The 53,376-nt window shown below is 28.9% G+C and carries 49 protein-coding genes, 4 tRNA genes, 2 riboswitches and 1 other annotated feature (1 of these 56 cut by a window edge); of the genes, 6 read left to right on the top strand and 47 right to left on the bottom strand.

Annotated features, from left to right (window positions below):
• The 22 genes from HF850_RS04370 to purR form a co-directional block, all read right to left on the bottom strand.
• Positions 1-89, bottom strand: a tRNA-Leu gene (locus HF850_RS04370).
• Between the two features lie 6 nt (positions 90-95).
• Positions 96-172: transfer RNA gene (locus HF850_RS04365), tRNA-Met, on the bottom strand.
• Between the two features lie 8 nt (positions 173-180).
• Positions 181-256 (bottom strand) — tRNA-Met (locus HF850_RS04360).
• Positions 257-280: 24 nt separating this feature from the next.
• Positions 281-369, bottom strand: a tRNA-Leu gene (locus HF850_RS04355).
• A 222-nt stretch (positions 370-591) separates the two neighbouring features.
• On the bottom strand, positions 592-996 hold the full coding sequence (locus HF850_RS04350; RefSeq protein WP_169104256.1) for a S1 domain-containing RNA-binding protein: 405 nt from the start codon (positions 994-996) through the stop codon (positions 592-594).
• Positions 997-1,139: 143 nt separating this feature from the next.
• Positions 1,140-1,433, bottom strand: coding sequence for a septum formation initiator family protein (locus HF850_RS04345; RefSeq protein ID WP_169104255.1), 294 nt, complete (start codon positions 1,431-1,433; stop codon positions 1,140-1,142).
• A gap of 77 nt (positions 1,434-1,510) precedes the next feature.
• The gene (gene yabQ / locus HF850_RS04340; protein WP_169104254.1) at positions 1,511-1,903 is read right to left on the bottom strand and encodes a spore cortex biosynthesis protein YabQ; all 393 of its coding nucleotides are present in this window, start codon (positions 1,901-1,903) and stop codon (positions 1,511-1,513) included.
• Between the two features lie 9 nt (positions 1,904-1,912).
• Positions 1,913-2,206: a sporulation protein YabP gene (gene yabP, locus HF850_RS04335; protein ID WP_169104253.1), complete on the bottom strand. Its 294-nt coding sequence runs from the start codon at positions 2,204-2,206 to the stop codon at positions 1,913-1,915.
• Positions 2,207-2,329: 123 nt separating this feature from the next.
• Entirely contained in the window at positions 2,330-2,590 is a 261-nt protein-coding gene (locus HF850_RS04330; RefSeq protein ID WP_169104252.1) for an RNA-binding S4 domain-containing protein, read from the bottom strand.
• A 118-nt stretch (positions 2,591-2,708) separates the two neighbouring features.
• Positions 2,709-2,984 carry an HU family DNA-binding protein gene (locus tag HF850_RS04325; protein WP_169104251.1) on the bottom strand — a complete coding sequence of 92 codons (276 nt, stop codon included), beginning with the start codon at positions 2,982-2,984 and terminating at the stop codon, positions 2,709-2,711.
• 215 nt (positions 2,985-3,199) lie between these two features.
• The gene (gene mazG, locus HF850_RS04320) at positions 3,200-4,645 is read right to left on the bottom strand and encodes a nucleoside triphosphate pyrophosphohydrolase (RefSeq protein WP_169104250.1); all 1,446 of its coding nucleotides are present in this window, start codon (positions 4,643-4,645) and stop codon (positions 3,200-3,202) included.
• A gap of 15 nt (positions 4,646-4,660) precedes the next feature.
• Positions 4,661-6,199 carry a polysaccharide biosynthesis protein gene (locus HF850_RS04315; RefSeq protein WP_169104249.1) on the bottom strand — a complete coding sequence of 513 codons (1,539 nt, stop codon included), beginning with the start codon at positions 6,197-6,199 and terminating at the stop codon, positions 4,661-4,663.
• A gap of 128 nt (positions 6,200-6,327) precedes the next feature.
• Complete coding sequence (gene spoVT, locus HF850_RS04310) at positions 6,328-6,876, bottom strand: stage V sporulation protein T (RefSeq protein WP_169104248.1); 549 nt, start codon at positions 6,874-6,876, stop codon at positions 6,328-6,330.
• A 160-nt stretch (positions 6,877-7,036) separates the two neighbouring features.
• Positions 7,037-8,077, bottom strand: a complete 1,041-nt coding sequence (locus HF850_RS04305) for a peptidylprolyl isomerase (RefSeq protein ID WP_169104247.1) — start codon at positions 8,075-8,077, stop codon at positions 7,037-7,039.
• A 121-nt stretch (positions 8,078-8,198) separates the two neighbouring features.
• Positions 8,199-11,699 carry a transcription-repair coupling factor gene (gene mfd, locus HF850_RS04300; protein WP_169104246.1) on the bottom strand — a complete coding sequence of 1,167 codons (3,501 nt, stop codon included), beginning with the start codon at positions 11,697-11,699 and terminating at the stop codon, positions 8,199-8,201.
• A gap of 14 nt (positions 11,700-11,713) precedes the next feature.
• Positions 11,714-12,289 (bottom strand): aminoacyl-tRNA hydrolase, encoded by a 576-nt coding sequence (pth, locus tag HF850_RS04295; protein WP_169104245.1) that lies wholly within the window; start codon positions 12,287-12,289, stop codon positions 11,714-11,716.
• 32 nt (positions 12,290-12,321) lie between these two features.
• On the bottom strand, positions 12,322-13,761 hold the full coding sequence (locus tag HF850_RS04290) for a HAMP domain-containing sensor histidine kinase (RefSeq protein ID WP_169104244.1): 1,440 nt from the start codon (positions 13,759-13,761) through the stop codon (positions 12,322-12,324).
• Positions 13,758-14,444 carry a response regulator transcription factor gene (locus HF850_RS04285; RefSeq protein ID WP_169104243.1) on the bottom strand — a complete coding sequence of 229 codons (687 nt, stop codon included), beginning with the start codon at positions 14,442-14,444 and terminating at the stop codon, positions 13,758-13,760. Before HF850_RS04285 ends, HF850_RS04290 begins: the two co-directional genes overlap by 4 nt.
• 98 nt (positions 14,445-14,542) lie before the next feature.
• The gene (locus HF850_RS04280) at positions 14,543-15,508 is read right to left on the bottom strand and encodes a ribose-phosphate diphosphokinase (protein WP_169104242.1); all 966 of its coding nucleotides are present in this window, start codon (positions 15,506-15,508) and stop codon (positions 14,543-14,545) included.
• Between the two features lie 40 nt (positions 15,509-15,548).
• Positions 15,549-16,919, bottom strand: coding sequence for a bifunctional UDP-N-acetylglucosamine diphosphorylase/glucosamine-1-phosphate N-acetyltransferase GlmU (gene glmU, locus HF850_RS04275; RefSeq protein ID WP_169104241.1), 1,371 nt, complete (start codon positions 16,917-16,919; stop codon positions 15,549-15,551).
• Positions 16,920-17,134: 215 nt separating this feature from the next.
• Positions 17,135-17,413, bottom strand: a complete 279-nt coding sequence (gene spoVG / locus HF850_RS04270; protein WP_169104260.1) for a septation regulator SpoVG — start codon at positions 17,411-17,413, stop codon at positions 17,135-17,137.
• A gap of 161 nt (positions 17,414-17,574) precedes the next feature.
• Complete coding sequence (gene purR / locus HF850_RS04265) at positions 17,575-18,390, bottom strand: pur operon repressor (RefSeq protein WP_169104240.1); 816 nt, start codon at positions 18,388-18,390, stop codon at positions 17,575-17,577.
• A 430-nt stretch (positions 18,391-18,820) separates the two neighbouring features.
• Between purR and murC the strand changes: the two genes are divergently transcribed.
• Positions 18,821-20,200, top strand: coding sequence for a UDP-N-acetylmuramate--L-alanine ligase (murC, locus tag HF850_RS04260; protein ID WP_169104239.1), 1,380 nt, complete (start codon positions 18,821-18,823; stop codon positions 20,198-20,200).
• A 132-nt stretch (positions 20,201-20,332) separates the two neighbouring features.
• Here murC and HF850_RS04255 read toward each other — a convergent pair whose 3' ends face one another.
• Positions 20,333-21,409 (bottom strand): Xaa-Pro peptidase family protein, encoded by a 1,077-nt coding sequence (locus HF850_RS04255; protein WP_169104238.1) that lies wholly within the window; start codon positions 21,407-21,409, stop codon positions 20,333-20,335.
• A gap of 147 nt (positions 21,410-21,556) precedes the next feature.
• On the opposite strand from HF850_RS04255, the gene HF850_RS04250 reads away from it, so the two are divergent.
• Both HF850_RS04250 and asnS read left to right on the top strand, forming a co-directional pair.
• Positions 21,557-22,255, top strand: a complete 699-nt coding sequence (locus HF850_RS04250; protein WP_169104237.1) for a metallophosphoesterase family protein — start codon at positions 21,557-21,559, stop codon at positions 22,253-22,255.
• A gap of 281 nt (positions 22,256-22,536) precedes the next feature.
• On the top strand, positions 22,537-23,931 hold the full coding sequence (asnS, locus tag HF850_RS04245) for an asparagine--tRNA ligase (RefSeq protein ID WP_169104236.1): 1,395 nt from the start codon (positions 22,537-22,539) through the stop codon (positions 23,929-23,931).
• Positions 23,932-24,032: 101 nt separating this feature from the next.
• Here the strand turns inward: asnS and HF850_RS04240 are convergent, their stop codons facing one another.
• From HF850_RS04240 to HF850_RS04215, 6 genes are all read right to left on the bottom strand, one after another.
• Positions 24,033-24,647, bottom strand: coding sequence for a DNA-3-methyladenine glycosylase (locus tag HF850_RS04240; RefSeq protein ID WP_169104259.1), 615 nt, complete (start codon positions 24,645-24,647; stop codon positions 24,033-24,035).
• Positions 24,648-24,771: 124 nt separating this feature from the next.
• On the bottom strand, positions 24,772-25,647 hold the full coding sequence (locus HF850_RS04235; protein WP_169104235.1) for an aldose 1-epimerase family protein: 876 nt from the start codon (positions 25,645-25,647) through the stop codon (positions 24,772-24,774).
• A 108-nt stretch (positions 25,648-25,755) separates the two neighbouring features.
• Positions 25,756-26,265 carry an anaerobic ribonucleoside-triphosphate reductase activating protein gene (gene nrdG, locus HF850_RS04230; RefSeq protein ID WP_169104234.1) on the bottom strand — a complete coding sequence of 170 codons (510 nt, stop codon included), beginning with the start codon at positions 26,263-26,265 and terminating at the stop codon, positions 25,756-25,758.
• Positions 26,266-26,448: 183 nt separating this feature from the next.
• Positions 26,449-28,374, bottom strand: coding sequence for an aconitate hydratase (locus HF850_RS04225; RefSeq protein WP_169104233.1), 1,926 nt, complete (start codon positions 28,372-28,374; stop codon positions 26,449-26,451).
• Positions 28,375-28,470: 96 nt separating this feature from the next.
• Positions 28,471-29,637, bottom strand: a complete 1,167-nt coding sequence (gene nifV, locus HF850_RS04220; RefSeq protein WP_169104232.1) for a homocitrate synthase — start codon at positions 29,635-29,637, stop codon at positions 28,471-28,473.
• A gap of 337 nt (positions 29,638-29,974) precedes the next feature.
• A complete protein-coding gene (locus HF850_RS04215) occupies positions 29,975-32,083 on the bottom strand; it encodes an anaerobic ribonucleoside triphosphate reductase (protein WP_169104231.1) in 2,109 nt (702 codons plus the stop codon).
• A 342-nt stretch (positions 32,084-32,425) separates the two neighbouring features.
• Between HF850_RS04215 and HF850_RS04210 the strand changes: the two genes are divergently transcribed.
• Together HF850_RS04210 and thiT are read left to right on the top strand one after the other, a co-directional pair.
• Complete coding sequence (locus HF850_RS04210) at positions 32,426-32,632, top strand: hypothetical protein (protein WP_169104230.1); 207 nt, start codon at positions 32,426-32,428, stop codon at positions 32,630-32,632.
• A 20-nt stretch (positions 32,633-32,652) separates the two neighbouring features.
• Positions 32,653-32,755, top strand: a riboswitch (TPP riboswitch).
• Between the two features lie 109 nt (positions 32,756-32,864).
• Entirely contained in the window at positions 32,865-33,554 is a 690-nt protein-coding gene (gene thiT / locus HF850_RS04205) for an energy-coupled thiamine transporter ThiT (protein ID WP_169104229.1), read from the top strand.
• A 57-nt stretch (positions 33,555-33,611) separates the two neighbouring features.
• Here the strand turns inward: thiT and HF850_RS04200 are convergent, their stop codons facing one another.
• The 16 genes from HF850_RS04200 to HF850_RS04125 form a co-directional block, all read right to left on the bottom strand.
• A complete protein-coding gene (locus tag HF850_RS04200; protein ID WP_169104228.1) occupies positions 33,612-33,803 on the bottom strand; it encodes a ferredoxin in 192 nt (63 codons plus the stop codon).
• 150 nt (positions 33,804-33,953) lie between these two features.
• Entirely contained in the window at positions 33,954-34,802 is an 849-nt protein-coding gene (locus tag HF850_RS04195) for an Mrp/NBP35 family ATP-binding protein (RefSeq protein ID WP_169104227.1), read from the bottom strand.
• A gap of 20 nt (positions 34,803-34,822) precedes the next feature.
• A complete protein-coding gene (locus HF850_RS04190; RefSeq protein ID WP_169104226.1) occupies positions 34,823-35,653 on the bottom strand; it encodes a hypothetical protein in 831 nt (276 codons plus the stop codon).
• Positions 35,643-36,413 (bottom strand): prolipoprotein diacylglyceryl transferase, encoded by a 771-nt coding sequence (locus HF850_RS04185; RefSeq protein WP_169104225.1) that lies wholly within the window; start codon positions 36,411-36,413, stop codon positions 35,643-35,645. The genes HF850_RS04190 and HF850_RS04185 overlap by 11 nt, the downstream gene beginning before the upstream one ends.
• Before the next feature lie 96 nt (positions 36,414-36,509).
• Positions 36,510-37,079, bottom strand: a complete 570-nt coding sequence (locus HF850_RS04180) for a hypothetical protein (protein WP_169104224.1) — start codon at positions 37,077-37,079, stop codon at positions 36,510-36,512.
• A gap of 14 nt (positions 37,080-37,093) precedes the next feature.
• On the bottom strand, positions 37,094-38,539 hold the full coding sequence (locus HF850_RS04175; RefSeq protein ID WP_169104223.1) for a hypothetical protein: 1,446 nt from the start codon (positions 38,537-38,539) through the stop codon (positions 37,094-37,096).
• A 116-nt stretch (positions 38,540-38,655) separates the two neighbouring features.
• Positions 38,656-39,504, bottom strand: a complete 849-nt coding sequence (rsmA, locus tag HF850_RS04170; protein ID WP_169104222.1) for a 16S rRNA (adenine(1518)-N(6)/adenine(1519)-N(6))-dimethyltransferase RsmA — start codon at positions 39,502-39,504, stop codon at positions 38,656-38,658.
• A gap of 3 nt (positions 39,505-39,507) precedes the next feature.
• Entirely contained in the window at positions 39,508-40,062 is a 555-nt protein-coding gene (gene rnmV / locus HF850_RS04165; RefSeq protein WP_169104221.1) for a ribonuclease M5, read from the bottom strand.
• Between the two features lie 170 nt (positions 40,063-40,232).
• Positions 40,233-41,285, bottom strand: a complete 1,053-nt coding sequence (locus HF850_RS04160; RefSeq protein WP_169104220.1) for a 3D domain-containing protein — start codon at positions 41,283-41,285, stop codon at positions 40,233-40,235.
• 312 nt (positions 41,286-41,597) lie between these two features.
• Positions 41,598-42,383: a TatD family hydrolase gene (locus HF850_RS04155; protein ID WP_169104219.1), complete on the bottom strand. Its 786-nt coding sequence runs from the start codon at positions 42,381-42,383 to the stop codon at positions 41,598-41,600.
• A gap of 165 nt (positions 42,384-42,548) precedes the next feature.
• The gene (gene metG, locus HF850_RS04150) at positions 42,549-44,177 is read right to left on the bottom strand and encodes a methionine--tRNA ligase (protein ID WP_169104218.1); all 1,629 of its coding nucleotides are present in this window, start codon (positions 44,175-44,177) and stop codon (positions 42,549-42,551) included.
• 186 nt (positions 44,178-44,363) lie between these two features.
• Positions 44,364-46,307, bottom strand: coding sequence for a methionine--tRNA ligase (metG, locus tag HF850_RS04145; RefSeq protein ID WP_169104217.1), 1,944 nt, complete (start codon positions 46,305-46,307; stop codon positions 44,364-44,366).
• An 85-nt stretch (positions 46,308-46,392) separates the two neighbouring features.
• Positions 46,393-46,641 (bottom strand) — a binding site (T-box leader).
• A gap of 201 nt (positions 46,642-46,842) precedes the next feature.
• Positions 46,843-48,600 carry a Na+/H+ antiporter NhaC family protein gene (locus HF850_RS04140; RefSeq protein ID WP_169104216.1) on the bottom strand — a complete coding sequence of 586 codons (1,758 nt, stop codon included), beginning with the start codon at positions 48,598-48,600 and terminating at the stop codon, positions 46,843-46,845.
• Positions 48,601-48,721: 121 nt separating this feature from the next.
• Positions 48,722-48,900: riboswitch (Lysine riboswitch) on the bottom strand.
• Positions 48,901-49,010: 110 nt separating this feature from the next.
• The gene (locus HF850_RS04135) at positions 49,011-50,264 is read right to left on the bottom strand and encodes an aminopeptidase P family protein (protein ID WP_169104215.1); all 1,254 of its coding nucleotides are present in this window, start codon (positions 50,262-50,264) and stop codon (positions 49,011-49,013) included.
• An 85-nt stretch (positions 50,265-50,349) separates the two neighbouring features.
• Positions 50,350-50,874 carry a nucleoside recognition domain-containing protein gene (locus tag HF850_RS04130; protein WP_169104214.1) on the bottom strand — a complete coding sequence of 175 codons (525 nt, stop codon included), beginning with the start codon at positions 50,872-50,874 and terminating at the stop codon, positions 50,350-50,352.
• A 62-nt stretch (positions 50,875-50,936) separates the two neighbouring features.
• Complete coding sequence (locus HF850_RS04125; RefSeq protein ID WP_169104213.1) at positions 50,937-51,512, bottom strand: nucleoside recognition domain-containing protein; 576 nt, start codon at positions 51,510-51,512, stop codon at positions 50,937-50,939.
• A 147-nt stretch (positions 51,513-51,659) separates the two neighbouring features.
• On the opposite strand from HF850_RS04125, the gene HF850_RS04120 reads away from it, so the two are divergent.
• Positions 51,660-51,845: a hypothetical protein gene (locus tag HF850_RS04120; protein ID WP_169104212.1), complete on the top strand. Its 186-nt coding sequence runs from the start codon at positions 51,660-51,662 to the stop codon at positions 51,843-51,845.
• Positions 51,846-51,914: 69 nt separating this feature from the next.
• Here HF850_RS04120 and HF850_RS04115 read toward each other — a convergent pair whose 3' ends face one another.
• Both HF850_RS04115 and HF850_RS16000 read right to left on the bottom strand, forming a co-directional pair.
• Positions 51,915-53,282 carry an MATE family efflux transporter gene (locus tag HF850_RS04115; protein ID WP_169104211.1) on the bottom strand — a complete coding sequence of 456 codons (1,368 nt, stop codon included), beginning with the start codon at positions 53,280-53,282 and terminating at the stop codon, positions 51,915-51,917.
• 69 nt (positions 53,283-53,351) lie between these two features.
• On the bottom strand, positions 53,352-53,376 hold the end of the coding sequence (locus HF850_RS16000) for a hypothetical protein (protein ID WP_279285829.1). 98 nt of this gene lie beyond the right edge of the window; only the last 25 of its 123 coding nucleotides appear in the window; the start codon falls outside the window, past its right edge — the gene reads right to left on this strand; the stop codon is at positions 53,352-53,354.

Below are 53,376 nucleotides of genomic sequence, written 5' to 3'. Positions count from 1 at the left end.
TGGTGCCGAAGACCGGAATCGAACCGGTACGGTGTTTAACCACCGCAGGATTTTAAGTCCTGTGCGTCTGCCAGTTCCGCCACTTCGGCACATATTGGTAGCGGAAATAGGACTTGAACCTACGACACCTCGGGTATGAACCGAGTGCTCTAGCCAGCTGAGCTATTCCGCCATATTAATTGGTTGCGGGGGCAGGACTTGAACCTACGACCTTCGGGTTATGAGCCCGACGAGCTACCGACTGCTCCACCCCGCGATAAACCATTACCATATATAATTTTGGTGCCGAAGACCGGAATCGAACCGGTACGGTGTTTAACCACCGCAGGATTTTAAGTCCTGTGCGTCTGCCAGTTCCGCCACTTCGGCTTATCACCTTAACGAATATCTCGTCAACAACAAAACTAATTATAAAGTATAATTTATACTATGTCAACAAATTTTTTATATTTTTTTATAAATTATATTAAATTCTGCTTTATATCTATATTTATTAATGTAATTGATGTAGAATAAAGCCCTATTTTACTGCATTTTATCCTACATCTTATACTAAATAATAATATCTATAATTATGTGGTATAAAGGATATTAATAACCCTTCTTTCCACCTTTACTCTTGAATTCTTGATGCTTCTTAACATCTTGCATTCTTTCTTCACTATCCTTTAGGAATTTAGACATTATATCTTCAAAATTTCCTGCTGGTTTCTTTTTTTCAGATGCTTTCCAATCAATTTCTGCTGGTTTAGCTGATTTTTTTTGAACATTTGCTTGCTTAATTGAAAGACTAATTTTACCATTATCATCAATTGATATAACTTTTACTTTAACTTTATCTTGTTCACTAAGGTGTTCTCTAATATCTTTTACGTAAGAATCTGCAACTTCTGAAATGTGAACTAATCCAGTCTTGCCTTCTACCTCGATAAAAGCTCCAAAATTTGTGATATTTACCACTGTGCCTTCTACTATGTTTCCTGCCATTAAGGTCATGTTTAAAAGATTCCTCCTTAAATTTAAAAATATATTATTAAAAGAATAAAATTTAAATTATTCTTTTTTAAATACACATTTAATTATTCTTTAATTCTTATTATATTATTCAAAAGTTTTTAGGTTCATCCATAAAATAAAAGTTAATTAGAGCCTGTTCCTTTATCATCACTATTAACAACCTTCTCACCTGGTTTAATCATACCAAGTCTTTCTCTTGCTAATTTTTCAAGGTAATCGTCTGAGCCAGAATTGATCTTATCGACCTCATCTTGAAGTCGTTCATTCTTTTGCTTAATTTCTTCTAATTGTGTTTGCTTACTAGAAATCTCTTCTTTAATTCTGTTCATTGTCATAAATTGTCTTACATAACTACAAACAAAAAATATAGCAAATCCTATGATTACCAATTTTTTTATTAGTATTTTCTTTTTCATCTATAGAACCTCTATTTTACAAATTCTCTTAAGTATATTGTAAACACTATATTGCTAATATTCAAGTAGTTTTTTTATCATTTCTTCCTATCTGTAACTTTATATAAAATGAACTTTAGTGGGTATAATAAGTTTTTTATAGTAACCCTTATAATCCTACATATACCGTTTACTATAATTTTTTCTGCATTATAAAAATATTGGCTTATAAATTTAAAATAGAATAAAAGTGAAATAATAATAAAGATGTATACATACGGAGTTAAAAAAGCATAGTTAGTATATAGCAAGAAGGTGAATATAATCATCCCAGCAAGAATCCAAAATAATATATCTTCTATCATAGCTACTACTCTTTTTGAATTTAAATCACGTATTATTCTGTAAATATCAAATAATATTCCTGTTATAATTCCTGCTATTATACTATAAATAACTATATTAAATTGCATATTAATCTCTAAAAGCATATTAATAACCTACTTGAATAATTTACTTAATAAGCTTTCATTGTTCTTTTTTATGTTCTTGCCATTATAAACCATAGAGGCAATACTTCCTGCTATTATTACATCTCCATTTTGTACATCTAACTTATTCATTTTTAAATCTGAACCCTTAATAGTTAAGTTGCCAAGCTTTGTTGATAATTCTATTTTTTCTTCATCAAAGCTCATAACTTCAACAACACCACTTAATGTCAATTTTTTTCTATTTTCTAATAATAAATTTGATTTTGAATCTTCCATCTTAATTTCTTCACGCTTTTCCATGAGATATTCCCTCCAAATTATTTTTCATATTTAAATATATATGTTTATATTTTTGTTTTAGAATGAGTAACTATATGGATAGCTATGATGATAAAAAAATAAAGAGTAGTTTCTTTTTCTCAACTACTCTTTATCTTCTTCACCTTCAAGGATTATGTACATTTCTTTGGCATCTTCTTTTCTCACATGCTCTGCAATGTTAACTATTTTGGCTTTTAATATTCTATTTGCAAAAGTAATTTGAATAATATCACCTTCTTTTATTTTAGTTGAAGGTTTAGCTACTTTATCATTAATTAATATTCTGCCACTTTCACATACTTCTTTTGCTACAGTTCTTCTTTTTATTATTCTAGATACTTTTAAATACTTATCTAATCTCATACTAACTCCTTTTATTAGAAGAACCCGAGTAATCCTCGGGTTCTTAACGAGCAAACACTATAGGTAATTATCTTAATACTGCTCGTTTCATTATCTATAATTTCGCTGTTAACTAATATTATTTGTTAACTTTATCTTTGAATTCTTTACCTGCTTTGAATACTGGAACAGTTGTTGCAGGAATTTGGATAACTTCTTTAGTTCTTGGGTTTCTTCCTTCTCTTGCAGCTCTTTCTCTAGTTTCGAAAGTTCCGAATCCAACTAATTGAACTTTTTCACCGTTTTCTAATGCTTCTTCAACACTTTCAATGAAAGATTTTAATGCTAATTCTGCATCTTTCTTTGTTAACTTACTTTTTTCTGACATACTAGTTATTAATTCTGCTTTATTCACAATAACATCCTCCTTAAAATCCAGTTACATATTCTTCTAACTGTTTTCATATATGTACTAAATTGCACTCCTTTATTATATAACCTCTTTAGCTAGCCGTCTATAGCAATCTCTTTCTTTTACTATAGATAACCAAATCATGCAATAAAGTTTTACAACATAGTTCTTTATAAAATATTATTCTTCATAAACTAAAAAAATCCTTTATTATTGATTTAGTTTTTTGATTCTTCCCAAAGTTTATTCATTTCTTCTAGCGAAATTTCTTCTAAGCTCATACCTTTTTCTTGTGCCTTTAATTCGATATAGGCAAATCTCTTTATAAACTTGTCTATTGTAGAATTTAATGCTGATTCCTCATCAATTTTCAATATTCTAGCAACATTTACACATGAAAATAATAAATCGCCAACCTCATCTTTTATTTTATCCATATTTTCTGTATTATATACATCCATTATTTCTTTAAGTTCTTCATTTACCTTATCTATAGCAGAATTTATGCTTTCAAAATCAAACCCTACTTTTCCAGCTTTACTTTGAACTTTATGTGCTCTTAATAAAGCAGGAAAAGATTTCGCAATTGCCTCCATTTCTTCTGTAAGATTATTAAATCCTTTTTCGTCTTTTTTAAATTCATCCCACTTTTCAAGTACATCTTCTGAAGAATTTACTCCATTTAAATTTCCAAATACATGTGGATGTCTATTTATCATTTTATTACATATTCCACTTATTATATCTCCAATATCAAAATATCCATCTTCTTTTCCTATTGATGCATGGAATACAACTTGTAAAAGCACATCACCAAGCTCTTCAATAATGGCATCATCATCATCTTTTTCAATTGCATCTACAACTTCATAGCTTTCTTCTATTAATGCTTTTTCTAAAGATTTGTGAGTTTGTTCTCTGTCCCAAGGGCAGCCGTTTTCCCCTCTAAGAACTTCAATAATTTGTAATAAATCATTAAAATCCTTTTTATTATTTAAATCCTTTGGAATATATACAGAAGTTAAATAATCTATATCTTCCTGCATATCTAATTCAAATAAAGGTATTTTTCTTATACTTTCTTGACCCTTTATTCCAGCTGCTCTTACATAATATATTTCTGTCTCATCATTGTATTGTTCTAAAAGCTTTAATTTTACTTCTGATGCAATAAGAGGATTATATACCTGTGTTATTACAGTTCCTATTCTCTTATCTAATATCTGATTATTTATATCAAAAGCATCTATAACTTTTAATCCTTCTATAGGGTCAATCATAAGAGCTTCCATCATAGCATCTATAAAACTTACAGCAGGAATTACTTTATATTTAATATTATTCTTTTTGCATGCTTCCACTAAATTAAAAACTGATTTTTCAGCTACTAATGGATGACCTGGAACTGCATATACTACATCCCCTAATTCCTCATGCTTTTTCACTAAGTCATCAGCTATATTTAAATATACCTCATCAAAGCTTTCCATTGTATCATAAATATTATCATATGTTTCAAACTTAATATCTTGTTCTTTAAGATAATCTACTGTAGGATGTTTTTCAGTTCTTAAAAAAACATTTTTACAATTTTTAAGTTCTTTAATTGTTCCTATAGTTAGTGCTTCTTCTGCTCCAGGTCCTAATCCAAGTATTTTAATCATTGGGTTATCTCTCCTTTATCTCTTTCTATTAAATCTATTTTTTATTTCATTAACTTCAAATACTTTAAAAGCAAGTATCAATATTATATACATTATCATACCTAAAAATATAGATATTAAGCAAGATAATCCATTACTCCCTATATTCTTGTATATACTATTATAGCTTAACAGCACAACTATCATCATAATAATTGCAGCAAAACAAGGTTTTATCAATATTTCATAAAAGTTCATTGTTACCTTTATGCATATTCTAAGAGTTATTATATTTAATATACTAGCTGTTACATAGGCTCCTATACTAGCTATAACAGCTCCATAAATATTAAATTCAGTAATAGAAACCAGCATAGATGTAAGAATAATTTTAACTATACATCCAATAAATAAATTAATTACTGGTTTTATATAATGCCCTGTTCCCTGAAGTATAGAAGTTGTTGTTTGAGTAACAATAATAAACGGAATCGAAATTGATAAATATTTTAATATTTCAGAACCTTCCGATCTTCCTGGAAAAATTAAATTTAATATCGGTCCTGATAAAAAGAATAATCCAAACATGCAAGGCAAAGCTATTACTGCTGCCATCTTCATTGCTGCATCTATTTTATTTTTAAGTTCTGCTTTCTTATTCAATATAAAATTTTCAGCAATTATAGGAATTAATGATGTACATATAGCCATAGATAAAGTTAAAGGTATATTTGTTATGACTGCAGCTTTTCCTGTTAACTGTGCATACAAAATAGTAGCCTGTGTATTATTTAATCCAGCCTGTAAAAGTTTTTGAGGTACTAAAATTGAATCTATTAAATTCATTATACTGCCAACTGTTGTTCCAAGAGATATTGGAACTGCTATTTTTAGTATAGAACTTAATACTTCAGTATTAGTCTTTATTTTTTTTATTTTAAAATTTTTCTTCGTTTTTTTATATTGCGAAAATAAATAAGATCCTCCTAGTACTGCACCTGCTGTTGCTCCAAATGCTGCGCCTCCTGCAGAATATTCTATACCTTTAGGAAGTAATATTATGGCTAGTCCTACTCCAAATATTACTCTTCCTATTTGTTCAAGAATCTGAGATATAGCTGAAGGAGTCATATTTTGAAAACCTTGAAAGAAACCTCTAAATATTGTTGTAAATGATATTATAAATGGTGCAAAAGATATTCCTATTAATGAATAATAAGCTTTAGAATCCCATTTCAGAAATGAAATAATAGGCTTTGCAAAAAAGAATAATGCAAAAGTTGTGCCTATTCCTATAGTTATCATTAAATACGCTGACTCTTTTACTACTTGAAAACTGCCATCTATATCATTTAATGCGTTCCTTTCAGAAATCATTTTTGACATAGCAACTGGCAGTCCTGATGCTATTTCAATAAAAAACATATACAAAGGATATGACATTTGATAATATCCTACTCCTTCATCTCCTATAAGCATTATCAAAGGCCACCTAAAAAATAATCCTAAAAATCTAGCTAATATTCCTGCTATACCCAATATAAGGCTTCCCTTAATTAAAGATTGCTTTTTCATAAAACGCCTCCAAACTCACATATGTTACTACTTAATTTTTATGTGAATTTAAAGGCATTAATGACTCTTATTAATTTCATATAAATCATTTTATTTTTCTTTACAACGCTTACATAAAATCACTTATCTTATTGCTCCATCTGTTTTCCTAAAAAAGCTGCAGCTGTTTCAACTAATTTTGTTTCAACTTCTCCTAGTTCTACATCTTCTTTAGACAAAATAATTACTGCACCTATTTCATCACCTTCTGCTATTATTGGTGCAATAACCTGACTATTATATGATGTTTCTTCATCATCGTTATGTAGAGGTATTACTGAATTATCAGATTTATTCAACAATACGGTTTTTCTTCCATCCATTATCTTTTCTAATTCACTGCTTACTTTTCTTTCTAGATATTCTTTTTTAGTTGCTCCGCTTACTGATACAAAAGCATCCTTATCACATATTAAGACAATATGTCCGATTACCTGTTGCAAACTTTCACAATATTCCTTAGAAAAATCAGTTAATTCTTCTATTGGAGAATATTTTTTTAAAATTACCCCACCATCTCTATCTGTAAATATTTCTAACGGATCTCCTTCTCTTATTCTTAAAGTTCTTCTTATTTCCTTAGGTATAACTACTCTTCCTAGATCATCAATTCTTCTAACTATTCCTGTTGCCTTCATATAGGTTTTTAACCCTCCTTTAAAACTCTATTAATTAGTTGCATTATTATTATTTGAATTTCTAGAAATTTTATACACTTATAACTAAATTTTATACGCTATACTTAAGTATTTTCACAAAAAAAGAACCCCTTAAAATAAGGAATTCTTTTTAATAAAACTATAATCTATCTTCGTAAGTTTTAACCTTTATAGTTTCTTTCCATTCATTTAATTTATTTTGAATAGCCTGACTCTGCTTTTGTTGTAATAATTGAACTTTTATTTGATCCTTAACTTGATCAAATGGTATAACTGTTGCATCTTTAAGACCAGTAGCTTTTATTATATGATATCCAAATTGGCTCTTAACTGGATCAGAAATTTGACCTTCACCTAAATTTTTAAATCCTTCTAAGAAATCTTTATCATAATTTGCTTGATCATATGTAACAAATCCTAAATCTCCACCGTTATCCTTAGTTCCATCTGTTCCATATTCAGAAGCTAATTTAGCAAAGTCTTCACCTGCATCTAATTTAGCCTTAACTTCTTCAGCCTTTGCTAATGATGCATCAAAATCTATATTTCCATCAGCATCTTTTTCAGCTATTAAAATATGAGCAGCATTTGCTCCTGCTGATTGTGTGTATTGCGAATCTTTATTTTCATCATAATATGCTTTTACATCATCATCAGTTACTTCAATATCCTTAGTTATATCATCATATACTTCTTGAACTTTAAGTTCTTTAGCTTGAGCTGCTTTAAATGAATCTTCTGTAAATCCATTTTGTTCTAATACTTGATCAAAATTATCTCCATACTGTTCTTTTAATTTACTTATATTATCTTCAACTTGTTTATTTATTTCGTCGTCAGAAATTTGAAATTCTGTTTGTTCTAATGCAAGTTGTTCATTTATCTCATTTTCTAAACATTGCTTCTTAATTTGTTTGATTCTATCCTTTATTTTAGCATTATTTTCATAGTCATCACCATATTGTTGTTTTAGTTGATCTACACTTATTCCAATATTATTCATTAAATAACTATTAAAATCCTCGTCAAAATCAGCTTTTGTTATTTTAGTATTCCCAACAGTAGCATATACTGTTTTTTGTATTGCTTCTGGTGTTTTTTCTATCATTTTACATCCCATAACTGAAACTGATAACGAAAGTACAGCTATAGAAGCAATAAATTTTCTTAATTTTTTCAAAGTTTTCCCCTCACTTATTTCTAAAAATTACTATAGAGTTATATTCTTAGTATAACAATATTAAATTTATAATTCAATTTTTTATGCTATTTCCAACTTATTCTGTTATATCATATTTTTGTTACAATATTATGTCATTAAAAACTTCTTTTAGAAACTCTAATTTTTCCTCTTTCTTCATATCCTTTAATTTAAAAGCAAAATATGGTTTTGTTCCAAATTTCAATACCACACTATCTTTATATTTATTAATTAGAATCTTAAATATTTTTTTGTAATCATTATCTCCATCTGCAAATTTAAATACTATATCCTTAGGATTTTCTTTTATTTCTTCAATAAATAAGGATTTAGCCTGACTCTTTATATATGCAATATCCATAAGATTACGTACTGGATCTGGTATTGATGAATATCTGTCTTCTAGTTCTTCTTTTATATCGTTATATTCTTCTGCATTATCTATTGCAGCTATTTTCTTATATACTTCAATTTTTTGAATTTCATCATGTATATAATTAGCAGAAATATATGCATCTACCTTAAGATCAACTGTTGTTTCTATTGGTTCCTTGGTAATTTCACCTTTTATAAGTTTTACTGTATCTTCAAGCATTCTACAATACAAATCATACCCTATAGCAGCCATATGTCCATGCTGGGATGATCCCATCATATTTCCAGCACCTCTTATTTCAAGGTCCCTCATTGCTATTTTGAAACCTGATCCTAACTCAGTAAAATCTTTTAAGGCCTTAAGTCTCTTCTCAGCTACCTCTGTTAATACTTTATCTTTAGTATATAAAAGATAAGCATATGCAATTCTATTGGATCTTCCAACTCTTCCTCTTAATTGATAAAGTTGTGATAATCCCATTTTATCAGCATCAGAAACTATAATTGTATTTACATTTTGTATATCCATACCTGTTTCTATAATAGTTGTACATACTAACACATTGTATTTCTGTTCCATGAAATCAAACATTTCCTGTTCAAGCTGCTTTTCATTCATCTGTCCATGAATGATTCCAACCTTACATTCAGGAACTAAATTTTGAACATATTCAGCAATAGCTTCTATATTTTCAACTCTATTATATACAAAATAAACTTGGCCACCTCTGCCTATTTCCCTAAGTATAGCATCTCTTACAAGCTGATCATTTTGTTCTACAACATAAGTCTGAATAGGATATCTTTCTTCTGGTGGAGTTTCTATTACAGATATATCTCTTACACCACTAAGCGACATATGTAGTGTTCTTGGTATTGGAGTAGCACTAAGAGTTAATACGTCAACGTTTTTCTTTATATTTTTTATCTTTTCTTTTTGTTTTACTCCAAATCTCTGTTCTTCATCCACTATTAGAAGCCCTAAATCTTTAAATTGAACGTCTTTAGATACAAGTCTATGAGTTCCAATTAAAATATCAATATTTCCTTCTTTGGCTTTTTGAAGAGTTTCCTTTTGTTCTTTAGTAGTTCTAAATCTACTCACCATATCTATTTTTATAGGAAAATCCGAGAATCTTTTCACCATATTTTTATAATGCTGCTCTGCTAAAATAGTAGTTGGCACAAGAAATGCTACTTGCTTACCATCCATAACCGCTTTAAATGCTGCTCTTATAGCAACTTCTGTTTTTCCATAACCAACATCACCACATAAAAGTCTATCCATAGGCTTATTAGATTGCATATCAGCTTTTATTTCCTCTAATGATGTTAATTGGTCTGGAGTTTCTTCAAATGGGAATTCTTCCTCAAACTGCTTCTGCCATTCAGTATCTTTTGAGAACTTATAGCCTTTAACAGTTGATCTCATAGCATAAAGTTTAACTAAATCTTCTGCAATTTCATTAATTGATTTTCTTACCTTAGCTTTAGCCTTCTGCCAATCTGCACTTCCTAATTTATTAATCTTAGGTGATTTTCCTTCACTTCCAATATACTTCTGAATTAAATCAAGCTGATCTACAGGAACATAAAGTTTATCTCCTTTATCATACACAATATCTAGATAATCTCTTTTATGCCCTCCGACTTCAATTTGCTTAATACCTTTATATACACCTATACCATGATTTGCATGAACTACATAATCTCCAGGTTTTAGTTCAGCAAAACTCTTAATTTTTGCTACACCTTTTCTCTTTGATTTTTTCTTTTTTAATTTTCTTTTAGCTTCACCAAAAACTTCTTTATCTGATATTACACATACTTTAAAATCTGGATACTCAAATCCCTTTAGCTGGTTACCAAATGTTATAATAGCTTCTCCATATTGAATACTATCTATAGTATCCTTATATGAACTTTCTATCCCCATATCTCTTAGGGTACCTACTAAACGTTCTCCTCTAGCTCTAGTTCCTGATAAAATAACTGTCTTATAGCCTTGATTCTTCTTATTTTTAATATCTTCTATCAATAAATCAAGCTGACCTTGATAATTATTTAAAGTTATTTCAGATAAATTAATTTTAGAAAATGGCTTAAGCCATTCTATATTCTTTTCAAGAGTTTCTAGAACAGCAATATCTCTAGCTGAAAATAATTCAAAAACTTCTTCTTTTCCTATTAATAGCTGTCCTTGTTTTGGGAAAATATCACCTCTCTCAGAAAATGCAGTGAAATTCTGTTCAAACTCTAAATAAGTAGAATCTAATTTACCTTTACATCTTTGAGAATTATCTACAATAAAAAAGTAATTCTTAAAATAATCAAAAAGAGTTTCTGTTTTTTCACAGAAATAAGGAAGATAACTATCTATAGTTTCAAAAGAAGATGTTTCTTCAAGCATTTCAAGATTTTTATTTAATATTGCTCTTAACTTTTCAATTCTTTCTTTATCTGTATTACTATTTTCTATTGCTAAAAAATCTTCTTTTAATGCATTACATCCATTTTCAAGGCTTTCTTGTGTAATAATTATTTCTTTTGCTGGAAATATCTCAATTTTTTTTACTTTATCAATACTTCTCTGAGACTCAACATTAAAAGTTCTTATTGATTCTATTTCATCTCCAAAAAGCTCAATTCTATATGGATAAGAAGAACATGTTGGAAATACATCAAGAATTCCTCCCCTTAATGAAAATTGACCTTTTCCCTCTACTATTTCAACCCTTTCATATCCAGATTGGACTAGTTTTTTAGTTATTTCATTAAAATTAACTTCATCATTTTCTTTTAATTTCATAGTATAATCTTGAAATAATTTACGTGGACTATACCTTGCTGAAAATGCATCAATAGAAGTAACTACTATTTTTTTCTTTTTATTTAGTATCGAATTTATTACTTTTAACCTTTCCCATCTCAAATCACCTGAAATAGCATCTATATTATAGAAAACCATTTCCTTAGCTGGAAAATAGTACACTTCATTTGTATATAACAACAAATCTTCATAGAAGTTTTTAGCTTCTACATCACTTTGAGTAACAATTACAATAGATTTATCTATATTCTCAAAAATTCCATCTACTATATACCCTCTCCCTGATTCAGAAGCCCCATATATTCCAATGGGAAACCTCTTTTGTTCTATACTTTCTAAAATACTATTAAATTCCCTACTATCCTCCAAGGGCTCCAATAACCCTTTTAATCTCATTTTATGCACCATCCTTAAATACTTTTAGTTGATTTAAATCCATTAAATTTATTCATTGCTGTTTTCACATCGTCTTTTATCATTTCCCCTACAGCCTTTGTTGAAGCATCTATACTTTCAGATAACACTTCCATTTCCTTATCTGAAAATTTACCTAATACATAGTTAACTAAGTCAACATCAGGTTGTCCTACCCCTACTTTAATTCTTGGGAATACATCTGTGCCAAGATGTGCAATTATACTCTTAATCCCATTATGCCCACCAGCACTACCTTTTTCTCTTATTCTTAATCTTCCTACATCTAGACTTATATCGTCATAAATTACTATAACATCTTCATTAGTTAATTTATAAAAATCAACAACTTCTCTTATACTTTCACCACTAAGATTCATATAAGTAGAAGGTTTTAATAAAATTACTTTTTCGCCATTTATAAATCCTTCACCATATACACCTTTAAATTTTTGCCTATTTATTTCAATATTATACTCTTTTGCAATATTATCTATAACTTTAAATCCTATATTATGTCTTGTATTTTCATACTGAGCTCCTGGATTTCCTAATCCTACTATTAAATGCATCTCTTTTTCCTCCTATATTTAAATAAAAATATTTATTTCCTATTGGATAGCATTACTAATTTATTATGTAGTGAATACTTTGTAAGTGTAAAAATAAATGAGACTCCCTTAACATCATCATTTTTTGCATATATTTCTTCTCCTTGCTGCATAAGAATCATTCTTACTATTGGCAAACCAAGTCCTGTACTTACTTTATTTGTTCTAGCTTTATCAGATTTATAAAATCTATCCCATATATGAATAAGTTCCTCATCTGTTAGTTGAGGACCATCATTAAAAATTTCTACAAGAATCTTATGTCCTCTTGAGTATGTATCTATTTTTATGTTTCCATTATTTTTACAATACTTGATTGCATTATCTAAAAGATTAGTTATGACCTGCATAGTTTTATCTCGGTCTGTATTCACATAACATTTATCATTCATAAGATTAACATTTAGTATTATTCCCTTTTTTTTAATCTTTCCTTCATTATTTATAATGCATATTCTAATTAATTCGTTAATATCTATTTTCTCTATATTAAATTTTAATTTTCCTGATTCTATTGCAGATAAATCAAGTAAGTCATTAATAAGTCTAGTTAATCTCTGTATCTCACTATAAACTCTTTTTAAATAATAACCTTCCTGCTCTTTAGGAATTACTCCATCTATTATCGCTGCTATAAACCCTTTTATAGAAGTTATTGGAGATCTTAGCTCATGTGAAACATTAGAAATAAAATCTCTTCTATTCTTTTCTACTTTTTCTAATGACTCCGCCATACTATTAAAAGAAGATGCAAGCTGTCCTATTTCATCTTTTGATTTTATACTAACTCTTTTATCTACCTCTCCATTTGCAATTTTTTTTGCTGCGCTGTTTATATCTTCTAAAGGATTTATGAGCATAGTTTTTGTAAACAATGCTATAACAAAAATAGAAAATATAATTGTACAGATAGATGATATCCATATTATCATATATATCTTATGAAGCTGACCATTTATTATAGAAAGTGGTGATATCATTACTATATATCCTAAAAAATCTTCTCCATCCATAATTGCATCTATATGCGTATATGAATCATTTATATATTCAATACATTCACCATTTTCAAGTATATTCATACTTTCATCTGATATATTTGAAAATAATTTTTTAAGATCTTTTCCTATAATATTAGATGACAAATACAATACTTCATTGTCTGAATTAATAATAGCAATCTGTGAATCTACCGATATGCTAGCTATATTAATCTCTGACTGTAATTCTTCTCTTGAAAAATTATTTTTATATTTATTTAAAATAAATGCTTTCGATATATACTGTGATGTATTTTGAAGTTGAACTCTTTTTTTATCGAAGAAGTTCCCCTTAAACCAAACCGACAAAGTCAATGCCAAAAAAATAAAAACAAATCCTAATATAATAGCATTTACTATTATTAATTTATAAAGAAGACTTTTCCTCATCATTTAACCTCAAATTTATAACCTACGCCCCATACAGTTTCTATCTGCCATTCTTCTCCACTACTTAATTTTTCTCTTAATCTTTTTATGTGTACATCTACAGTTCTAGAATCACCTGGATAATCATATCCCCAAACTTCGCATAATAACTGCTCTCTAGTAAAAACTTTATTCTTATTACTTGCTAAATAATAAAGAAGTTCAAATTCCTTAGGAGGCATTTTTATATCTTCATTCCTATAAACTACTTTATAAGATGTAGAATCTATAATTAAATTACTTAGTTTAATAACTTCACTCTTAGTACTTTCTATAGAGTATCTTCTAAGAACTGCCTTTACCCTTGCTAAAAGTTCCTTAGGTTCAAAAGGTTTAACTATATAATCATCTGCACCTAATTCTAATGCTAACACTTTATCAAAAGTATCGCCCTTAGCAGTAAGCATTATTACAGATTTTTCCCCCTGCTTTCTTATCCACTTTAATAAATCAATTCCATCTATTACAGGAATCATAACATCTAATAAAATCAAATCTGGATCATATTCCATATATACTGTTTGTGCCTCTTTTCCATTAGTTGCAATTTTCGCATTATATCCTGAGCTTTTTAAATACATATTTATAACTTCACTAATATTTTCATCATCATCAACAATTAATACTTTTGCTGTAAATCCTTCCATAATGTAAATACTCCCTCCACATATTATTAATTATAATCTTAAAACTCCCTCTACGGCTATACCATAACCACAAAGGGAGTTCTATTCTATATAATAAATTACTTTTGATATTCAAATAATTTACTTATTGGCTGGTCATCATATATTCTCTTTATTGCTTCTGCAAATAAAGGTGCAACAGAAATTGAAGTAATCTTAGTTGTGTCCATATCTTCTCTTAATGGTATTGTATTAAGCATTACTAATTCTTCAATTGCTGAACTATTAATTCTATCTATTGCAGGGCCAGATAATACACCATGTGTACAGCATGCATAAACATTTTTAGCTCCTAAATCCTTTAATGCATTTGCCGCATTAGTTATAGTACCTGCTGTATCAATCATATCATCTATTAAGATACATCTTTTTCCTTCAACATCACCAATTATATTCATTATTTCTGAAACATTTGCTTTAGGTCTTCTTTTATCTATGATTGCTATTGGTGCATGTAGATTATCGGCAAATTTTCTCGATCTTGTAACACTTCCTAAATCAGGAGATACAACTACAACATCATCCTTATCTTCAAGTCCCATCTTTATGAAATGTTCAGCAAGTATAGGTCCTCCTAATAAATGATCAACTGGAATATTAAAATATCCTTGTATTTGAGCTGCATGTAAATCCATTGTTAATACTCTGTTTGCACCAGCAGCAGTTAAAATATCTGCAACAAGCTTTGCTGTTATAGGATCTCTAGATTTAGCTTTTCTATCCTGTCTAGCATATCCATAGTATGGTATAACAGCTGTAATTCTTCCTGCTGATGCTCTCTTAAATGCATCTATCATTATTAATAATTCCATTAAATTATTATTTACTGGAGCACAAGTAGATTGAACTATAAATACATCATTTCCTCTTACAGTTTCATTTATATCCACTGATATTTCTCCATCACTAAAAGTGGAAACCTTAGATTTACCTAATGGTACTCCTAATATATCTGCAATATTTTGAGCTAATTCACAGTGTGAATTTCCAGTAAAAACTTTTATATTTCTTCTATGAGTTATCATTGTTTAGAAGACCTCCTTATAATTTAGAAAATTTAAAACTTTATTTCTTTAAGCCTTTTTTTTCTACCCATCCACTAATATTTTTTTGTTTAGCTCTTGCTATAGCAAGTTCCCCTTCTTTTACTTCTGAAGTTATTGTAGAACCAGCTGCTATATAAGTATTATCTTCTACTTTTACAGGAGAAACTAGATTTGTATTACAGCCTATGAAACTATGATTTCCAATTATTGTTTTATGCTTTTCTTTTCCATCATAATTAACAACTACTGTACCGCATCCAAAATTACATTCTGAACCAACTTCTGCGTCTCCTATATATGTTAAGTGAGATACTTTAGTTCCATCACCAATTGTTGATTTTTTAATTTCTACGAAATCTCCTATTCTAGCATGTTTTCCTATTGTTGTTTCAGGTCTTATATATGCAAAAGGCCCAACAGTCGTATTATCACCAATATTACTATTTAATATAACAGAAGATTGGATGTCAACTTCATTTCCTACAACACTATCAGCTATTCTAGAATTTTGATATAAGACACAATTGCTTCCTATCTTTGTATTTCCCTCAAGTATATTGTTTGGATATATAATAGTATCTTTTCCTATTTCAACATCTATTCCTATATATGTTGTCTTAGGGTCAATTAGTGTAACTCCATTTTCCATGTGCATAAGGTTAATTCTATTTTTTAATATTTCTTCAGCTTCTGCTAATTGAACTCTTGAATTAACTCCTATTGTTTCTTCAAATTCAGTAACAACTGCTCCTATCTTCTTTTCTTCAGACTTTAATATTTCTATAACATCTGTAAGGTAGTATTCACCTTGATTATTGTTATTATTAATCTTACCTAATGAGCTCACTAATAATTCTATGTCAAAGCAATATATTGCAGTATTCATTTCTTGAATTTTTAATTCTTCTTCATTACAATCTTTATGTTCTACTATTTTTAAAACTTCATTGTTAGAATCCCTAACTATTCTTCCATATCCAGTTGGATCTTCAACCATTGAAGTTAAGATAGTTGCTGCATTTTTATTTTCTATATGTTCATTAAATAATCTTTCGATTGTTGATTGCTTTATTAATGGTGTATCTCCTGCAAATACTGCTACAACACCTTTCTTTCCTTTTAAGAAATCTTCTGCACATTTTACTGCATGACCAGTTCCTAATTGTTCTTCTTGTAAAGAATATGATACATTTCTATCACTTGTTCTTTCCTTTACAAGTTCAGCACCTTTACCAACAATTACATCCACATCATTGATTCCAGATTTTCTAATTGAATCTATAACATGGTTTACCATTTCTTTTCCACATACTTTATGTAATACTTTAGGTAAATCTGATTTTATTCTTTTTCCTTGTCCTGCTGCTAAAACTAATGCGCATTTATACATTTACAACACCTCATTTATAATACATTAAAACGATTATTCCCTATAAAATTTATGTCTATTATTCATCCTAATTAATTATATTTGAAAGAACTTTTTATTTCAAGCTATATGAAATTAATGCCCATATATATTTCATATGCATAAACATTATTAATGTATGAATAATACTATACACAAAAATAAGAGGAAGCTTTGACTCCCTCTTATTTATAATTCTAATTATTTTCGTCTTCTGTTTCTTCTACTGCTTTTTTGTAAGCATCTAAAATAGCTGTTTGAATTTTTTCTCTTGCTTCAGTATTAATTGGGTGTGCTATATCTTTAAATTCACCATCTGGTGTTTTTCTACTAGGCATAGCAATAAATAACCCCATTTGACCTTCTATAACCTTGATATCATGAACAACAAATTCATTATCAAATGTAACAGAAACTATTCCTTTCATTTTTCCTTCTGATGCGATTTTTCTAATTCTTACATCTGTAATTTGCATCATATCCACCCCTTCCCAGTTGCTTATAAAATATTTAATATTATATAAATTCTCCATATATTTGTAAATTCCTTTGAATTTAAATAAAAATATTAAATAATTAATTTATATAAATTTATATAATCCCACTAGAAACAGGTTTAATCATATAAATAATTTATTTATTCAAATAATTTTGAAGGTTTTATTCCTATTATAGAAGATTTATCTACTTCTTCTAATTCAACAATAGATACATACTCATCTACTAATTTCTTTTCACTCTTCTTATTGTCAACTAGTACTCCAATTCCAACTAATTCACTATCAAATTCCTTTAATAAATCCTTTATTCCTACAGCAGTTCCTCCGCCTTTCATAAAGTCATCAATGAAAATACATTTGCTATTATTCTTCATTGACTTTTTAGATAAAGACATTTGTTGAAGTCTTCCGTTACTTCCTGAAACATAATTAATAGTAACAGTAGGTCCCTCTGTCACTTGACTATCACGTCTAGCAATAACGAGCTGTACTCCTAAGTTTCTAGCTACTTCATAAGCTAATGGGATACCTTTAGTTTCAACAGTTATTACATAATCTAAATCTGTTCCTTGAAAACATGAAGAAAGCATAACTCCAGCCTTACTTATTATAGTAGGATTATATATCAAATCTGTCATGTATATTATGTTGCCTGGTATGACTCTTCCATCATCCTCTAATAACCTACATAATTCTAACGCAAAAGCTCTATTACTTTCATCACCATTGCCTGAAATATATTTTATCCCACCTGCTACTCCAGCAATAGTTTCAATTTTCCCCATCTCTAATCTTTCTAAAACTTCTCTTACTACAACTATATCTTCACTAATTGTTGATTTTGCTGCATTTAACAACTCAGAGAATCTATTTAATCCGAATATTTTATTTGGATTTTCTAATAAAATTTTAGTTATAGCCACCACTCTTTTATTTCTCGTAAACTTTTCCACTCAAATCACCTACACGAATTTTATTTTATTAAATCCCTTTAATATTCATATTTTATTCTAATTTTAAACCAATATCAATGCTTTTAGTCATAAAATTATATTATATATAATTGTCCAAATCAATTGTATAGAGTATATTTTCTATTTTAATTGCATATTTATTTTTTTATATGGTTGATTCTAAAAAAAATGTATATAATTATAGTTAAAGTGTAAAATTAAAAATTTGTTTTTCTAAATAATTTAGGTATTTCTGATTTAATAATGTGAACATAATTCATATATTTATTAATATTATTATAGTATGTTGTCTTTTCATAAAAGTTTATTCATTATAGATAATCAGGAATTTTCCTTATCTATTTAATAAACTCTTTTTTAATCCTAATATACAAATAATATTCCAAAATCAATAAAAGGAGTTGATTTCATGTCTTTTGATTTTATAAAAGATAAAGATAAAAAAATTCATTTCATCGGCATCGGTGGTATTAGCATGAGCGGATTAGCTGCCGTACTTTTAAACAGTGGTTTTAAAGTATCAGGATCAGATTCTAAAAACTCACCAATTGTTGAAAAACTAAGAACTGAAGGTGCTGAAATTTACATAGGCCATAGCAGAGATAACATTAAAGATGTAGACTTAGTAGTTTATACAGCTGCAATCCCTTCTGATAACCCTGAAATAATGGAGGCAAAAGAAAAAAATATTCAACTAATGGATAGAGCTGAATTTTTAGGTCATATAATGAAAGGACATAAATATAATGTGGCTATTTCTGGTACTCATGGAAAAACTACATGTACATCTATGCTATCACATGTAACTCTTGCTGCAGACTTAGATCCAACAATATTAGTTGGTGGAGAATTAGATATAATAGACGGAAACTTTAGAATAGGTAAGAGCGAATATTTCTTAACTGAAGCATGTGAATATAAACGTTCATTTTTAAAGTTCTTCCCATATGTAGGAGTAATATTAAATATAGATGCAGATCATTTAGATTGTTACAAAGATATAGATGATATTGCAGACACTTTTGAAAAATTCTCAAAAATTATTCCTAACAATGGATACCTAGTTGGATGTGGTGATGATGAAAGAGTAAAGAAAATACTTGATAAAGCTGAATGTAACACTATAAGCTATGGATTTAACGATGGAGTAGATGTTACAGCTAAAAATATTAAATTCAACAAAATGGGATGTGCTTCTTTTGATGTAGTAAAAGATGGCAAGACATTATTTAGTCTTTCATTAAAAGTTCCTGGAAAGCATAATGTTTTAAATGCCCTTGCTTCTGTATGTGTTTCTTTAATATTTAACATTGATTCTCAAGCTATAATTGCTGGATTAGAAAAATGTAAAGGTGCGCACAAAAGATTCGAATATAAAGGTGAAAAGAATGGAGTTACTGTAATAGATGACTATGCTCATCATCCAACAGAAATACAAGCTACATTAAATACAGCTCAAAAAATAGAACACAATAAAGTATATTGCGTATTCCAACCTCATACCTACACTAGAACAAAATCATTATTTGATGAATTTGCAAATTGCTTTGGCAATTGTGATGAACTTATTCTAATGGATATTTATGCCGCTCGTGAAAAAGACACTGGTTTAGTTTCTTCTGATGAATTAGGTGATGCAATAAGAAAAACTGGTGTTAAATGTACAAATGTACACTCTCATGATGAAGCAGTTGAATATGTTAAATCAAAACTTACAGATGGAGATTTATTATTAACTGTTGGTGCTGGTGATGTCGTTATTGTTGGAGAAAAATATCTTAACGACTAATAATAAATAATTATTATATTTTAAATATGGATAGATGACTATCTAAAGCTAGTCATCTATCCATATTATTTACTATCTAAATTTATTTATTAGTAAAATTTATATTTTTATTAATTTAAATATCTACAAAAATTAAATAACAGTTAGTTCTTTCGAAACAGAATTTAATATTTCACATCCATCTTTAGTTACTAAAACTAAATCTTCAATTCTAACTCCTATTTTTCCACTTAAATATATTCCTGGTTCAATTGAGAATATCATTCCTTCTTGAACAGTATCGTTATTTACGGAACTTACATCACCTTTGTCATGTACTTCTATTCCTATACTATGTCCTGTTCTATGAGTAAAGTATTCTCCATATCCTTTTTCAGTAATATAATCTCTTGCTGCTGCATCAATTTCTGAGAATTTAACTCCTGCTTTAACTTTAGCTATTCCTCTTAAATTAGCTTCTTTTACAATTTCATAAATTTCTTTCTTGAAATCATCTGGTTCTTCTTTAAAGAATACAGTTCTAGTCATGTCTGAACAATAATGATTGTATAATCCACCAATATCTATAACTATACAATCACCTTTTTTAAGCTTGGTATTGTCACATTCATGATGTGGATCTGCGCCATTATCTCCAAAAGCAACTATAGGATCAAACGAAAATCCTTGCGCTCCTTCGTCTTCATATATTTCAGCTAAAAGTCTAGCACATTCTTTTTCAGTGTATCCTTCTTTAATTTCAGACCAAAATCTCTTCATTACTCTATCATTAATTTGAGATGATTTTCTCATTAAATCTTTTTCTTCATGATCTTTTATCATTCTCAAATCATCTATTATATCTGAAGAATTAACAAATCCAGATACTATATTCATATTCATAAGTCTTATTAAGAAGTGTGCAGGCCAGAATTTATCTATCCCTAAAGTTTTACCTTTTTCTAACACACTACTTAAAACTCCTACAGCATCATCACTATCTGTAAACCATACTATATCTACACCTAAGTCCTCTTCTATTGGAAATAATCTATTTACTACAAATTTATGATTTCTATTTGTATTAATATAAAGTGCTATCATTCTTTCTCCTGCTGATATCCACTTTCCTGTTAAATAATATATTGAAGCTGGAGATGTAACAATTAACTGAGATAGATCATTTTCTTTCATTTTCTCAATTACTTTAAGTACTCTTTCATCTTTCATTTCAATTCCTCCTTCTATTTCTTTCATTAGTTTTTTATATCATTTCATTATATTATATATCTTTTCTGTATAAAATAACATTACTCCAATGAGAATGGGTGATATAATATAATATATTATATGTCATGTCAATTAGGAGGAATACTTATGAAAATAGCAGTAATATCAGACATACACGCAAACATATATGCATTAAGAAATATTTTAGAACATATTGATGACCAAAAAGTAGATACTATTATATGCCTTGGAGATTTAGTTGGATATGGTCCACATCCAAATGAAGTAGTTGCAGCTATAAGAAGAAGAAATATATTATGTATAAAAGGAAACTATGACAGTTCTGTTGTAGACAACCAGTATTCATATATAAGAGAAACTCAGCTTAATAGCTTTTCATTACCATGGACAGTAAACGAATTAAGAGAAGAAAATAGACTATATCTAAAAAATCTTCCAAATAGCATAAGTTTAAATATAGCAAATAAAAAAATATTATTTGTTCACGGAAGTCCAAACAAAGTTAATGAATATCTTTTAGAAAATGGTGAAAATACAGCTGAAATTATGGAAAAATTAAGCGAAGATGTTCTTGTATGTGCCCATACTCATCTACCTTCAGCAAAAAACTTTAACAATAAACTATATATAAATTGTGGAAGCGTCGGAAAACCAAAAATAGGAAGACCAAATAGTACATATTGTATATTAGATGTTACTGAAGATTCAGGTATCAAAGTTGAAATAAAAGAAGTTGAATATGATGTTAAAAAGATAGTTAAGGATATGACTATGCTTGAATTTCCATCTATGCTTATAGAAACCTTTAAAACTGGTATAGAATAATATTTTTATTTATATAAATAAACCATATACATAGAATGTATTTACTCTTCACATTGTGTGTACATAGCTAATTTGCATTCAACAAGAAAGTATTGTAAAATCTATTTAGCATTAACCTTAATAGTATACATGTACGATTACAAGCAGATTTTAACTACGACAGCTATGTTTTACTCGAAGTATTAGTAATATTTTCATAATAATATAAATTAATTATGAAAAATTTTTTACATCTTTATATTATAAAACAAGATTAATTATAAAAATGGAGGTCATGTATTATGGCAAAATCAACTTTAATAAGAAGCCTTTATAGAAATACTGACGATTTCTTATCAAAGGAAATAACAATCTCAGGATGGATTAGAACATTAAGAGCTTCTAATGCTTTTGGATTTATAGAAATTAACGATGGTTCTTTCTTTAAAAATATCCAAGTAGTTTTTGATGACAAATTAGATAATTTTAAGGAAATTTCAAAATTACCTATAAGTTCATCATTAAAGGTAATTGGTACTTTAGTAGCTACACCAAATGCTAAGCAACCATTCGAAATTCAAGCAAAAGAAGTAGTAATTGAAGGTATGTCAAACTCTGATTACCCATTACAAAAGAAAAGACATACATTTGAATATTTAAGAACAATAGCTCATTTAAGACCTAGAAGTAATGCATTCTCAGCTACATTTAGAGTACGTTCAGTAGCGGCATATGCAATACATAAGTTCTTCCAAGATCAAAACTTTGTATATACAAACACACCAATAATAACAGGAAGTGACTGTGAAGGTGCAGGTGAAATGTTCAGAGTAACAACTTTAGACCCAAAATCACCTGAATTAACAGAAGACGGAAATGTGGATTTCAGCAAAGATTTCTTTGGAAAAGAAACTAACCTTACTGTTTCAGGACAATTAAATGCAGAATGTTTCGCATTAGCTTTCAGAAATATCTATACATTTGGTCCAACATTCAGAGCTGAAAATTCTAATACTACTAGACACGCAGCTGAATTCTGGATGATAGAACCTGAAATAGCATTCGCAGATTTAGAAGATGATATGGAACTTGCAGAAGCAATGCTTAAATATGTAATCAAGTATGTAATGGATGAATGTCCAGAAGAATTACAATTCTTTAACTCATTCATAGATAAGGGATTATTAGATAGATTAAATCACGTAGTTAACTCTGACTTTGCTAGAGTTACTTATACTGAAGCAGTTGAAATATTACAAAACTGTGGTAAAAAATTCGATTACCCAGTATCATGGGGAATTGACTTACAAACAGAACACGAAAGATATCTTACAGAAGAGCACTTTAAGAAACCTTTATTTGTAACTGATTATCCAAAGGAAATTAAAGCATTCTATATGAGATTAAATGATGATAACAAGACTGTTGCTGCAACAGATCTTTTAGTGCCAGGAATCGGTGAAATCATTGGTGGAAGCCAAAGAGAAGAAAGACTTGACGTTTTAGAAGCTAGAATGGCTGAATTAGGTCTTGCTAAAGAAGATTACTGGTGGTACTTAGAACTTAGAAAATACGGAGAAACTAAACACGCTGGATTTGGATTAGGATTTGAAAGATTAATAATGTACATTACTGGTATGACTAATATCAGAGATGTAATACCATTCCCAAGAACTCCAGGAACATCTGAATTCTAAGATTAATATAAAAGCAAAGAGTATGATAATTCAAAAAATAATTATCATACTCTTTTATTTCAGAAAAATATTCAATCTATTTTACTGGTTTTTTTAAAAACTTATTTTACTGATATATAAGGGTTTCCTTTTATATAAAATCTCCAAGGAAATTCAACTGCTTCTTCTGCATAATCAATTCCTACTCTTGTTGTTTCTACAATTTCAAATGGATTCTTTTCTTTAGAATCTTCTATATAAAAATCTCCCTTTTCATATAACTTTTTATAATTATCCTTTTTGTCAATGGAATATGCCATACATAATTTTGATGGCCCATTTGTAAGTGCCTTTTTTTGAGCACTCTTTAATTCATCATATTTTTTATTAAATCTTTTTTCAGAAATATAATCTAACTCATTTAATGGTTCAACAGCTCTTATAAGTACTCCTTCACCCTTATCTTCTTCTCCACTTATTACATTAAAGCAGTGATATAATCCATATATAAAATATACATATGCAATACCACCTTCTCTAAACAAAGGTTCTGTACGTTCTGTACGTCTTCCATTATAAGCATGGGATGCTTTATCTATTTCTCCTATATAAGCTTCAGTTTCAACTATCTTTCCTTTAAGTATTTTTCCATCTACAGTTCTTACAATGGTTTTTCCAAGAAGTTCTTTTGCAAGTTCTAATGCTCCCTGCCTAAAAAATTCTTTTTTTAAAATCACTTTTATCACCATCTTGTTCATAATATATTTGTATTTTATCCACACCCCAAGAATAATAATCCACATAAATAATTTACTTTTCAACATTTATGTGAATAAGATGCTTAAAATTATAGAGTTAATTTTACCCTACAGTTATCTTAAATGTACAACTAAATTTCTTACCTTCTTCCAGGCTTATTATTCCTTCCTTTTCTTTAAATTCCCCATCAAAATCTTCGTAATCAGCATGACCATACCATGGCTCTATGCACACAAATGGTGCACCATCTTTTGGTGACCATATTCCCATCCAAGGAAATCCTGAAAAATCAACTTTAAGGCTTTTATTATTGTTTTTTGATTTTATAGCCATACTATTAGATTTTAAATCATTAAAAATCAATGCATCATCTTTAAATAATTCTTTAGAAAGTCCAAGTGAATTTGTATTTTCTAAACATTCTTCTTTAATATGTGTTAAATATCCCTGTTCATTTAAAGCAGCTCTTTTACTATTTTCCTGATTTTCAAATTCAATATAACAATCATTAAGCTTATCATTATTGTCTATTGGACACATAAATGCTGGATGAGAACCAATTGAAAAATAAATAGTTTTATCATCAATATTTTCTACTGTATAAGTAACTTTTACAGTATTATTTTCTAATGAATAATTAGATTTTAAAGAGAATTTATATGGATACACCTTTAAAGTTTCTTCTGATGATTTTAATTCAAATGTTACTTCATTATCCTTTTTATCTATCATATTAAACTCAGATGTTCTAGCAAGCCCATGCTGTGGAAGTTCATAAACTTTTCCTTCTACCCTATATTTTGAATTATTTACTTTTCCCACAATAGGAAATAAAATAGGTGCATGATACTTCCAGTATTCAGGATTTCCATCCCATAAATACTGTGTTCCATCAGTTTTGCTCTCTATAGCTGTAATCTCTCCACCATAACTTCTAGTTGTAATCTTTAAATTTGAATTTTCTAAAATGTAATTCATTTTATACCCCCAATGATTATAGTCAGCAGTTAACAATTAACAGTTAACAGTTTTTTATTTTAATAACCTGTATTTAATATATATCTTATTGTTAGAAATACAGATAAATTAATAATCTAGTGTAATAACTTTTCCTTGTTTTAAACTTTCCTTAATATCAATAATCCTCTGGTTTGATGAACCTCTAAATTTTAAGCCATCTTTCATTTTATCTTCTTCAAATCTTCCATCAACTAATACATCAATATTTTTAAGAAGATTATCCCATCCTGTTCTTTCATCTTTATGTTCCAAAATATACTCATATGTATAGCCAGTATAGCTCCATACACTTAAATTATGTTCTTTAAAGGCTTTTGCCATATATGCAAACTTATCAGCTTGTTCCCATGGATCTCCTCCACTAAATGTAACTCCTCTAAGTATTGGATTTTCTATTACATCTTTAATAAGCTGATCCATATTCCTTTCTTCACCACCATTAAAGTCATGAGTATCTTGATTAAAGCATCCTTTACAGTTATGTTTGCATCCTTGTGAGAAAAATACTCTTCTCATACCTGGTCCATTAACCAAGCTTTCATATGCAATTCCTGATAATCTAATATTTTTCTCCATGCTATCACCTTTTTCTCTACTTTGTTAGTTAAACATATTATTCAATAATTTAGTTATATAACTATTGTATACCTATTATTTTAAATTTCCAAATGTAGCTTGCCCCAATATAAAAATGACTAAATTAAATATATTTCTATACTTAAATTAGTCATTTCATTACTTAAAGTCTCTATTTATAGTTTAAGAATTATGTTTTACATAATTTAATCTTCCACCAACTTTAATAACTTCAATTTCTTTATCAGTTAAATCTACTTTAGCTTCAAATTCTTTTCCTGTTGTTAAATTCTTAATTTTAACAGTTCCATTAACTAAGGCATCTTGAATATTTTCCATCTTTAATTCATCTAATAAAGATATTTCTGCATAATCTTGTGTATTTTCAAATTCCATTGGAATTATTCCATTATTAATTAAATTAGCTTTATGAATTCTAGCAAATGATTTTGCTACAACAGCTTTAACTCCAAGGTATAAAGGTGCTAATGCAGCATGTTCTCTACTTGAACCTTGTCCGTAGTTTTCACCTGCAATTATAAATCCACCATTGTTTTCCTTAGCTCTATTAGGGAAATCTGCATCTATTGTACTAAAGCAGAATTGTGAAAGATAAGGAATGTTAGATCTAAATGGTAATAGTTTAGAATTTGATGGCATAATATGATCTGTTGTAATATTATCCTCAACTTTAATAACTACTTTTCCATCTACTTCTTTACCTAATTCCTTTCCTATTGGGAATGGTTTTATATTAGGTCCTCTTACTACTTCAACCTCAGCATTAGTTGGTGCTGGTGGTAAAATCATAGAATCATCTATTATAAATTCTTCTGGCATTTCAATATTTAAATCAACATCGTTCATTTCTCTTGGATCAGTCAAATATCCATTTATAGCTGAGACTGCTGCTGTTTCTGGACTTACTATATATATTTGACCTGATAATGTTCCGCTTCTTCCATAGAAGTTTCTATTAACAGTCCTTAAAGAAATTCCATTAGTTCCTGGTGCTTGACCCATACCTATACATGGTCCACATGAATTTTCAAGAATTCTTGCTCCAGCACTGATGATATCAGCAAGTGCCCCATTTCTTGCAATCATCTCCATAACTTGTCTTGAACCTGGTCCTATAACAAGACTTACATTAGGATTAACTTTTTTACCTTTTAAAATTCTTGCTACTTTCATCAAATCCATATATGAAGAATTTGTACAACTTCCTATGAATACTTGATCTACTTTAATTTGCCCTGCTTCACTAACTTTTACAACATTATCTGGCATATGTGGCTTAGCTGTTAATGGTTCTAATTCACTTAAATTAATAGTAACTTCTTCATCATATACTGCATCTTTATCTGGTTTAAATTCAATCCAGTCATTTTCTCTTCCTTGAGCCTTAAAAAATTCTAATGTTCTTTCATCACTTGGGAATATTGAAGTTGTTGCTCCAAGTTCAGCTCCCATATTAGTTATTGTGGCTCTTTCTGGAACTGATAGTGACTTAACTCCTTCACCTGAATATTCAAATACTCTTCCTACTCCACCTTTAACTGTAAATCTTCTTAAAACTTCTAGTATTACATCTTTAGCTGTAACCATTCTATTTAATTTTCCAATTAAATTTATTTTTACTACTTCTGGTGTATTAATATTATATGCTCCACCACCCATAGCAAGTGCAACGTCTAATCCTCCTGCACCCATAGCAAGCATTCCAACTCCACCAGCTGTTGGTGTATGGCTATCAGAACCTATTAATGTATCACCTGGCACAGAAAATCTTTCAAGAAAGATTTGATGACATATACCATTACCTGGTTTTGAGAAATACACACCATATTTTGATGCTACAGTTTGAATAAACTTATGGTCATCTGCATTTTCGAAACCTTGTTGCAACATATTATGATCTACAAATGCTACTGATTTTTTTGTCTTTACTCTATCAATACCCATAGCTTCTAATTGAAGATATGCCATTGTACCAGTTGAATCCTGAGTTAAAGTTCTATCTATCTTTAACGCTATAGGTTCACCCTTTTTTAATTCTCCTTCAACAATATGACTTTTTAAAATTTTATAAACTAAATTATCACCCACGTAAAAACTCCCCTTGCTTATGCTTATTTATTGTTGTATATGTATAACTAGCAATTAATAAACAATTATTAATTGCTAGAATAAATAATAACTTTTTTACTTAATGTTTTCAGCCAATCTTCTATGATAATCCTTGTATATCTGAGCAAGTTCCTTATCAAAAAGATTTCTCTTTAACCTTACTGATGTTGCTCTTACAAGTTCAAGAATTCCTCTTGATTCATCATCAGATAAATCAATATTGTATTCCTTAAATTTATTTACTATTGCAGCTCTTCCTGAATGCTTTCCTATAAGTATCTGTCTTTCTAGCCCTACTACTGATGGATCAAATGCCTCATAGTTCTTAGGATCTTTCAATGCGCCATCTGCATGAATTCCTGATTCATGAGCAAACATGTTTGTCCCAACTATTGCCTTCCATTTTGGAAGTTCTCTTCCTGAAGCTCTTGATACATATTCAGATACTTCTCTAAACATCTTTGTATCTATATTTTCTTCTTTATATCCACAAACTATCATAAGCGCCATTAATACTTCTTCAAGTGCTGCATTTCCAGCTCTTTCACCAAGCCCATTTACTGTTACTCCAACATGAGATGCACCACCATGAATACCTGCTAATGCATTTGCAGTTGCCATTCCAAAATCATTATGAGTATGCATTTCTATATCAAACTTTGTTTTTTCATATAGATAACTTATTTCATCTTTTAATTTAAATGGTTCCATTATACCAACTGTATCGCAAAATCTAAATCTATCTGCGCCTGCTTTTTTTGCTTCATTTATAAATTCTACTAAAAATTCTCTATCAGCTCTAGATGCATCTTCTCCATTAACAGATACGTATAATCCATTCTTTTTAGCGAACTCTACAGCTTTAACCATATTTTCAAGAACCCACTCTCTGGATTTTTTTAATTTATGCTGAATGTGTATATCTGAAACTGATGTTGAAATTGCCACAGCATCAACACCACAATCTATTGATTGTTCTATATCACTAATTACGGCTCTATTCCATGCCATTATACTAGGTTTTAAATTCCTTTTAACTATTTCCTTAATGGCATATTTTTCATCTCCACCCATTGTAGGAATACCTACTTCTAATTGATCTACCCCTAAATCACTTAGCATTTCCGCTATTACAATTTTTTCTTCATTAGCAAATACTACTCCTGCTGTCTGCTCCCCATCTCTAAGCGTAGTATCAACAATTGTAATCTTATTCCCATCCTTAGGATTAATAATTGCCATTGTAATTCCCCCATTTCATTATTTTACTTATTGCTCTAATCTATAATGTAAATATTTTTACAATATAATTCTATAATAACACATTATAACAATTATATACAAGTATTATAATTTTTTCCTTGCAATAAATCTTCTACATTCATTCAACTTTTATATAAAACAAGCTATTTTACTAAATATTTAGCTCTATTATTGCAAGTTTTAATAAATTTATTGCAATATTTTATTTTGCTGAATTATTAGCTTTAAATATAATTATTTCATTATCACTTATAAAAAAAACATAAAAAATAAAAGGCAACAAAATTTGCGTTACCTTTTATTTTACACATATATATTAATAATTATGCACATGTTTATTAGTGTGAGATATTCTATCTTCTCTTTCATGATATTTTCCAGGACCAAATCTCTCATCTAAGCTTAAGTATCCAGTTACTCTTGAAATTCCTTGAATGTCGTTGCTTCCACACTTAGGACATGTATTTTGACTTTCGTGTAAGTATGTTCCACATTCTTTACAATATCTTATATGGAAGTTAATTCCAATGTAGCTTATATTAGTATACTTATATGCGTAATTAACTATATCCTTTACAGCTTCTTCTGATGGAGAATCATCAACTTCTATATAACTTATGTGGCCTCCATTACAAAGTTTATGGTATGGAGCTTCTATATCTATTTTTTCCTTAATAGATATAGCATATCCTACTGGAACATGGAAGCTATTTGTATAGTACTCTTTATCAGTTACACCTTTAACTATTCCAAATATATTTTGATCCTGCTTTATAAATTTTCCTGAAAGGCCTTCTGCTGGTGTTGCATAACAGCTCCAGTTTAATTTGTATTCTTCAGTTAATCTATCACAATATTGTCTTATATGTTCGATTATTTCAACACCAAGTAATCTAGCTCTTTCATCTTCACCATGATGTTTTCCAACTAAAGCCACTAATGTTTCAGCAAGTCCTATAAATCCAATTCCCCATGTACCTTGTTTTAAAATTGGTTCAATTGAATCATCTGGTCCTAAATCTTCAGAACCTTTCATAAGTCCTTGTCCTGCAACAAAAGGTAAATCTTTTACCTTTAAGTGTTTTAATACTTCATATCTATGAAGTAAAGATTCCTTAGCTAAGTTTAATCTAGAATCTAATATTTCAAAGAATTTATCAATATCACCCTTAGCTTGAAGACCTATTCTTGGCAAGTTTAATGTTGTAGGTGCAATATTTCCTCTTCCCTTACATCCTGGCTCACCATTTACATTCTTCATAAGATAAGTTCTACATCCCATAGTTGCAGGAATATAACCTTGATCATAATATTCTTTATTGAAATCTGCATCTATATTCATAAATGTAGGATTCATTCTCTTTGAAGCTACTCTGCAGGCTACTTTAAAAAGGTAATGATATGGATCATTTTCTTCTCTATTAACACCTGATTTAACTCTAAATATTATATTAGGGAATATTGGTTGTTCTCCTTTACCTAATCCTTTTTCATATTCTAAAAGAAAAATTTCACATACTAAAGCTGCATCTTTAGTTGTTGGTAATCCTAAATTTATAGAACTGAATGGTACTTGTGATCCTGCTCTTGAATGCATAGTATTTAAGTTATATACAACACCCTGCATTGCTTGATGTACTCTTTTCTTTAATTTCTCTTCAACTAATTCTTCTATTTTATTATTAGGTACTTCTAATTCTTCAAGTTCTTTTCTAATTTCTTGTCTTGTTGGTTCAATAAATACTGCCATATCATTATCAAAGTCTGGATGTGATTGGCCACCAAACATATCATTTTGTGTTGACTGTAATAATATACAAGATAATTCTGCTGCTGTTTCTATTCTCTTTGGCGCATTTATTGTCCCATAGCCTGTATTAAAACCATTTTCAAGCATTTCTCTAGTTGGAATATGAAGACAATTTGTTGTTAAGTTATAACTATCTAAGTCATGATAATATAAATCTCCAGTTTCATGAGCTCTCGCTAGTTTCTTAGGCATAATAGCTAAATTATTCCATTTATTCGATTCAGAAGCTATTCTTAAAAGTTTTGAACTGAAATTATTTCCTACATTTGCATTATCTCTATCTGTTTCAACTCCAATCTGACGAATAGCCTTCATCAAATCAGATTTTATTTCTCTAATTTTTGTTCTTTCTTTTCTATAAGTTGAATAAGCTACCGATATATCTTTATATCCTCCATTTTGTAAAGCTTCTTCTACAAAATTTTGTATTTCTTCTACAGTTACATTATTTTTATATTCTGATTCGATATTATCAGTAATATTTTTTACTGCATCTAAGATTTCACTTTCTTTTAAATTCACACCTATTTCACTTGCAGCCCCTTTAATTGCTTGTGATATTTTATCGGCATTGAATTCAACTTCTCGTCCATCCCTTTTTACAACATATAGCATTCTTATTTCCTCCATGGCACAATATATAGTATACATTTAATACTGTACTATTATACTTTATAAAATATTCCTTAGCAATGCTATTAATTAATAGTTTTTTTAGTAATATATTTTAATTATTATAAGCTACATATGTTTATCTTCATATTATTCTATTTTTTATATGAATTTTATATTTGACTATTTGAAACATTTCTCAAATTATGTATATGACTAACTTTACAATCCTTTTTATAGAAATAACATCTTTTTATTATTTATCGTTATATTAATCATGAATATATAAAGTTTTATTGTAAAAAATAATATATATAATTTTATATATATTGGGAAGTGATTACATTGAAAAACTATATTTTAGATTCAACATATAAAGAGGCAGTTGTTATTGATAATAATGGATGTTTATCTATAACTTCTTCTCAGCATATACCAAATAATTCTATAACAAGCAATCATATGGATTTAGAGCAGAATAAATTAAATTATATAACTCATCATAAAAGAAACGATAATTTAAGCAATTATAGCTTTATTGACTACATATAATATTAAGTTTAAAATAATACATAACATGCAAGGGGAGCCATATGGCTGAGATTTGATTTTATCATAAACCCATAGAACCTGATCTAGTTAATTCTAGCGTAGGGAATGCAATCTAATATAAAAAATAATATTTATTTAATATTGGTTTGTAATCTCCTAAAATCAAAGTATAAAAATCACTTATACTTTGTCTTGCTACCCTTTGTACAAGTTTATTAAAGGAGGTTTTTTTATGCAAATTTTTACTGATTGGGCTAAGCAGTTTTCAAAATTGCTTAACTTACCTGAAAACTTTCAAAGTATAGCAGAAAGCCCACTATCAATAGCTACACTAATTGGATGTGTAATACTACTAATCGTATTAGTTAAAGCAAGAAAAATAAAATTTACTCCACAATTAATCGCAAGAATTGGAATTGCTTTAGCTTTAGCTACTATTTTAAAAATGCTCAGAATATATCATTTTCCTCAAGGAGGAAGTATAACACTTGGAAGTATGATTCCAATATTATTTATAGCATTTTTATATGGACCTCAAGTAGGATGTCTTACAGGATTTCTTTACGGAATAATAACACTTTTTATGGACCCTTACATTTTGCATCCTGTACAAGTCCTTTTTGATTATCCCTTACCATTTATGTGCTTAGGTATTGCAGGTTTCTTTAGAAGCAATAAATATCAAAGATATCTAGGAATAGTACTAGCTGTGTTTTTAAGATTTGTATGTCATTTTATTTCAGGGATAGCATTCTTTGCATCATCCGCACCTGAAGGAATGTCTCCTACAATTTATTCCCTAGCAGTAAATGCTCCTATGATTGGAATAGAAGGACTAATATGTTTAATTATAATTACATTTATTCCTGTTGAAAGAATAGTGACTGCATCATCTAACAATATTGCTAATATTCAATACTAATTTTAAATAAAATAAAAAATACAATTTAAGAATTATTCTTAAATTGTATTTTTTATTTTATTCTTCTATAGATATTGCATTAACTGGACAACTATCAGCTGCTTCTTGCGCATCATCCTCGCATCCTGCAGGTATTTCATCTACTATACATCCTGCTTTTCCATCATCCTCAATATCAAAACATTCTGGACTTATTGATGGACATAATCCACATGCAATACATGTATCCTTATCTACATGTCCTTTCATTCTTTTCATCCTTTCAATAAAATTTACATTATTAATATTTCCCAAGATATTCAATCTTATGTATTATATATTTATTTTTTATAATAAATTAAAAACAGTACTATGTAATAATACTTCATAGTACTGTTTTCCATGTAAATATATTAATTCTTAATATAAACCTTCAAAAATTAATGAATATAATGGATTTTCCTTAATATAATCTTCAGCAACTCCATTTTCTAATGCTTCAGTAAGATCCACATTAATAGGAAGTTCACCTATTAAAGGTAATCCTAAATATTCTGCATGTTCTTCTGAAGACTTTTTACTAAATACTCTAATCTTTTTATCACAATCTGGACAATTAATATATGCCATGTTTTCTACTAAACCTTTTATATTTATACCTATCTTTCCAGCCATTATTACGACTTTTTTAACTATCATAGATACCATATCTTGAGGTGTAGATACTATAACTATTTCATCAATAGGAAATTCCTGCATTACAGTTAATGCTATATCTCCTGTACCTGGAGGCATATCTATTAATAAGTAATCTAATTCTCCCCATGCAGTTTCAGAATATAATTGTTTTAATACTCCATTGATAACTGCACCTCTCCATATAAGTGGTTCTTCTTCTACAGGTGTTACAAGATTCATTGACATAACCTTAATTCCACCCTTTGTTTCTACTGGGTTAAATCTTACCATTTCATTATCTAGTGGTTCTATAAGAGATCTCTTATTATTTATTCCAAAGAATCTTGGCATAGATGGTCCTGTTATATCTGCATCTAATACACCAACTTTATATCCTTTCTTAGATAACATAGTAGCCATTATTCCAGTTACAGTTGATTTACCAACTCCACCTTTTCCACTCATTACTCCAATTACTTTTTTTATATTTCCATATCTAGGTGATAATTTAGGAATTTGAGTTTCACATCCTGTACCTTTGCTATGGCTTTGACATTTATCCTTACTTGGACAACTTTCACAGCTTCCCATTTTCTTTTCCTCCTTAATAATTACCAATCCTGAGGTTTTTGGTTTACCTCACTAACATTGATATCCCATGTTTTTAAATTGTATTCTGCTGATATATAGTATTTCTCTAAAGACTTATCAATCTTATTTTCAACTGAAATTAAAGTTTTAAATACTTTACTATTAAATCCTCTATTATTCACTGTTATAATAACATCAAAATCTTTTGAATTATTATCTACAATATCAGAATTAGGTAAAATCTTTCTCAGATTTTTCTTAAACTCTTCTAACTGATTAGAAAAAACATATTTCAAGCAATCTGTATCTCCTGAAATATCAATACCTACTTTTAAATCGCCAATAGTACTTTTTTTAGCTTCTGCAACTTTTAATATTGATTGATAGTATATATATTGAAAATCTCTAGGCTTCCTAATGAACGAAAGATTTTGCATTATTGAATTTTCAAGATTTTTTGGTACTGAAAAAGAGTATTCGTCATCATAAAAATTTCCTACATTTCTTGAATCAGTCCCAACTACATAACTATATTTTTTTACTTCATCACCCATCCATATTTCAAATGTATAGTCTGGATCAAGTGTTGTCTTTTCTTTTTCTATTCTTCCTTTAGATAAGCTTTTATATATATCATTAATTGCTTGACTATCACTAACTATAAATCTAAATCCACTATCTCTAACATTTTGTATGATAATCTTATCAACGGTATTTTCTTTCATATAATCAAACTTTTCATTTCTAAGATTCATTTTTACTTTCATATTGTCAATGAAGGTACATCCAGATAGCATAGTTGCAGCGATTAGTACAGATAAGATTATAAAGATAAACTTTCTATTTTTCACTGTTTTCATTCGCTCCTTTAAAAAACCTATCAGCATTAAATACTATAATTCCAAGAATTAAAGTAAATATTGCAATAAACTGAGACGTTGAAAATAATCCTACATTCCCTCTTGGATCATTCCTTAAAAATTCTACTAGAAATCTTCCTATACTGTATATAATTAAATACATCCCTAATATTCTACCATTTTTTCTTGTTTTTTTGCTATAAAAAAGCAAAAATATACCAAGAGCAAAATCAAATATTGATGAATAAATTTGAGTTGGATGTAGATGTATACCAGATGGTGCAAGAGAATTTTCTGGGAATACTACGCCTATAGGAAGTTCAGTTGGAGCGCCATAACAGCAACCTGCAAGAAAGCATCCTATTCTTCCAAAACCTTGTGCAATTGCAAGACCAGGAACCGTTATATCAAAAATCTCTAGCAAATTCCACTTTTTATGTCTACAGTATAAGTATATTGCTAGTGCTCCCCCTGCTATAGCTCCATAAACTACGAATCCATAACCAAAATTTAATAATATATTAGGTTCAGAAAGAATATTCTTAAATTCAGTTATTATAAATAATAATTTTCCACCAAGTACTCCACCTATAACTGCAAAAATTATTAAATTTAATAGGCTGTCTTCATCATAATTTTTTCTTTTACCCTTATATATAAACAGCATTGATGCAACTATTATACCAATAGCAATCATCAAACCATAGCTCTTTATACTTACTCCAAATGCTTCAAATAAAGTTATTCTCATTAACTCCCTCCTTAATTAAAAATAAATATTAAGGAGAAGCTAAAAACTTCTCCTTAACACTTAAATTATAATACTTATACAACCTATTAGCAAACACTAATTAGTATCTTTCAAACTAGAAATAATGTCTTCTAAGACTAAATTAGTATCATCATTTAAACAAGTATTTCTTATATTAAATAACATCTTTAATATCTGATTATCGTTAAGAGATAAATAGTAACATTTATTATCATAATTATTTCCATTCCTTATAGATGTAGTATATTCACTTAATATTCCATTCTTATCTTTATTATTAATAGGAGATATCTTTAAATTTGAAAATTTAAGAAGCTGATTTCTAACATCACGATTTGCAAATACGTCTACATCTTCTTTTGTATTTATTACTTGAATAATACCTGTAATATCTTCATTTGCACTCTTAAATTTAAGTTTATAACTTATATATTGTCCTTCTGACTTTTCCTCGTCTACAATCCATCCATCTGGAATAGATATAAAACATTCATCTGTATTAAGCTTATATTTCTTAAATTGATTTACTACTTTATCAGTTGTATTTATTCTATGAAAATTACTTTCAAAAAACCCCTGAGATACGGCTAATACAAGCATAGAAAACACTAGAACAGATATAACTATTAATTGCTTTTTATTCATAATACCCTTTTCTTTTATTTAATAGGTACTACTATTGAGCACTTCTTATAATCATAAAACATTAACCAGTACCCATTTCCTCTAGTATTATCTCTAGTCCAAGTTACAAATCCTGTTTTTCCTCCATATGGTTGATCACTTCTATCTTTGCTTCCTGGAATAGCATATACTATATGTTGCAATTCACCTGAACTATCACATTTATAGCCGATCAAAAAATATTTTTCCTTACTTATATATGGGTAATAATTTATCATTGGATAATATGCTAATGTATATTGATTATAATTAGACTTATTGCAAAGGTCATCCATACTATTAACATTTATTTTATACCATTTACAATAATTAATATCTTCTAATTTTTCTCTATAAGGTTCAAATCCTTTAGCAATACTTTCAAAATACTTACCAGTACTTCCTTTAATCTCAAAATCATCTGTTGAATTAATATTACTTATTGATTTTTCATACTTCTCAAAATCAATTTTATCTAAATTAATATTTTCCTCAAGCCTTCGTGAATTTTGAGGTATTGAAAGCTCTTCTCTCTTACAAGACTTTTCAATCTTAAATTTTTTCCAAGTACATTTTTCACCTTTTTTATTTTTTATGAATCCATATACTACGATATCATTCTTTAAATCTTTAATATTTAAGCTAATATCGCATTCATAAGTATCTAATTTATCATATATCTCCTTGATATGATCATCTATAGATTTTTCTTTATCATCACACTTCTTTTTATGTCTATCTTCAGTACTAGTATCAGTATCTACTTCTATATCTGGTATTCTAGTATTAACTCTATTTTTAGTTATGTTTTCTTTTTCAGTCTCAATTTCTTCAGACTTTATTACTTTAGGCTCTAATTGCTTAACTTCAATTGATTTTGCCTTAATAGGTTCTGCTTTAGTTGGTTCCACATCAATAATTTTTTCTTTCTTAATATCGTTTTTCTTTACAGTATTTACACTAGTATCTATAGCATTATTAAAACGTTGTTTATCTTCAATTTTATTAGAATCAGCTTTGACTATTTTATATTTTCTCCAATTGTCTGTAGCTTCTTCCCCATTCATAAATCCATGCATTATTACTGTTATATCACCTGTATTTATTTTACAAATTGCTGCTCCTGATATTTTATCATAAGAAATTCCCATTCCAGCTATGTTATTAACATAATATTCTTTGCTGGTATCACCTTTTCCAACATCATTTACTTCTAAAGGCCCTAAATCTATAAGCTGTTTAAAATCTTTTTTACAGCATATAAGTACCATAGAATAGCGTCCGTCTTGTTTTAAATTCTGAGCATAGAAAGACACCTTACATTTATCACCTTTAGCTTCGACTTTTGCATAGCCAGATAGCGCTTTATCATTTGAAGATGAATATCCTCTTTCATCTTCTTGTAATATTATAAAATTTCTATACAATTTACTATGTGCCAAGCCTCTATTCCCTCCACATATATTTATTCCATATAGTATATGCAAGCTAACTATTATTATGATTTTATAAAAAAATAAGCATCCTTAAAAACTTATAAGAATACTTATTAATAATTCTATTTATTTTTCATATCATAAATACAATCTGCAAGAGTTGCAAATTCTTGTAATGTTAATGTTTCAGCTCTTCTCTTTGGATCTACTCCAGAATTTTCAAAAGCCTTTTCAAGGTCTTCCTTACTTAGATTGAATGCCTTTGCTGCATTCCATAATGTTTTTCTTCTCATATTAAATCCAGCTCTTACAAGTTCAAACATAAGTTTTTCATCTTTAGTTTTTACTCTTGGTTCTGGTAATCTATCTAGTCTAATTACTATTGATTCTACCTTTGGTCTTGGTATAAATGAACTTGGCGCAACTTTTCTTACTATCTTAGTATCGCAATAATATTGAACAAGAACCGATAAAGAACCATATTCCTTACAATTTGGTTCTGCATCTATTCTTTCAGCAACTTCTTTCTGAATCATTATTGTTAATGATTTAAAATTATATTGATCCTTTAATAATTTCACTATAATTGGAGTTGTTACATAATAAGGAAGATTGGCTACAAGTTTTACGCTCTTTTCATCTCCTATTACTTCATTAAAATCGACTTTTAATGCATCATTATGTATAAGGTCAAAATTCTCATGATTACCTAATTCTTCTGTTAATATAGGAATTAAATCATTGTCTAATTCTATTGAAGTAACTTTTTTTGCCTTCATTAATAATTGTGCAGTTAATGTTCCTACTCCAGGTCCAATTTCTATAACAAAATCTTCTCCATTAACTTCTGCACCATTTACTATGTCTTCAAGGACCGAATCATCTATTAAAAAGTTTTGACCAAGACTTTTTGAAAATTTAAAATTATATTTTTTAACTAATTCCTGTGTTTTAATATCTTTTAAATCCATTTATTATTTACCTGCTTCCATCTGTTTTTCTATTTCTTCTATAGCTTTAGAAAATTCTTCTTTTGTTATTCCATAATTGTTTAATCTTGAAATCATCTGTGTAGCATTTCCATATCCTATGCCAAGTAATTTACCAAGTATTCTTCTTCTAGCAGTAGATGTAGCATCTCCTGTAAGTTTAAAATAAAACATATCCTGCATATCAAAGAAACTTGTTTTTTCTTCTTTAGTAACTTTTGCACATTCTAATGCCTTAAGAATTACTTCTGGTTTAGCATTTTCTACTCCTATATCACCATCTTTAAGACCATCTTCTTTTGCTATATATGCATGCTTTATTCCTTTTACTCTTTTTGATATTATTCTTCTTATTTTTTCTCCTGCAAAATCTGGATCAGTTAATACAATTACACCTTTTCTCTTTTGTGCTTCTTTTATTCTTTCTATTACTTTTGCATTTATACCAAATCCACCTACTGCAATTATTTCAGCATCTACTGCTTTTTTAACTGCATCAATATCATCTCTGCCTTCTACTACAATTACTTCCTTTATCACTAGTATACTTCCTTTCATTAAAGATAAAATTTATTAATATATTATGTTTTAAATATATAAATTTTCTTCGTACTAATATTTTTTACCTATAATTATAATATTCTATAATGTCAATAATTTAAAGAAAAAAAAGAGAGATAACATAAATTAATGTTATCTCTTTCAATATTCTACCATTCACCTGGGTAAGCAATAACTAAAACATTCACATTTCTTCTTCCCCAGCTGCTACATTCACTTGCAGAATTAAGATATAAATCTACCTTATTTCCTTTTATAGCACCACCAGTATCTGCTGCAATTGCATATCCATATCCTTCAACATATAATTTACTTCCTAAAGGTATTACAGATGGATCAACTGCAATTGTACTTATTCCACCAGAATTTCTTACAGGTGTTCTTCCTGTTGCAGTAGTTGAATGTCCACTATAAGCAGTTGCTTCACAACTTAACTTTTGCTTATAACGTATGCTTTCTCCACTTCTACTTGCATAAATCTGACCAGTTCCTTTTACTAGCACCTGATTCTGTGGCTCAACTAATGTCTTAGTGCTTTTTACATCTCTAGAAACTTCTACCCCATCTTTATATAAGATTTGATAAGTAATTTCTTTCTCACCATTAACTCCTTCACTCTTAACCTTCTGAACACTACTGTCAAGATTTTCATCTTTCTCAACTATTGTTTCATAGTTAATTGGCTGAGTTTCAACTACATCTTTAGTCTCAACTTTTACAATGTTTACACCTAAATTGTCTGTAATTTTTTGATCTAATCCAGGTGATACTTCATCAATACCTTGATTATAATCAATTCCTTGATTTTTTAATGTATCTCTTTCATTTTCTAGCATTTGCCCAATAGTATCTTCTGCTGTTTGTACTTCTACTTGTACACCATTTGCCGTAATTTCTACTGGTATCGCTCTTTTTACTTCTATAGTTTCTTTTTCAGATACTTTGGATTCCAACGATGGCTGCACCTTATCTTTATCACTTAAAGTGATACCTTGGTCCTGCAACACATCTTTAACAGTCCCCTTGTACGTGACAAAAGTTTCATCATTTCCGTCTATTCTTACTACGAGCGTTTTTCTCATACTCGCTACTGTCACTGCAGCTGCAACTACAACACAAGCTGTAACTGCACCGACTATAATTTTTGCCTTCGGACCGTTAGAAAAACATTTTTTGGTAAATTTTTTGTTTTTTTCTACCATTATAATTTCCCTCCTTTGGCAAGAGTGTCTTTAGAATTATATATTAATCTCTTTCTGTTGTCAAATTATCCAACTCTTGCAAATGTACTGAAGTAATTGTAAATATGCACTTCCTATATAAATAAAAATAAAATTTAATGATAGCGTTCTCTATTAACTTCATTACATTTTTAATTAATATATCCTAAATCACGGAAAATGTATCCATATAATCTCTAATCTTCTTTCTTCTCAAACTAATATGTTAAGAATATGATATTATTTCATCATTAGGTATATAGATAACTTTGAATGTACAAATATTATTTTACCTTATTTTTCCTTTTTTATCAAGCGTAAGAAATTTTCATTAAACTTCAAATTTGCTTCATAAGGGTCAATTTCTTTAATATCAGCAATTTTTTTAATTATATATTCTATATAATCAGACTTATTCCTTTTTCCTCTGTTAGGTTCTGGAGCCATATAAGGACAATCTGTTTCAACCAAAATTCTATCTAATGGTACTTCCTTAGCCACTTCTACTATCTTTTTAGCATTTTTAAAAGTAACTACTCCTGTAAATCCTATATAATATCCAAGTTTAATACATTCCATTGCAAATTCTTTACTTCCAGAAAAACAATGTACAACTCCTTTTACCTCAGGAAATTCTTTCATTATTTCTAATGTATCCATATGGGCTTCTCTATCATGTATTACTACAGGCATATCTAATTCTTTTGCTAAATTCATTTGTTTTCTAAAAGCTTCTTTTTGAACCTCTTTAGGTGGATTTTCATCCCAATAATAATCTAACCCTATTTCTCCAATAGCAACAATTTTATCATTTTTCTTAATATATTCTTTTATTTCGTCTAAAGTATCATCTTTAAATTCATAAGCATTTTCAGGATGAATTCCTAATGCTCCATATATATAATCATGTTCTTTAGTTAATTTATCAGTAGTATTTAAACTTTCATATGAACATGCACAGTTCATAATCCCAATAACTCCATTCTCTGTTATTTGTTTTAATACCTCTTCTCTATCATCATTAAATGATTCATCATCATAGTGAGCATGACTGTCTATTATTTTAAATTTATTATTCATATTTATTTTTCCTCCAAATCTTCTTATTGACATCAAATTGACATATTAACTATATAGAATAATATTTGTAAAGTAGTTAAAGCATTATTATTTACCCCTAATTAATCATCTATTTTGTATGATTAAAGAACGCCTCATACCCCTAAATGAGACGTTCTCTTTTTATTAAAATTTTTCTTCTTTAAGTTTTTTAAGTTCATCATCACTAATAGACTTATCTAATCTTTCAAATAATATCTGAATATCATGGATTTTTCCTTCTTTTATTTCTATAGGTCTCCATATAGGTTCTTTTATACAAAGAAATCTCCTTATTTTTTCTGCTGTAAATGGCATAAATGGTTCTATTAGATTAGACAGATTTCCTATATATTGAATACATATATACATACTTTGCGCACATTTTTCTTTATTATTCTTTATAGTTACCCATGGTTTTTCATCATCAAAATATTTATTTACTGACTTTATCAATGAGATAATATCTTGTAATGCTTCTCTAAATCTTCCTTCTTCTATTTTATCTCCTACATTGCAATATATTTGAAACATTTTATCTTTAAACTTTTTATCTATACATCCCTTTGGAATATTTCCTTGGAAATTATTATTTACAAACACTAAAGCTCTATTTACTAAATTACCCAAAAGTCCTACTAATTCGTTATTATTAACTTTTATAAAATCCCTCCAAGAAAAATCTGAATCTTTATTTTCAGGGCCATTTTTTATTAGATAATATCTAATTAAATCTACATTATATTTATCTAAAATGTAATCAGGCCAAATAGCCCAATTCTTAGCAGCCGAAAAATTCTTTCCTTCTAATTTCATATATTCACTTGAAATTTCTCTAATTACGGGCTTCTTTATATCCAATCCTGCTAAAATTGCTGGAAATATTACTGTATGAAATGGTATATTATCCTTTCCATGAACAAAATAAATTCTACTATCATCACCATTCCAATATTCCATATAATCTTCATTTCTTTCTTCGATGCATTTTATACTAGCAGTAAGATAGCCCATAAGAGCTTCTATCCACACATAAATTTTTTTATCTTCAAATCCTTTTAGTGGAACATCTATTCCCCAATCAAAATCTCTTGTTACTGCTCTATCTCTTAATCCTTCATCAAGATACCTTTTAGTTATCTTTTGAGCATTTTCTCTCCATCCATCCTGCTTTATGTACATTCTCTTAACATCATTTTCAAGCTTTGATAATGCGAAAAATAAATGTTTTGTTTCTTTTTTAATAGGTTCAGATTTACAAAAAATACACCTTTTATTCAAAAGCTCTTCACTCTCAAATATTTCTGAGCATTCATCACATTGATCTCCTACTGCATGAGCTCCACAATGAGGACAGTTTCCTTCAATATATCTATCAAGTAAATATTCATTACAATGCTCACAATATGTCTGTTCTACCTCTTTCTCATAAATATATCCTTTATCACATAAATCCATAACAAACTGTTTAACTTTATCATAATGGTAATCTGTATGAGTTTTAGTGAATATATCAAAAGAAAAACCTAATTTTTGAAAGCATGTCTCTATTTTTTTATGATATTTTAAACACGCCTCTTCTGGTGTAATTCCATCATTTTTAGCTTTAATTGCAACTGGTGTTCCATGTGAGTCACTTCCCGAAATAAAAACCACATCATCTCCCATTAATCTATGATATCTAGCTAATATATCTCCTGGAAGTAATACAGCAAGCCTACCTAAGTGCAATTCTCCATTGGCATAAGGCCAAGCATTCCCTATTATTATATTCATAAAAAGCCCCCCATTTATTTAGTTAGCAGTTAACAGTGTACAGTTAACAGTTTTGTGCGAAATTCCTTGCGGAATTTCTTTATTATATTATATACTTTGGAAAAATCCGTAACTTTTTTCACCTAAACTGCTAACTGCTAATTGTTACTTGATCACAGATTACCCATAAAGGGCATTAACTGCTAACTATCTAACTATGCTTCCACTTTCTAAATCACCTGGATCTACTGTTTTTAATATGCTGTCATCATCTGTTGCAGCACATAAAATCATACCTTGTGATAATTCACCTCTTAATTTAACTGGCTTTAAGTTAGCTACTAAAACTACATTCTTACCAACTAATTCTTCTGGTTTATAGTGTGCAGCTATTCCTGAAACCACTTGTCTTTCTTCTCCGCCTAAGTCTACTTTTAATTTAAGTAATTTCTTAGCTCCCTTTACAGGTTCACAAGCTAATACTTTAACTACTCTTAAGTCTATTTTTTCAAAATCATCAATTGTGATTTCTTCTTTTATTGGAGTTATTTCTCTCTTAGCTGGAGCTGGATTCATCTTTGCTCTTAATTCTTCTAATTCAGCTAATTTCTTTTCTACATCTATTCTTGGGAATAAGTTATCACCTTTAACAACTTTAGTTCCTGCAACAGTACCATTAAATTCTTTTAATGATTCCCATGAAGTTACTGTAGTATTTAATTGTTCATTTATCTTCTTAGCTGTATCAGGTAAGAATGGTGAAATCATTACTGAAGCAAATCTTAATGTTTCAGCCAAATTATAAAGAACTGTTCCAAGTCTTGCTTTCTTACTCTCATCCTTAGCAAGAACCCAAGGCATTGTTTCATCAATATACTTATTAGCTCTTCTGATTAATTCAAATACATATTCAATAGCTAATGGAATATTTAATTCATCTATAGCAGCTTCTAATTTAGCCGGAGTTTCTAAAGCTAAGCTTATTAACTGGTCATCAAATTCTCCACTTTCAGTTTGAGCTGGCATATCTCCACCAAAATATTTTTCTATCATTGCAATTGTTCTAGATAATAAGTTACCTAAATCATTACAAAGATCTGAATTTATTTTCTTAATGAATATTTCATTGTTGAATAATCCATCTGATCCAAATGGAATTTCCTTTAATAAGTAGTATCTAACTGGATCTGTACCAAATTCATTTACTAAAACAACTGGATCTACTACATTCCCTTTAGATTTTGACATCTTTCCACCATCAACAAGTAACCATCCATGACCAAATACTTGCTTTGGAAGTGGTAAATCTAAAGCCATTAACATTATTGGCCAGTAAATAGTGTGGAATCTTAAAATATCCTTACCTATTAAATGAACATCTGCAGGCCAAAATTTATCAAATAATTCTGTGTTTTCTTGACCATATCCAAGAGCAGTTATATAGTTTGATAATGCATCAATCCATACATAAACTACGTGTTTTGGATCAAAAGTTACTGGAATTCCCCAGTCAAAGCTTGTTCTTGAAATGCATAAATCTTGAAGCCCTGGTCTTAAGAAATTATTAAGCATTTCATTCTTTCTTGATTCTGGCTGAATGAATTCTGGATGATCTTCTATATATTTAATTAATCTATCAGCATATTTACTCATTTTGAAGAAATAAGCTTCTTCTTTTGATTTTTCAACTGGTCTTCCACAGTCTGGGCAGTTTCCATCTACTAATTGAGTATCAGTCCAGAATGATTCACAAGGTGTACAGTACCATCCTTCATATGAACTCTTGTAGATATCTCCTTGTTCATATAACTTTTCAACAATTTTTTGAACTGCTTCAACATGGTATTCATCAGTAGTTCTTATAAATTTGTCATAACTTACATTCATCATCTTCCAAAGGTCCTTGATTCCTGCAACTATTTCATCTACATGTTCCTTTGGAGTTATTCCTTTTTCTTCAGCAATTCTTTGGATCTTTTGACCATGTTCATCTGTTCCTGTTAAAAACATTACATCATAGCCTGTTAATCTCTTAAATCTTGCTATTGCATCAGCTGCTACAGTAGTATATGTATTACCTATATGTAGCTTTGTTGATGGATAATAAATTGGTGTAGTAATATAATATGGTTTTTTACAATCTTTACACATCTTAAAACCTCCACTTTCCTAAGTTAACTGTTATTTTAATTTATTTCTATAATAAAAAATCTCTATATAGGTATATTAAAACCTATATAGAGACGTATTATACGCGTTACCACTCTATTTCTTATTTATTTCACAATAAATAACTCGCTAGGTGACTATCATCACCCTGTAATATAACGGTTACTCCCGTACTACTCTAAATCAATTCTATAAATTGAATTCAAATAGTATGCTCCAAGACCATATTCATAAAATTCGCAGACACCAGCTTTCAGCATACACTGGCTCTCTTATAGAATGCTCCTTTTATTACTCTTCTTTTCATTGCATTTTTATACTATTAACAATAAATATTTTATCCAATTTTATCAGCAGAATCAATCAAATTTTTAAAAAATACATCTACTATATAAATGTTACTGGAAAATTAATTACATTATAATCTTTATTTTTATTATATTCAATACTAAACTCTAAATATAATAATTTATAAAAAATACGAGATATATAGTGACATATATCTCGCATCTTTATCTTAAGCTTCTTCTAAGTTTTCTAGTCCTACTTCTTCTAGTGAAATATTATCAACAGGTTTTCCTACAAAATAAACCACTGCAATTGTTACTAATATTGCAATTGGAAGTACAATCCATACTGATAATCCTAGACCACATGGAATATACCCAAATAGTATAGTAATAGCAGCAACAGTTAATGCATAAGGCATCTGGGTTTTAACATGGTTTATATGATGGCATCCTGCACCCATTGACGACATTATTGTTGTATCTGAGATTGGTGAACAGTGATCTCCAAAAATTGCACCTGTTAATACTGCACTTGTACTTAAAACAACGTATCCCATATCTGGTGATATTGAATATGATAATGGAATAGCAAGTGGCATTAATATCCCCATTGTTCCATATGCAGTACCTGTAGCAAATGATATTACAGATCCTAATATAAATATTATAGCTGGTAATAAAAATTGTGGTACTGAATTTGAAAGAAGTTTTACCAAGAATGCTGCTGTTCCAAGTTCTTTTATTACCGAGCTTAATGACCATGCAAGTATTAATATAACTCCTGTAATTATAAGGCCTTTCATTCCATCTACCCAAACTTCAACTGCTTCTGTAAATGTAAATATCTTTTTAACTACTCCCATTACTATAGCTACAATTGATGCAAATAATGCTGATTGGAATAAAGCTACTGATGCATCTGCTGCACTGAATGCTTCTCTTATAGCAGTAAATGATGCTGGTGCAGTAGTCATTAATGTTTGAAGTGCAGTATCATCTCCACCCATTATTGAAGTATACCCGCTGTAATAAAAACTAGCTAATGCTGATATCATAAGTGCACCGATTGGAATAATTGCATTCCATATACTTAATTTTACCCCTTCTTTTGGTGCTATCTCATCTTCAGCAGCTGTATCAAGAGCAATTTCTTTATTTTCAATTGATTGATATCCTTGTCTAGCTCTAACTTCGGCTTTTCTCATTGAGCCAAAATCTCTTAAAAAATATGAAGTTGTAGCAACAAATATTAATATTAATATATTATAAAATCTATATGGAATAGTGTTTAAAAATACTCCGAATGAATCCACATTTTCTCCTATTGATGTGAATGCATCCTTTATTAAACCTACCTCTAAACCAATCCATGTTGAAACTATCATTATACCTGCAATTGGTGCTGCTGTTGCATCAATTATAAATGCTAATCTTTCTCTTGAAATATTCATTTTATCTGCTACTGGCTTCATTATTGGTCCAATTATTAATGAATTTGCATAATCATCAAAGAATACTAATATCCCTAAAAACCAAGTAATAAGTTGAGCACTTCTTGGTGATTTTGCTTTTTTAGCTAATGTTTCAGCTATTGCTTTTGCTCCACCCATTTTACTTACTAAACTAATAACTCCACCAATAGCCATAACTTGAAGTACTATACCTGCATTCCATGGGTCAGCTAATGAATTTAATGCTCTCTGTACAAAATCTAAAAATGAAAGAATTATTGAATAAATAACGCCATTATCTGTAATCTGCAATAAAAAGCATCCCGACAAAGTTCCTAGAAATAAAGAAATAACTACATTTTTAGTTATAAATGCTAACGCTATCGCTACAAGAGGCGGCAATATCGTCCATATACCAAATTTAGCAGAATTAGCTGCTGCAACTCCTTCATCAGCTGCAAATACTACAGTTGATGTCATTGTCATTACTACTAGTGTTAATAAAAACACATAATACTTTCTGAAATTTTTCATTTATAATTCCCCCCATTAATTATCGTGAAAAATTTAAGATAGACTATCGAGATCATAAAAAAAGATCTTGAGTCTACACTCAAGATCTTAAAAAAGTATAAAGATACCAACTTTACAATCAATGAATGATAGCTCACCACAAAATCACACCTTTGTGACAGTGTTATACATATTCTGCATAACCCCAGCTCTATAACCTTAAAGCATCAGTTATATACTTCGGCAATATTTCCTTTCCTATTACTTCACAGTGCTTACCTCTGTAATAGTACTCTTAAATACTGCACCTCTACCTTATTAAAATATTCACTTGTTTAAATTATAGTATATACTATACACCACTTTTTTATTTATTTCAATTAATTTATATTATTTTTCTTTGAATTTTATGATATTGTATTAAAATATTATTATTTATTCTCTGCCATAAATCTTTCTATATCATCAACATCTTTAATCATATTCTTAGTTAATACTGTGCATCCATCTTTAGTAACTAAAACATCATCTTCTATTCTTATTCCTATACCTTCTTCCCCAATATAGATACCTGGTTCTACTGTAAATACCATTCCTTCAGCAAATATAAAGTTTCTACCTTGTGGTTCTACATCATGTGTATCTAAACCTAAGTTATGTCCTATACTATGCCAATAATATTTTCTTACTTCTTCTTTTTCTTTTATTATTCCAAGCTTAATACACTCTTCAGCTATTAAATCTGTAGCCCACTTATTAAGCTCTTGATATACAACACCTGGCTTAATTTTTTCAATAACTGCTTTATTAACTCTAAGAACAGCTTCATATACCTGCTTTTGTCTTTCTGTAAACTTACCACTTACAGGAAAAGTTCTTGTTATATCTGCACTATAGCAGTTCCATGCAGCTCCTAAATCAAATAATATTAAATCATCATTTTTAATTTCACTATTATTCTCTACATAGTGAAGAGTAGTTGCATTTTTACCTGCTGCTGCAATAGTTTTAAATGCAAAATCCTTAACTCCATTTTTCTTACATTCAAAATCAAAGTATGCTTCAAGTTCATATTCCTTCATGCCTGCTTTTGCATTTTTCATTAATGATTCAACACCTGAAATTGTTATGTCTATAGCCTTTTGCATTTCTTCTATTTCTTCATGACATTTAATCATTCTAAGTGGTGTTATTCTACTTGATACATCTTTTATACATAATTGAGGATACTTATCTCTAAATATTTTTGCGAATTTAAAGCTTTCAGAATCATTTTCTTCAAAACTTTGTCTTTCTAAATCTAGATATAAATTAATTTCTTCTGCACCTTTTATTAATCTATTCATATATGGATAAAAATCATTCATATAAACTGTATCTTCTATACCTGAAATTTCTTTTCCCTCATAATCCCTTAATGTTTTTCCAGTCCACATTTCTTGTGCTAAATTTAATTCTTTTAAAAATAATTTTTCATTTACTATATCATTAAATTTAGATAACACTACTACATGTTCTTCTTCCTTTATCCCTGTTATATAAAAGAAATTTCTATTTGGTGAAAATAGATATAATTCATCACCTGTTTTCTTAGGTGCATTACCTGCAAATAATACTATAACTGAATTATTTGCCATGTTTTTCATTAAATTGCTTCTATTATTTTTATATACTTCTTTATTCATACTCCCTCTTCTTTCTGTAATTTTCTAGTTTATCTTTTAAGATTATAATACTCCAAAATTGTATACTATTCAAAATTTAAATATTTTATATTAAAAATAAGTCAACCATAGAAATAGCCATTATTATAGCCGCAATATCTGCAAAAACTGCAGCCCATAATGTATGTCTTATTTTTTTAACTTTTACTGCTCCAAAGTAAACAGTGATTGTATAAAAAATTGTCTCTGTAGTTCCCATTATTACAGATGCTATAAGGCCTGTTCTAGTATCGGGTCCAATATTTTTTATTATATCTGTAAATACCCCAATGGCTCCACTTCCAGATAAGGGTTTGATTATGATTAAAGGTAGTAATTCTTTTGGAAGCCCTATTAGTTTTACAACAGGTGCCATTAAGTTATTCAACATATCCATAAGTTTTGCTTCCCTAAATACCTGTACTGCTATTATCATTGCTAAAAGATATGGAAAAATTCTAAGGCACACTTTAAGTCCATCTTTGGCCCCCTCAATAAACCATTCATATACCTTTCTTCCTTTAAACATACCATAGGTTATAATAAGTAAAAAAATTATAGGTATTATACTTTTACTTAGATAATTAAACATTAACTTCCCTCCACTCAAAACTTCATCCTATAAAATACATTTCATTACTATTAACCAACTATTTAAAAATATCTCTGCAAAATTTTACAACATATTATACCGACTAGTGCTGCTGTAGCTGTAGACACTATTGCTGGCAATATTATTATTCCTGGGTTTTCTGAGTTACATGCTGCTCTTATGGATATTATTGTAGATGGTACAATTTGAATACATGCTGCATTTAGTACTAAAAATAATGCCATATCATTGGATGCATTTTCTTTTGTATTATTAAGTCTATCCATTTCCTCCATTGCTTTAATTCCAAAAGGAGTTGCTGCATTTGATAATCCCATCATGTTAGCTGTAAGATTCATAACTATAGCTCCAAGTGCCTTTTCATCTTGTGCTGCACCTTTAAAGATTAATTTTAATACTGGTTTAAGAATTTTAGATAACTTTTCTGTAAATCCACTTTTCTCTGCAACTTTCATAACTCCACACCAAAAACACATTATTCCTGTAAGTTCTATAATGAATGTTACTGTATCTGCTGACGAATTTACTATTGCCTTAGAAATATTATCTCCAGCTCCAGTTATAAGACCTACTAATACACCAAAAAAAATTAAGGCAAACCAAATGTAATTTATCATAAATCTTAATTACTATAATAAATAGTAATAATTCACCTCCACCCTAAAATTAAATATAATTATCTTTATATTTATATTTCTTGCACTTAGTTTTTAGTAGTGATACGATATAATTAACTTAATTAAATTAAAAGGAGATTACTTTTTATGAAAGACTCAAATTTAAAAATCGCTCAACAAGATGTAGAAGAAGCTTTAAAAGCTGTAGAAGATATGGAAAATTTTATAGCTAACAATGACCCTGCAAAAGAACAATTAAGAGAGAAATTTATCTGCTTAACTGATAGAGTAAAAAAATTAGAAGATATATTAAAAAGTGAAGGAATCCTTTAAAAAGTACATAAAAAAGCTAGATAAGTTTATATATCTTATCTAGCTTTTAATATTTTATTTATTACTGCCTTAAACAGTAGCACTTCTTTCAATATTATCTTTTGATAATTCCTTAGACATTTTTCTATATACAAGAACTGTTATTATAACAGATATAAAATCTGATGTTGCCCCTGCAAGCCATATCCCATCCAATCCTTTAAATGTAGGTAATATTATTAAACATGGAATTAAAAGAATAACCTGCCTTAATAAGCTTAGAAACATAGATATTTTTACCTTACCTATTGATTGAAAATAATTAGTTATAACTATTTGTCCCCCTATGAATGGAAGCATACACAAGAAAATTCTTATTCCATTAACACCAATATTAATTAAATTAGGATCATTATTAAATGCCATTATCATTTTATCTGGGAAAAATTGAATTACTAAAAATCCAATAGTAACTACTGTAGTTGCTGCAATAACACAATAAGTTACCGTTTCTCTTACTCTATTATACTGCTTTGCTCCAAAATTATATCCTACTATAGGCTGCATTCCCTGATTTATTCCGAATATAGGCATTAAAAATACCATGGCAAGACTATTTATAACAGTCATAGCTGCAACAGCTAAATCACCACCATAAGTTTGAAGAGAATTATTAGCTACAATTTGAACTGCACAATTTGCAATCTGCATACTAAATGGACTTACTCCTATTGAAAAAATACTTAATACTATAAGCTTATTTAATTTTAAATATTTCCTTTTTATTTTTAATATACTTTTACCTTTAGTGAAATAATATATAACCCAAATTGCACTAACAAATTGAGAAATTACAGTAGCAATTGCTCCACCTCTTACTCCTAAATTAAATATAAATATCAAAATAGGATCTAATATTATATTAGTTATTGCTCCAATTATCATAGAAAGCATGGCTACTTTAGGACTTCCATCACTTCTTATAGAATGGTTAAGACCAAATCCTACTAAATTAAATATACACCCTGCAAATATTATTTCTATATATTGTTCTGCATATAAAATAGTATTTTCACTTGCGCCAAATGCAAATAATATTTTATCCATAAATACTAATCCAAATACGGTTAATAATATGCTTATTATAATTATTAATGTAAATGCATTTCCTAAATGTTCTTCTGCCTTTTCCCTATTATGCTGACCTAAATTAATAGAGACTCTTGTAGCAGTTCCAATACCTATAAGCATCCCAAAAGCCATTATTATAGTCATTAGAGGCATAGTAATTCCTACTCCTGCTATTGCTAAATTACCTACTACAGGTATATGACCTATAAATATTCTATCAATTATATTATATAAAGTATTTACTAGCATACCTATGATTGCAGGTATAGAAAATTCTAATAATAACTTACTTATTTTTTCTTCTCCCAGCCTTTTTTGTCCGTTCATTACACATCCTCCTTCTAACAAAAATTATTATCTTTCAATTTGCTTAACAAACTTATAAACTGCTTTTCTTCATCTATAGTAAAATAATTTTTCT

It is taken from the genome of Clostridium sp. SM-530-WT-3G, from assembly GCF_012843905.1.
Classification (GTDB): domain Bacteria; phylum Bacillota; class Clostridia; order Clostridiales; family Clostridiaceae; genus Clostridium.
This window is presented reverse-complemented; position numbering and strand designations above follow the sequence as displayed.

Excerpts from the sequence above, each read along its gene's own strand:
- HF850_RS04250 (WP_169104237.1), top strand. The coding sequence starts at position 21,557 with ATGAAAATAGCAGTAATATCAGACATACACGCAAACATATATGCATTA.
- HF850_RS04350 (WP_169104256.1), bottom strand. The coding sequence starts at position 996 with ATGACCTTAATGGCAGGAAACATAGTAGAAGGCACAGTGGTAAATATC.
- HF850_RS04180 (WP_169104224.1), bottom strand. The coding sequence starts at position 37,079 with ATGAATAAAAAGCAATTAATAGTTATATCTGTTCTAGTGTTTTCTATG.
- metG (WP_169104217.1), bottom strand. The coding sequence starts at position 46,307 with ATGTGTAAAGATTGTAAAAAACCATATTATATTACTACACCAATTTAT.
- metG (WP_169104218.1), bottom strand. The coding sequence starts at position 44,177 with ATGAATATAATAATAGGGAATGCTTGGCCTTATGCCAATGGAGAATTG.
- HF850_RS04315 (WP_169104249.1), bottom strand. The coding sequence starts at position 6,199 with ATGAAAAAGCAATCTTTAATTAAGGGAAGCCTTATATTGGGTATAGCA.
- HF850_RS04120 (WP_169104212.1), top strand. The coding sequence starts at position 51,660 with ATGAAAGACTCAAATTTAAAAATCGCTCAACAAGATGTAGAAGAAGCT.
- murC (WP_169104239.1), top strand. The coding sequence starts at position 18,821 with ATGTCTTTTGATTTTATAAAAGATAAAGATAAAAAAATTCATTTCATC.
- HF850_RS04330 (WP_169104252.1), bottom strand. The coding sequence starts at position 2,590 with ATGAGATTAGATAAGTATTTAAAAGTATCTAGAATAATAAAAAGAAGA.
- HF850_RS04125 (WP_169104213.1), bottom strand. The coding sequence starts at position 51,512 with ATGATAAATTACATTTGGTTTGCCTTAATTTTTTTTGGTGTATTAGTA.
- HF850_RS04140 (WP_169104216.1), bottom strand. The coding sequence starts at position 48,600 with ATGAAAAATTTCAGAAAGTATTATGTGTTTTTATTAACACTAGTAGTA.
- HF850_RS04155 (WP_169104219.1), bottom strand. The coding sequence starts at position 42,383 with ATGAATAATAAATTTAAAATAATAGACAGTCATGCTCACTATGATGAT.
- HF850_RS04280 (WP_169104242.1), bottom strand. The coding sequence starts at position 15,508 with ATGATAACTCATAGAAGAAATATAAAAGTTTTTACTGGAAATTCACAC.
- yabQ (WP_169104254.1), bottom strand. The coding sequence starts at position 1,903 with ATGCTTTTAGAGATTAATATGCAATTTAATATAGTTATTTATAGTATA.
- HF850_RS04115 (WP_169104211.1), bottom strand. The coding sequence starts at position 53,282 with ATGAACGGACAAAAAAGGCTGGGAGAAGAAAAAATAAGTAAGTTATTA.
- HF850_RS04130 (WP_169104214.1), bottom strand. The coding sequence starts at position 50,874 with ATGTTTAATTATCTAAGTAAAAGTATAATACCTATAATTTTTTTACTT.
- HF850_RS04290 (WP_169104244.1), bottom strand. The coding sequence starts at position 13,761 with ATGATGAGGAAAAGTCTTCTTTATAAATTAATAATAGTAAATGCTATT.
- yabP (WP_169104253.1), bottom strand. The coding sequence starts at position 2,206 with ATGGAAAAGCGTGAAGAAATTAAGATGGAAGATTCAAAATCAAATTTA.
- HF850_RS04235 (WP_169104235.1), bottom strand. The coding sequence starts at position 25,647 with ATGAATTACATTTTAGAAAATTCAAATTTAAAGATTACAACTAGAAGT.
- HF850_RS04255 (WP_169104238.1), bottom strand. The coding sequence starts at position 21,409 with ATGAAAGATGAAAGAGTACTTAAAGTAATTGAGAAAATGAAAGAAAAT.
- spoVT (WP_169104248.1), bottom strand. The coding sequence starts at position 6,876 with ATGAAGGCAACAGGAATAGTTAGAAGAATTGATGATCTAGGAAGAGTA.
- HF850_RS04195 (WP_169104227.1), bottom strand. The coding sequence starts at position 34,802 with ATGGGAAGCTGTGAAAGTTGTCCAAGTAAGGATAAATGTCAAAGCCAT.
- HF850_RS04160 (WP_169104220.1), bottom strand. The coding sequence starts at position 41,285 with ATGGTAGAAAAAAACAAAAAATTTACCAAAAAATGTTTTTCTAACGGT.
- HF850_RS04200 (WP_169104228.1), bottom strand. The coding sequence starts at position 33,803 with ATGAAAGGACATGTAGATAAGGATACATGTATTGCATGTGGATTATGT.
- mazG (WP_169104250.1), bottom strand. The coding sequence starts at position 4,645 with ATGATTAAAATACTTGGATTAGGACCTGGAGCAGAAGAAGCACTAACT.
- HF850_RS04215 (WP_169104231.1), bottom strand. The coding sequence starts at position 32,083 with ATGCTATATGTTGTAAAAAGGGATGGACGAGAAGTTGAATTCAATGCC.
- nifV (WP_169104232.1), bottom strand. The coding sequence starts at position 29,637 with ATGGCAATTATTAATCCTAAGGATGGGAATAAGATTACAATTGTTGAT.
- HF850_RS04135 (WP_169104215.1), bottom strand. The coding sequence starts at position 50,264 with ATGAATAAAGAAGTATATAAAAATAATAGAAGCAATTTAATGAAAAAC.
- pth (WP_169104245.1), bottom strand. The coding sequence starts at position 12,289 with ATGCATTTAATAGTAGGATTAGGAAATCCAGGAGCTCAGTATGAAAAT.
- glmU (WP_169104241.1), bottom strand. The coding sequence starts at position 16,919 with ATGTATAAATGCGCATTAGTTTTAGCAGCAGGACAAGGAAAAAGAATA.
- thiT (WP_169104229.1), top strand. The coding sequence starts at position 32,865 with ATGCAAATTTTTACTGATTGGGCTAAGCAGTTTTCAAAATTGCTTAAC.
- rsmA (WP_169104222.1), bottom strand. The coding sequence starts at position 39,504 with ATGGATTTAAAAGATATTAAAACACAGGAATTAGTTAAAAAATATAAT.
- HF850_RS04345 (WP_169104255.1), bottom strand. The coding sequence starts at position 1,433 with ATGAAAAAGAAAATACTAATAAAAAAATTGGTAATCATAGGATTTGCT.
- HF850_RS04185 (WP_169104225.1), bottom strand. The coding sequence starts at position 36,413 with ATGAGAATAACTTTATTTGAAGCATTTGGAGTAAGTATAAAGAGCTAT.
- spoVG (WP_169104260.1), bottom strand. The coding sequence starts at position 17,413 with ATGCAAATTACAGATGTAAGAATTAGAAAAATCGCATCAGAAGGAAAA.
- HF850_RS04285 (WP_169104243.1), bottom strand. The coding sequence starts at position 14,444 with ATGGAAGGATTTACAGCAAAAGTATTAATTGTTGATGATGATGAAAAT.
- mfd (WP_169104246.1), bottom strand. The coding sequence starts at position 11,699 with ATGAGATTAAAAGGGTTATTGGAGCCCTTGGAGGATAGTAGGGAATTT.
- nrdG (WP_169104234.1), bottom strand. The coding sequence starts at position 26,265 with ATGGAGAAAAATATTAGATTATCAGGAATTGCATATGAAAGCTTGGTT.
- asnS (WP_169104236.1), top strand. The coding sequence starts at position 22,537 with ATGGCAAAATCAACTTTAATAAGAAGCCTTTATAGAAATACTGACGAT.